Source organism: Metasolibacillus sp., from assembly GCF_025291715.1.
In the GTDB taxonomy this organism is placed as follows: domain Bacteria; phylum Bacillota; class Bacilli; order Bacillales_A; family Planococcaceae; genus Metasolibacillus; species Metasolibacillus louembei.
The window spans coordinates 1-57,671 of sequence record NZ_JAMBIZ010000010.1 but is presented as its reverse complement, the minus strand read 5'-3'; the positions used below and the strand labels follow the sequence as shown (position 1 = coordinate 57,671).

At 35.8% G+C, this 57,671-nt stretch carries 57 protein-coding genes and 5 pseudogenes (1 of these 62 running past the window's edge); 46 read left to right on the top strand and 16 right to left on the bottom strand.

Annotated elements, in window-relative coordinates; all coding sequences use genetic code 11:
* From M3Z76_RS08710 to M3Z76_RS08670, 9 genes and pseudogenes are all read left to right on the top strand, one after another.
* A protein-coding gene (locus M3Z76_RS08710; protein WP_078081115.1) for an SDR family oxidoreductase crosses the window boundary here: on the top strand, window positions 1-628 show its 3' portion. The gene continues 248 nt to the left of window position 1, outside the view; only the last 628 of its 876 coding nucleotides appear in the window; its start codon lies off the left edge, out of view; its stop codon occupies window positions 626-628.
* Between the two features lie 91 nt (window positions 629-719).
* Window positions 720-2,336 carry a ribosomal protection-like ABC-F family protein gene (gene abc-f, locus M3Z76_RS08705; protein ID WP_157918524.1) on the top strand — a complete coding sequence of 539 codons (1,617 nt, stop codon included), beginning with the start codon at window positions 720-722 and terminating at the stop codon, window positions 2,334-2,336.
* 389 nt (window positions 2,337-2,725) lie between these two features.
* Window positions 2,726-2,809: pseudogene (locus M3Z76_RS08700) on the top strand (MLS leader peptide); the annotation flags it as partial.
* A 48-nt stretch (window positions 2,810-2,857) separates the two neighbouring features.
* Window positions 2,858-2,942 (top strand): annotated as a pseudogene (locus M3Z76_RS08695) (23S rRNA methyltransferase attenuation leader peptide).
* Between the two features lie 124 nt (window positions 2,943-3,066).
* Window positions 3,067-3,804 (top strand): 23S rRNA (adenine(2058)-N(6))-methyltransferase Erm(B), encoded by a 738-nt coding sequence (gene erm(B), locus M3Z76_RS08690; RefSeq protein WP_001038790.1) that lies wholly within the window; start codon window positions 3,067-3,069, stop codon window positions 3,802-3,804.
* 354 nt (window positions 3,805-4,158) lie between these two features.
* Window positions 4,159-4,713 (top strand): recombinase family protein, encoded by a 555-nt coding sequence (locus M3Z76_RS08685; protein ID WP_000576156.1) that lies wholly within the window; start codon window positions 4,159-4,161, stop codon window positions 4,711-4,713.
* Window positions 4,714-4,924: 211 nt separating this feature from the next.
* Window positions 4,925-6,355 (top strand): IS21 family transposase, encoded by a 1,431-nt coding sequence (gene istA, locus M3Z76_RS08680; RefSeq protein ID WP_293922589.1) that lies wholly within the window; start codon window positions 4,925-4,927, stop codon window positions 6,353-6,355.
* Window positions 6,348-7,070, top strand: coding sequence for an IS21-like element helper ATPase IstB (gene istB, locus M3Z76_RS08675; protein WP_293922592.1), 723 nt, complete (start codon window positions 6,348-6,350; stop codon window positions 7,068-7,070). The genes istA and istB overlap by 8 nt, the downstream gene beginning before the upstream one ends.
* A 12-nt stretch (window positions 7,071-7,082) precedes the next feature.
* On the top strand, window positions 7,083-7,697 hold the full coding sequence (locus M3Z76_RS08670) for a DUF4158 domain-containing protein (protein ID WP_483310153.1): 615 nt from the start codon (window positions 7,083-7,085) through the stop codon (window positions 7,695-7,697).
* 49 nt (window positions 7,698-7,746) lie between these two features.
* Here M3Z76_RS08670 and thyX read toward each other — a convergent pair whose 3' ends face one another.
* The 3 genes from thyX to M3Z76_RS08655 form a co-directional block, all read right to left on the bottom strand.
* A complete protein-coding gene (gene thyX, locus M3Z76_RS08665; RefSeq protein WP_012655891.1) occupies window positions 7,747-8,454 on the bottom strand; it encodes an FAD-dependent thymidylate synthase in 708 nt (235 codons plus the stop codon).
* Window positions 8,451-8,945, bottom strand: a complete 495-nt coding sequence (dfrE, locus tag M3Z76_RS08660) for a trimethoprim-resistant dihydrofolate reductase DfrE (RefSeq protein ID WP_012655890.1) — start codon at window positions 8,943-8,945, stop codon at window positions 8,451-8,453. Before dfrE ends, thyX begins: the two co-directional genes overlap by 4 nt.
* 80 nt (window positions 8,946-9,025) lie before the next feature.
* Window positions 9,026-9,601 (bottom strand): recombinase family protein, encoded by a 576-nt coding sequence (locus tag M3Z76_RS08655; protein ID WP_024127800.1) that lies wholly within the window; start codon window positions 9,599-9,601, stop codon window positions 9,026-9,028.
* Between the two features lie 326 nt (window positions 9,602-9,927).
* Here M3Z76_RS08655 and M3Z76_RS08650 point away from each other — a divergent pair.
* From M3Z76_RS08650 to M3Z76_RS08635, 4 genes and pseudogenes are all read left to right on the top strand, one after another.
* A pseudogene (locus tag M3Z76_RS08650) lies at window positions 9,928-10,023 on the top strand (recombinase family protein); the annotation flags it as partial.
* 74 nt (window positions 10,024-10,097) lie between these two features.
* Window positions 10,098-10,778 (top strand): IS6-like element IS1216 family transposase, encoded by a 681-nt coding sequence (locus M3Z76_RS08645; RefSeq protein WP_001015311.1) that lies wholly within the window; start codon window positions 10,098-10,100, stop codon window positions 10,776-10,778.
* Window positions 10,779-10,856: 78 nt separating this feature from the next.
* Window positions 10,857-11,090: a GNAT family N-acetyltransferase gene (locus tag M3Z76_RS08640; protein WP_025904407.1), complete on the top strand. Its 234-nt coding sequence runs from the start codon at window positions 10,857-10,859 to the stop codon at window positions 11,088-11,090.
* Window positions 11,091-12,530 carry a bifunctional aminoglycoside N-acetyltransferase AAC(6')-Ie/aminoglycoside O-phosphotransferase APH(2'')-Ia gene (locus M3Z76_RS08635; protein WP_001028144.1) on the top strand — a complete coding sequence of 480 codons (1,440 nt, stop codon included), beginning with the start codon at window positions 11,091-11,093 and terminating at the stop codon, window positions 12,528-12,530.
* Between the two features lie 129 nt (window positions 12,531-12,659).
* Here M3Z76_RS08635 and M3Z76_RS08630 read toward each other — a convergent pair whose 3' ends face one another.
* From M3Z76_RS08630 to M3Z76_RS08615, 4 genes are all read right to left on the bottom strand, one after another.
* Window positions 12,660-13,832 (bottom strand): IS256-like element IS256 family transposase, encoded by a 1,173-nt coding sequence (locus tag M3Z76_RS08630; protein ID WP_000195429.1) that lies wholly within the window; start codon window positions 13,830-13,832, stop codon window positions 12,660-12,662.
* Between the two features lie 96 nt (window positions 13,833-13,928).
* The gene (locus tag M3Z76_RS08625; RefSeq protein WP_147716744.1) at window positions 13,929-14,312 is read right to left on the bottom strand and encodes an NAD(P)H-dependent oxidoreductase; all 384 of its coding nucleotides are present in this window, start codon (window positions 14,310-14,312) and stop codon (window positions 13,929-13,931) included.
* Window positions 14,313-14,489: 177 nt separating this feature from the next.
* On the bottom strand, window positions 14,490-15,917 hold the full coding sequence (gene fexA / locus M3Z76_RS08620; protein WP_031795084.1) for a chloramphenicol/florfenicol efflux MFS transporter FexA: 1,428 nt from the start codon (window positions 15,915-15,917) through the stop codon (window positions 14,490-14,492).
* A gap of 253 nt (window positions 15,918-16,170) precedes the next feature.
* A complete protein-coding gene (locus tag M3Z76_RS08615) occupies window positions 16,171-16,314 on the bottom strand; it encodes a hypothetical protein (protein ID WP_002360221.1) in 144 nt (47 codons plus the stop codon).
* Window positions 16,315-16,752: 438 nt separating this feature from the next.
* On the opposite strand from M3Z76_RS08615, the pseudogene M3Z76_RS08610 reads away from it, so the two are divergent.
* The 9 genes and pseudogenes from M3Z76_RS08610 to M3Z76_RS08570 form a co-directional block, all read left to right on the top strand.
* Window positions 16,753-16,902: pseudogene (locus M3Z76_RS08610) on the top strand (JAB domain-containing protein); the annotation flags it as partial.
* 82 nt (window positions 16,903-16,984) lie between these two features.
* Window positions 16,985-17,287, top strand: a complete 303-nt coding sequence (locus M3Z76_RS08605) for a hypothetical protein (protein WP_293923624.1) — start codon at window positions 16,985-16,987, stop codon at window positions 17,285-17,287.
* A gap of 975 nt (window positions 17,288-18,262) precedes the next feature.
* Window positions 18,263-19,915: a DUF927 domain-containing protein gene (locus tag M3Z76_RS08600; protein WP_293923627.1), complete on the top strand. Its 1,653-nt coding sequence runs from the start codon at window positions 18,263-18,265 to the stop codon at window positions 19,913-19,915.
* 124 nt (window positions 19,916-20,039) lie between these two features.
* Window positions 20,040-20,447: a hypothetical protein gene (locus M3Z76_RS08595; protein ID WP_293923630.1), complete on the top strand. Its 408-nt coding sequence runs from the start codon at window positions 20,040-20,042 to the stop codon at window positions 20,445-20,447.
* A gap of 303 nt (window positions 20,448-20,750) precedes the next feature.
* Window positions 20,751-22,379 (top strand): recombinase family protein, encoded by a 1,629-nt coding sequence (locus M3Z76_RS08590; protein WP_293923632.1) that lies wholly within the window; start codon window positions 20,751-20,753, stop codon window positions 22,377-22,379.
* Window positions 22,380-22,482: 103 nt separating this feature from the next.
* Window positions 22,483-22,752, top strand: a complete 270-nt coding sequence (locus tag M3Z76_RS08585; protein WP_293923633.1) for a Mor transcription activator family protein — start codon at window positions 22,483-22,485, stop codon at window positions 22,750-22,752.
* Between the two features lie 26 nt (window positions 22,753-22,778).
* Window positions 22,779-24,086 (top strand): TcaA NTF2-like domain-containing protein, encoded by a 1,308-nt coding sequence (locus tag M3Z76_RS08580; protein WP_293923635.1) that lies wholly within the window; start codon window positions 22,779-22,781, stop codon window positions 24,084-24,086.
* Window positions 24,087-24,349: 263 nt separating this feature from the next.
* Entirely contained in the window at window positions 24,350-25,192 is an 843-nt protein-coding gene (locus M3Z76_RS08575; protein ID WP_293923637.1) for a toll/interleukin-1 receptor domain-containing protein, read from the top strand.
* Between the two features lie 60 nt (window positions 25,193-25,252).
* Complete coding sequence (locus tag M3Z76_RS08570; RefSeq protein WP_293923638.1) at window positions 25,253-25,666, top strand: GIY-YIG nuclease family protein; 414 nt, start codon at window positions 25,253-25,255, stop codon at window positions 25,664-25,666.
* Window positions 25,667-25,925: 259 nt separating this feature from the next.
* Here the strand turns inward: M3Z76_RS08570 and M3Z76_RS08565 are convergent, their stop codons facing one another.
* On the bottom strand, window positions 25,926-26,996 hold the full coding sequence (locus M3Z76_RS08565; protein WP_293923639.1) for a Fic family protein: 1,071 nt from the start codon (window positions 26,994-26,996) through the stop codon (window positions 25,926-25,928).
* A gap of 322 nt (window positions 26,997-27,318) precedes the next feature.
* Here M3Z76_RS08565 and M3Z76_RS08560 point away from each other — a divergent pair, with 322 nt between their 5' ends.
* Window positions 27,319-28,953 carry a TOTE conflict system archaeo-eukaryotic primase domain-containing protein gene (locus tag M3Z76_RS08560; RefSeq protein ID WP_293923640.1) on the top strand — a complete coding sequence of 545 codons (1,635 nt, stop codon included), beginning with the start codon at window positions 27,319-27,321 and terminating at the stop codon, window positions 28,951-28,953.
* Between the two features lie 60 nt (window positions 28,954-29,013).
* On the top strand, window positions 29,014-29,694 hold the full coding sequence (locus M3Z76_RS08555) for a DEAD/DEAH box helicase (RefSeq protein ID WP_293923642.1): 681 nt from the start codon (window positions 29,014-29,016) through the stop codon (window positions 29,692-29,694).
* A gap of 692 nt (window positions 29,695-30,386) precedes the next feature.
* Here the strand turns inward: M3Z76_RS08555 and M3Z76_RS08550 are convergent.
* The 4 genes from M3Z76_RS08550 to M3Z76_RS08535 form a co-directional block, all read right to left on the bottom strand.
* The gene (locus tag M3Z76_RS08550) at window positions 30,387-31,055 is read right to left on the bottom strand and encodes a Type 1 glutamine amidotransferase-like domain-containing protein (RefSeq protein WP_293923644.1); all 669 of its coding nucleotides are present in this window, start codon (window positions 31,053-31,055) and stop codon (window positions 30,387-30,389) included.
* A 267-nt stretch (window positions 31,056-31,322) separates the two neighbouring features.
* Window positions 31,323-31,907 (bottom strand): TetR/AcrR family transcriptional regulator, encoded by a 585-nt coding sequence (locus M3Z76_RS08545; RefSeq protein ID WP_293923645.1) that lies wholly within the window; start codon window positions 31,905-31,907, stop codon window positions 31,323-31,325.
* A 19-nt stretch (window positions 31,908-31,926) separates the two neighbouring features.
* Entirely contained in the window at window positions 31,927-32,703 is a 777-nt protein-coding gene (locus M3Z76_RS08540) for a DNA alkylation repair protein (protein ID WP_483310157.1), read from the bottom strand.
* Window positions 32,703-33,137 (bottom strand): VOC family protein, encoded by a 435-nt coding sequence (locus tag M3Z76_RS08535; protein WP_293923648.1) that lies wholly within the window; start codon window positions 33,135-33,137, stop codon window positions 32,703-32,705. The genes M3Z76_RS08540 and M3Z76_RS08535 overlap by 1 nt, the downstream gene beginning before the upstream one ends.
* A 399-nt stretch (window positions 33,138-33,536) precedes the next feature.
* On the opposite strand from M3Z76_RS08535, the gene M3Z76_RS08530 reads away from it, so the two are divergent.
* Complete coding sequence (locus M3Z76_RS08530; RefSeq protein WP_293923651.1) at window positions 33,537-34,097, top strand: hypothetical protein; 561 nt, start codon at window positions 33,537-33,539, stop codon at window positions 34,095-34,097.
* A 129-nt stretch (window positions 34,098-34,226) separates the two neighbouring features.
* Here M3Z76_RS08530 and M3Z76_RS08525 read toward each other — a convergent pair whose 3' ends face one another.
* Entirely contained in the window at window positions 34,227-34,934 is a 708-nt protein-coding gene (locus tag M3Z76_RS08525) for a class I SAM-dependent methyltransferase (RefSeq protein WP_293923653.1), read from the bottom strand.
* A 161-nt stretch (window positions 34,935-35,095) separates the two neighbouring features.
* Entirely contained in the window at window positions 35,096-35,503 is a 408-nt protein-coding gene (locus M3Z76_RS08520; RefSeq protein WP_293923655.1) for a GNAT family N-acetyltransferase, read from the bottom strand.
* A gap of 206 nt (window positions 35,504-35,709) precedes the next feature.
* Between M3Z76_RS08520 and M3Z76_RS08515 the strand changes: the two genes are divergently transcribed.
* From M3Z76_RS08515 to M3Z76_RS08505, 3 genes are all read left to right on the top strand, one after another.
* The gene (locus M3Z76_RS08515; RefSeq protein WP_293923657.1) at window positions 35,710-36,486 is read left to right on the top strand and encodes a helix-turn-helix domain-containing protein; all 777 of its coding nucleotides are present in this window, start codon (window positions 35,710-35,712) and stop codon (window positions 36,484-36,486) included.
* Window positions 36,487-36,489: 3 nt separating this feature from the next.
* Window positions 36,490-37,500: a C45 family autoproteolytic acyltransferase/hydrolase gene (locus M3Z76_RS08510; protein WP_293923658.1), complete on the top strand. Its 1,011-nt coding sequence runs from the start codon at window positions 36,490-36,492 to the stop codon at window positions 37,498-37,500.
* A 69-nt stretch (window positions 37,501-37,569) separates the two neighbouring features.
* The gene (locus tag M3Z76_RS08505; RefSeq protein ID WP_293923661.1) at window positions 37,570-37,878 is read left to right on the top strand and encodes an NUDIX domain-containing protein; all 309 of its coding nucleotides are present in this window, start codon (window positions 37,570-37,572) and stop codon (window positions 37,876-37,878) included.
* A 155-nt stretch (window positions 37,879-38,033) separates the two neighbouring features.
* Here M3Z76_RS08505 and M3Z76_RS08495 read toward each other — a convergent pair.
* Window positions 38,034-39,157 (bottom strand): IS3 family transposase gene (locus M3Z76_RS08495; protein WP_483310156.1). Its coding sequence is split into 2 segments (ribosomal slippage): window positions 38,034-38,917 and window positions 38,917-39,157, totalling 1,125 coding nucleotides; the frame shifts between segments, so codons are not numbered across the junction.
* Here M3Z76_RS08495 and M3Z76_RS08490 point away from each other — a divergent pair.
* Complete coding sequence (locus M3Z76_RS08490; protein WP_293923666.1) at window positions 39,101-39,871, top strand: sensor histidine kinase; 771 nt, start codon at window positions 39,101-39,103, stop codon at window positions 39,869-39,871. The two genes, M3Z76_RS08495 and M3Z76_RS08490, sit on opposite strands and share 57 nt — an antisense overlap.
* Before the next feature lie 56 nt (window positions 39,872-39,927).
* Here the strand turns inward: M3Z76_RS08490 and M3Z76_RS08485 are convergent, their stop codons facing one another.
* Window positions 39,928-41,109, bottom strand: a complete 1,182-nt coding sequence (locus tag M3Z76_RS08485) for a NupC/NupG family nucleoside CNT transporter (protein ID WP_293923669.1) — start codon at window positions 41,107-41,109, stop codon at window positions 39,928-39,930.
* Between the two features lie 775 nt (window positions 41,110-41,884).
* Between M3Z76_RS08485 and M3Z76_RS08480 the strand changes: the two genes are divergently transcribed.
* From M3Z76_RS08480 to M3Z76_RS08400, 17 genes and pseudogenes are all read left to right on the top strand, one after another.
* Window positions 41,885-43,696: an IucA/IucC family protein gene (locus M3Z76_RS08480; protein WP_293923671.1), complete on the top strand. Its 1,812-nt coding sequence runs from the start codon at window positions 41,885-41,887 to the stop codon at window positions 43,694-43,696.
* Window positions 43,680-45,437 carry an IucA/IucC family protein gene (locus tag M3Z76_RS08475; protein WP_293923674.1) on the top strand — a complete coding sequence of 586 codons (1,758 nt, stop codon included), beginning with the start codon at window positions 43,680-43,682 and terminating at the stop codon, window positions 45,435-45,437. Before M3Z76_RS08480 ends, M3Z76_RS08475 begins: the two co-directional genes overlap by 17 nt.
* On the top strand, window positions 45,424-46,656 hold the full coding sequence (locus M3Z76_RS08470) for an AMP-binding protein (RefSeq protein ID WP_293923677.1): 1,233 nt from the start codon (window positions 45,424-45,426) through the stop codon (window positions 46,654-46,656). The genes M3Z76_RS08475 and M3Z76_RS08470 overlap by 14 nt, the downstream gene beginning before the upstream one ends.
* Complete coding sequence (gene asbD / locus M3Z76_RS08465) at window positions 46,653-46,910, top strand: petrobactin biosynthesis protein AsbD (RefSeq protein ID WP_293923678.1); 258 nt, start codon at window positions 46,653-46,655, stop codon at window positions 46,908-46,910. The genes M3Z76_RS08470 and asbD overlap by 4 nt, the downstream gene beginning before the upstream one ends.
* A 12-nt stretch (window positions 46,911-46,922) precedes the next feature.
* On the top strand, window positions 46,923-47,891 hold the full coding sequence (locus tag M3Z76_RS08460; protein WP_293923680.1) for a DUF6005 family protein: 969 nt from the start codon (window positions 46,923-46,925) through the stop codon (window positions 47,889-47,891).
* Entirely contained in the window at window positions 47,888-48,712 is an 825-nt protein-coding gene (locus M3Z76_RS08455; RefSeq protein ID WP_293923682.1) for a sugar phosphate isomerase/epimerase family protein, read from the top strand. Before M3Z76_RS08460 ends, M3Z76_RS08455 begins: the two co-directional genes overlap by 4 nt.
* A 69-nt stretch (window positions 48,713-48,781) precedes the next feature.
* Window positions 48,782-49,144: pseudogene (locus M3Z76_RS08450) on the top strand (helix-turn-helix transcriptional regulator); the annotation flags it as partial.
* Between the two features lie 135 nt (window positions 49,145-49,279).
* Window positions 49,280-50,371 carry an ABC transporter ATP-binding protein gene (locus M3Z76_RS08445; protein WP_293923684.1) on the top strand — a complete coding sequence of 364 codons (1,092 nt, stop codon included), beginning with the start codon at window positions 49,280-49,282 and terminating at the stop codon, window positions 50,369-50,371.
* Entirely contained in the window at window positions 50,368-51,288 is a 921-nt protein-coding gene (locus M3Z76_RS08440) for a carbohydrate ABC transporter permease (RefSeq protein ID WP_483310152.1), read from the top strand. The genes M3Z76_RS08445 and M3Z76_RS08440 overlap by 4 nt, the downstream gene beginning before the upstream one ends.
* Window positions 51,285-52,097 (top strand): carbohydrate ABC transporter permease, encoded by an 813-nt coding sequence (locus M3Z76_RS08435; protein WP_293923686.1) that lies wholly within the window; start codon window positions 51,285-51,287, stop codon window positions 52,095-52,097. The genes M3Z76_RS08440 and M3Z76_RS08435 overlap by 4 nt, the downstream gene beginning before the upstream one ends.
* Before the next feature lie 17 nt (window positions 52,098-52,114).
* Window positions 52,115-53,449 (top strand): ABC transporter substrate-binding protein, encoded by a 1,335-nt coding sequence (locus M3Z76_RS08430; protein ID WP_293923689.1) that lies wholly within the window; start codon window positions 52,115-52,117, stop codon window positions 53,447-53,449.
* A 14-nt stretch (window positions 53,450-53,463) separates the two neighbouring features.
* The gene (locus tag M3Z76_RS08425; RefSeq protein ID WP_293923691.1) at window positions 53,464-54,183 is read left to right on the top strand and encodes a glycerophosphodiester phosphodiesterase; all 720 of its coding nucleotides are present in this window, start codon (window positions 53,464-53,466) and stop codon (window positions 54,181-54,183) included.
* A gap of 86 nt (window positions 54,184-54,269) precedes the next feature.
* Complete coding sequence (locus tag M3Z76_RS08420) at window positions 54,270-54,998, top strand: Fic family protein (protein WP_293923693.1); 729 nt, start codon at window positions 54,270-54,272, stop codon at window positions 54,996-54,998.
* Window positions 54,999-55,138: 140 nt separating this feature from the next.
* Window positions 55,139-55,591 (top strand): helix-turn-helix domain-containing protein, encoded by a 453-nt coding sequence (locus M3Z76_RS08415; protein WP_293923695.1) that lies wholly within the window; start codon window positions 55,139-55,141, stop codon window positions 55,589-55,591.
* A gap of 78 nt (window positions 55,592-55,669) precedes the next feature.
* Entirely contained in the window at window positions 55,670-56,236 is a 567-nt protein-coding gene (locus M3Z76_RS08410) for a bifunctional transcriptional activator/DNA repair enzyme AdaA (protein WP_293923698.1), read from the top strand.
* The gene (locus M3Z76_RS08405; RefSeq protein WP_293923701.1) at window positions 56,223-57,119 is read left to right on the top strand and encodes a DNA-3-methyladenine glycosylase family protein; all 897 of its coding nucleotides are present in this window, start codon (window positions 56,223-56,225) and stop codon (window positions 57,117-57,119) included. Before M3Z76_RS08410 ends, M3Z76_RS08405 begins: the two co-directional genes overlap by 14 nt.
* Window positions 57,103-57,582: a methylated-DNA--[protein]-cysteine S-methyltransferase gene (locus M3Z76_RS08400; protein WP_293923704.1), complete on the top strand. Its 480-nt coding sequence runs from the start codon at window positions 57,103-57,105 to the stop codon at window positions 57,580-57,582. Before M3Z76_RS08405 ends, M3Z76_RS08400 begins: the two co-directional genes overlap by 17 nt.
* Window positions 57,583-57,671 lie beyond the last annotated feature (89 nt).

Genomic DNA, 57,671 nt, shown 5'->3' with positions numbered 1-57,671 from the left:
ACTCGATATTGTCATTAACAATGCAGGGAATATGGTAATGGGAATGATTGAAGAATTTAGTGAAGATGAAGTTAGAAGCCAAATGGAAACTAATTTCTTCGGTACAGTATGGGTAAGTCAAGCTGTTATGCCGTACTTGCGGGCACAAGAATCAGGTCATATTATCCAGATATCTAGTATTGGTGGACTGATTAGTGGTCCAATGTCGGGAATCTATAGCGCTAGTAAATTTGCTTTAGAAGGATTTAGCGAGGCTTTAGCACAAGAAGCTGCACATTTTGGTATAAAAGTATCTATCGTAGAACCTGGAGGTTACTGGACGAATCTATACTTAAAAATGAGTTTTACTACACAGAAAAAAGAGTATGATTCATTACGTGAAAAGTTGGCCCAACAATATTCAAACGAATCGGTGGATAGTGATCCTAAGTTAGCCGCCGAAGCTATAATGAAACTGGTTAATAGTGAGAATCCGCCTCTCCGATTAGTTCTGGGAAGCCTTGTATATGATTTAGCTGTTGAAAATGCAGAAAAACGTATATTTACATGGAAAGAGTGGGAATCAGTCAGTCGTTCTTCGGAACATGGGATTCCTGCACCAGAAGGATACGGAATAATTGAGGAATAGAAACCCTAAGAAATAAACTCTCTAAACTACAAAAACTAATTAATGATTTAATATGTTTATTAACTTAATCGCTAGAAAGGGAGGCGATTGTATGGAATTGATAAAAATGAGAGGAATAGAAAAATATTTTGGAGGCAAGCTTCTTTTTACTTTTGATAAATTAACTGTTTTTAAGAACGATATTATTGGTGTAGTCGGGTTAAACGGAAGTGGAAAAACGACGTTGTTGGAGATCATTAACAATGATATAGCTCCTGACAAGGGAAATGTTGAGGTTAAGGGAGATATCTCTTATTATAAACAATTCGGTCAATACCACGAATCAGTAGATTCTTGGCAATTGAAAGAATTTCGCTCCAGCTCAACAATATCTGAAGGTTGGTTCAGTGGTGGGGAAAAAACTCGTTTACGTTTAGCTGAGACTTTTTCTAAGAGTAGTTCAATACTTTTACTAGATGAACCAACAGCGAATTTAGATACTAAAGGGATTCAATTGCTAAAGCGAAATTTAGGAAAATATAACACAATGATGATTATTAGCCACGATACAAATTTATTAGATGAATTGTGTAATCGAATTATTGAGATTGACAACAATACCATTAACTGTTTTGACGGGAATTATACTGCATATAAACAGCAGAAGGAACATCAAATTCACACTGAGAAAAGAGAATATGAAAATTATCAAGCAAAGAAAAAGCAACTAGAGGAAGCTTATTTGCAGAAAAAAAGGCAAGCTGAAGCGATAACAGATAAGCCAAGGAATATGAGTAATTCTGAAATTAGAGCTAGAAGTTTCATATCTACTTACAAGTCTTTTGGAGGGCGACAAAAAGCAATAGCAAAGCAAGCAAAAGCCGTGCAATCACGAATAGAGCAGTTAGATGTAAAAGAACAAGTCGAAGAACAGGCAAATATTCGAATTAATTTTGAGCTAACAAATCCCCCGAAAAATAAAATATTAATTCGTGGTGAAGAAGTAACTTTTGGATATGATAATCATTTGATTTTTAATCATGCCTCTTTTGAAATCCGAAACAAACAAAAAGTTGCTGTATTGGGGGATAATGGAAGTGGTAAATCTACTCTTTTTTCTTTAATCAGAAATAAGTATGAAGGGATCTATGCTGTACCGAAATTAAAAATTGGTTATCTGTACCAAGAGTTTGAAAATTTGCAGCCAGATAAAACTTTACTGGAGTCTGTCTTGTCTGACAGTGTACAAGAAAATCATACTGTTTATACAGTATTAATGAATTTACTGTTTACGATTGAGGATTTTGATAAAAAGGTTGCAGTATTAAGCGGTGGCGAAAAAATTAGGTTATCTTTTGCAAAGTTGATTGTATCAGATTATAATTTGCTTATTTTAGATGAACCTACAAACTATTTGGATTTACCATCAATTGAAGTCGTAAAAAGTGTATTAAAAGAATATGAAGGAACAATAATATTTGCCAGCCATGATGAGGCGTTCATTAATGAACTGAGTACGGAACTATTCATCATTGATAATAAAAAGCTACAAGGTTATCGTGGAAATCTAGAGGAATTCAAGAATAAAACGGATGCAAATATTGAACAGCTCCAACAGGAAATTGAACAAATCCAGTTAAGTCAAGCAAAACTTCTTATGGAAAATGAAACAAATCCTAGAAAAATTGAAAAGATAAAGAAGAGATATGAAGAGATGACTAGGGTATAAAAGGAGAATAATTATTTTTTGATTTAATTTAAAATGAGAAAAGTAACAAAGAGTCCATTTTGATTAAGTTTTTTACTTCAATAATCGGACGCCTTTCTTTAATAAGGGGTCCCGAGCGCCTACGAGAAATTTGTATCGATAAGAAATAGATTTAAAAATTTCGCTGTTATTTTGTACATTTAACTTGACGGTGACATCTCTCTATTGTGAGTTATTAGTGGTACAGTTTTCAACCGTTTTAATTATAAAAAAGTGGTGCATTTTTAAATTGGCACAAACAGGTAACGGTTATTGCAGGTGTATTTCTTATCTATGGGTTTAACATGGATTTTATCATTAAAATCATGAGTATTGTCCGAGAGTGATTGGTCTTGCGTATGGTTAACCCTAAAGTTATGGAAATAAGACTTAGAAGCAAACTTAAGAGTGTGTTGATAGTGCATTATCTTAAAATTTTGTATAATAGGAATTGAAGTTAAATTAGATGCTAAAAATTTGTAATTAAGAAGGAGGGATTCGTCATGTTGGTATTCCAAATGCGTAATGTAGATAAAACATCTACTGTTATTGAAACAGACTAAAAACAGTGATTACGCAGATAAATAAATACGTTAGATTAATTCCTACCAGTGACTAATCTTATGACTTTTTAAACAGATAACTAAAATTACAAACAAATCGTTTAACTTCTGTATTTATTTATAGATGTAATCACTTCAGGAGTGATTACATGAACAAAAATATAAAATATTCTCAAAACTTTTTAACGAGTGAAAAAGTACTCAACCAAATAATAAAACAATTGAATTTAAAAGAAACCGATACCGTTTACGAAATTGGAACAGGTAAAGGGCATTTAACGACGAAACTGGCTAAAATAAGTAAACAGGTAACGTCTATTGAATTAGACAGTCATCTATTCAACTTATCGTCAGAAAAATTAAAACTGAACATTCGTGTCACTTTAATTCACCAAGATATTCTACAGTTTCAATTCCCTAACAAACAGAGGTATAAAATTGTTGGGAATATTCCTTACCATTTAAGCACACAAATTATTAAAAAAGTGGTTTTTGAAAGCCATGCGTCTGACATCTATCTGATTGTTGAAGAAGGATTCTACAAGCGTACCTTGGATATTCACCGAACACTAGGGTTGCTCTTGCACACTCAAGTCTCGATTCAGCAATTGCTTAAGCTGCCAGCGGAATGCTTTCATCCTAAACCAAAAGTAAACAGTGTCTTAATAAAACTTACCCGCCATACCACAGATGTTCCAGATAAATATTGGAAGCTATATACGTACTTTGTTTCAAAATGGGTCAATCGAGAATATCGTCAACTGTTTACTAAAAATCAGTTTCATCAAGCAATGAAACACGCCAAAGTAAACAATTTAAGTACCGTTACTTATGAGCAAGTATTGTCTATTTTTAATAGTTATCTATTATTTAACGGGAGGAAATAATTCTATGAGTCGCTTTTGTAAATTTGGAAAGTTACACGTTACTAAAGGGAATGTAGATAAATTATTAGGTATACTACTGACAGCTTCCAAGGAGCTAAAGAGGTCCCTAGCGCCTACGGGGAATTTGTATCGATAAGGAATAGATTTAAAAATTTCGCTGTTATTTTGTACAATAAGGATAAATTTGAATGGTACCATAAACGACCGTTTATGGTACCTTTTCATTTTCCTGCTTTTTCTAAATGTTTTTTAAGTAAATCAAGTACCAAAATCCGTTCCTTTTTCATAGTTCCTATATAGTTATACTTAATGAGTTATGGTACATTTAAATTATAAAATTAAGGAGGTTTTTTTATGATTTTTGGCTATGCTCGAGTGAGTACGGATGATCAAAATCTTAGTTTACAAATTGATGCACTTACTCATTATGGAATTGATAAATTATTTCAAGAAAAAGTAACTGGTGCGAAAAAAGACCGACCGCAATTAGAAGAAATGATCAACCTACTACGTGAAGGAGATTCTGTTGTCATTTACAAGTTAGATCGAATTTCACGATCAACTAAACATTTGATTGAACTTTCTGAATTATTTGAAGAACTTAGTGTCAATTTTATATCTATTCAAGATAACGTAGATACTTCAACGTCTATGGGAAGATTCTTTTTCCGAGTTATGGCTAGTTTAGCAGAACTGGAACGGGATATTATTATTGAACGAACTAACTCTGGTCTTAAGGCAGCCAGAGTCCGAGGAAAAAAAGGGGGCCGTCCAAGTAAAGGTAAGCTATCAATTGATTTAGCTTTAAAAATGTATGACAGCAAAGAGTATTCTATTCGTCAAATTCTTGATGCCTCTAAATTAAGCAAAACAACCTTTTACCGTTACCTCAATAAAAGGAATGCTTAAGATATGGCTATGAAAAGAATTTTAACTACTTCACAGCGTGAACAACTTCTTTCTGTAGACCATTGTTTATTGCAAAATAAAAGTGCAGACTAGTGCAAAGAATTTGTACAGAGTCCTGCACTATTTTTGTGCATAAAAAAAAGACTTGCCAGCCACCCCAAGTCCCTCTACTGTTTTAGGTGTCGAAGCCGAAACAGGGAGGTAAGAAAGGATGCTAGCAATGTCTGAAGTTAATTGTATCAAAACATTACGAAATGAAAAAGGATTATCGATTACTGAAATCGCAAAAACTATGCAGGTTAATTGGCGCACCGCCAAGAAATACGGGGATGAGGATCAGCTCCCTCAAGAGAAAATCCATTTGAAAAAAGGCATGATGTACGATGAAAAATGGGGAGAAATCGTAATTGATTGGTTAGAAGAGGATTTAAAGCTCAAGAAAAAGTTGCGCCGTAAAAACAAAAAAATATTTGAGGACCTAGTAAAAGAAGGATTCAAAGGTTCTTACAGAACGGTGTGTAATTTTATACAAGAATGGAAAGTAGCACAAGAAGATGAGGCAGATAAAGGACATGAACGTTTAGAACATCCAGAAGGAGAAGCGCAGGTAGACTTCGGTATAATGGAGGCTGTTCAAGATGGAGAAATACTGGATGTACATGCATTAGTCATGTCGTTTCCAGCAAGTAATACAGCATTTGCGGTACCACTGCCAAGTGAAAATTTAGAATGCTTTTTAGGTGGACTTCAACTTTTATTTAAACAGGCTGGTGGTGTTCCTTTGAGCATTCGAATTGATAACTTAACACCTGCGGTGAAGAAAGTAAGAAAAGGCGATTCAGAAGCAGAATTAACGGAAGCCTTTCGACATTTCCAGCAATATTACGGGTTTAAAGTGCAAGTATGTAATCCACGCAAAGGGAATGAAAAAGGTCATGTAGAAGGTAAAGTCGGTTATGTTCGTTATAACTTTTTTAGCCTACCGCCGGTCATAAAGGACCTTGAGGATTTAACAGCTCAATTAGAACAACAATTAATCAATGATCGCCAACGAATTCATTATAAAAAAGAAGTGCTGATTGATGAGTTATGGCAGCACGAGCAAAAGCAATTAATCAAATTACCTGAAGAATCTTATCCGGTATTTAAGCAATTCCTCATCAAATTTAATAAATATAACGAGTTCAAGCTTGATGGGCATTTGATTCATGTGCCAAGAGCAAGGAACTACGTCCAACTCTCTTGTGTGACCTATTGGGATTCGTTTAAAGTCATTACAAATGACGGTGAAATTTTATTATCTGACGCACGTCCTTATATGAGAAAACGTCGTTTTATTCCATGGAAGGAAATCTTAAAAGATTGGTTGAAAAAGCCACGTGTTGTAGGGCATTCGCGTTATGCGAATTATTTACCAACGCGCATTAAGGAATATTTAACCGTCCCTTCACTTGCGTTAAGAAAGCAACGAATCAATGAATTACTGACACTTTTACTTACACATGATATGAATGACATCGACCAAAATTTCTATGATTATATTGGCCGTGAGGCTGAGGAAGTAGAACACCCTTACGGTGTAAATTGGACAGAATATGACGCCTTATCGCCAAAAGGAACGGAGGCGTTGAATCATGAATGAAGCGATTTTAACACTCTGTAAGCAATTGAGATTGGCACATGTGGCAGAATCGATTAAAGAAGTACCTTTTACGGAGCCGGAAGAATATATTTATCAAATTTTATTAAAAGAACAGTTAGGCAGAGAGCAAGCCAAAATAGCACGTAATTTGAAACAGGCACGTTTTATTGATACGAAGACGCTTGAAAGCTATCAGTGGCATAAAGACATTTGTCTACCGAACCATTTAACAAAGGAAGAATTAGAGCAGCTAGATTTCATTCGGAGAAAAGAGAATGTCATTTTAGTTGGCGCACCTGGCACAGGTAAAACACATTTAGCTTCAGCACTTGGTAGAAAGGCTTGCGAGCGTGGATTTGAAGTCCGTTTTTATCGCGTTTCACATTTAGTTGAGGAATTAGAGCAAGCCCTGCATGCGGGGAAAATGAAGCAGTTTAGAAGTAAATTAGAAAAAGTTGATTTAATGATTTTAGATGAAATGGGTTATTTGCCTTTTGGCAAAGAAGGAGCAGAATTACTGTTTCAAATTATTTCAGAGTTCTATGAACAAAAGAGCTTGATTATCACATCAAATTTAGAATTTAGTCAGTGGAACCGCATTTTCTCGGATTCGCGTTTAACGGCAGCTCTGGTGGATCGTTTGATTCACCATGCCCATATTATTTCGTACACGGGCCAGAGCTTCCGTTTAACAAACGCATTGTCGAGAAAATAGGGGGAATATTGGGTGGCAACACTCTGTATTTTTCGTTGCAATTCTCTGCACTTTTCTCTTGCAAAACACAACCACTTATCAGAAGAGGATTTTAAAGCGTATTTTAGTTTTTCTGATTATGATCTGGAGGTTATTAATCAACACCGTGGAAAGGTCAATAAACTAGGATTTGCGATACAACTTTGTTTGGCCCGGTATCCTGGGTGTTCTTTAAGTAATTGGCCGATTAAATCAACCAGACTAACTTCTTATGTGAGTCGACAGCTCCATCTTGATGCAATTGATTTAAATTCATATGATCATAGAAATACACGTGCAAATCACTTCAACGAGATCTTAGAAGTATTCAACTATCATCGATTCGGTAGTGCTAATACACAAAAACAGTTAATAGAATATTTAATTGAACTAGCTTTAGAAAATGATGACTCTATCTATCTAATGAAAAAAACAATTGATTTCTTAACTCGAAAAAGAATTATTTTTCCATCTATAGCTACACTTGAAGACATTATAAGCCGCTGTCGAGATAAAGCAGAAAACAACTTATTTTCAATATTACTCTGTTCATTAAGGGGTAGCGTCAGGAAAATGCGGATTTACAACGTTAAGGATATCCAAATATAAAAAGCCCAAATTCTTAGCAAAATAGAATTTGAGCTTTTTAGCACATTCATTATATATTTTTCATAAGCTCGTCTATAGCATTTGGATATAATGGTTTACTTAATTCAAGAATAGCCTTTGCATAGTCTTGGATTTCCTTTTGAGCATCATGTTCTAATCTTTGATTTAAAAAATGACAAACTGACTGTAAGGATGCCGTCCAGTACCAACGTACATACATTCCATAAGCAGGAAGGAATAGTCTCGCTTGTTCTGGACATATTCCATCTTCTAGAGCTGATTCATATTTGGCTATTCCTTCGTCAACATATGCCATAAGATCCCTGGTGTATTTATCACCAATTTCCAACGTAACTATTTCACCACTACCTTGCTTAGAATTTTTGGGTTTACTTCTCCATTCTTTACTTGAGGGAATATAAAATGTAGGCTCTTCTGTAATATATCTTCGACTTGATTCATTCCAGGCATCAAAACTATCTCCTGTACCCTCTTGATGAGAGGAACCAATGACATACTTCCACCATTGTCTGGCCACCATTAGTGGTGCATACACTTCATATTGTGCGATTACATGTCTAAATGGAGAAGTATGGCCTTCTCTAGCAAGAAATTTAATTAACTTAACATCTTTATCGTTCAGTTCTTTCGATTCTTTTGCATAAGAAACTCTTGCAGAGTTTACTACAGTTAAATCTGAACCCATATGATTTACAAGGCGAACATAGCCCTTATCTAATACGTTTATAATATTCATTTGATTTGCTCTCCTTTATTTTTTCTTTCGTATGTAAAATATGTATAGGGTATAAACCCTTCTACTTTTTGTTGATAGGTGATTTCAAACTCATCTTTATTAAACATTGGAAAAAAGATATTACCTTCATATTCCTTTTCGATAATAGTTAAATATATTCTATCGGCAAATGGTAACGATTCCTTATATATTTCTCCACCACCTGCAATAAAAATTTCATCTTCTTGTTGTAGTAAATTAAAAGCCCTCTCTAACGATTCTACAGTCAGGCAATTATTATAATTAATATCTTTAGATTTTGAGATAATAATTGTCTTTCTGTTCGGCAGTGGCTGACCAATAGATTCAAATGTCTTTCTACCCATAATTACTGATTTACCCATAGTTAAATCCTTAAATCGAACCTGTTCACCAGGAATCTTCCATGGTATATCCTTATCTTTGCCGATTACGTAATTACTTGAAATTGCAGCAATTAATGAAATGATCATTTTCTTAACTCCCTTTGAAAGAAACTAATTTATTTTATAATGCGGATAAATCAAAAAAACTTTAAAATAGCTCTTCTTCATTAATTGTCTATTTCTAATAGCTTCCTATATAGCGATGCTCTTGACACATTTGTAATTTCACAAATTTGATTTACAGTCATTTTTCCTTCTCTATATAGCTTTACTGCATAATTCATTCCTGCATGATTTTTATGATATTTCTTTAACCTACCTTTAAATTTCCCTTCTTTCTTAGCCAAATCAATCCCTTCACGCTGTCGCATACGTATAAGATCTCGTTCTAACTGATTTACCCCAGCCATAACTGTAATTAAGAATTGGCTGTATGGATTATCTTCTGATAAATCTAGCCATGTATCCTTGATTGATTTTAAACTTGCTTTTTTACTTCGTATTATATCAATCAATTCAAATAAATCCTGCGTACTTCGAGTAATCCGAGTTAAGTCTGTAACATAAATAATGTCACCTTTCTGTAAATCCTCTAACATTTTTTGAAGTTGCTCACGATCCTTTGTTGATCCGGAAACTTTTTCTTCAAAAATAATATCCATTCCGATTTCGTTCAATTGCTGAAATTGCCTTGAAGGATTTTGGCTAGCCGAACTGACACGTATATAACCAATTTTCCGCAAAATATCACCTCGTTTTTGAGACAAGTCTTATGAGACACCCATAACACTGATTCTATCAGCCTTCTACTATTGTATCAATAGAGTACACTCTATTGAACAGAAATTAGTCTTTGATATAATAAGGTTTGTAAGTGTTCAATAGAGTTGTTCAATAACAAAATCTAAAATTTGAGATCTCAGAGGATGATTCTAAGGCAATTTCAGATGAATGTAATGGGTAGTTTATCGATTAAAAGAAAATATGGACTTCTAAATTTGATTACTATGGTCGATTCATACTGAAAAATCATTTAAAAAGACATAGAGAAGGAGTTCGTTCTAAAACCATGAGTAAAATAGGTTATGCACGAGTGAGTAGCAAAGGTCAAAAGTTAGACAGACAACTTAAAGCGTTAAAATTAGCAGGCGTTATTAAGCTATTTGGTTCTGTTGCAAAGTTTTAAATCTACTATCAAATAAGGTAGAATAATAGAAAAAGATAGCAGGAGGAATGACGATGAATCATTTTAAAGGAAAGCAATTTCAGCAGGATGTGATTATTGTAGCCGTGGGCTACTATCTTCGTTATAACCTTAGCTATCGTGAAGTTCAAGAAATCTTATATGATCGTGGCATTAACGTTTCTCATACGACGATTTATCGTTGGGTGCAAGAATATGGCAAACTACTCTATCAAATTTGGAAAAAGAAAAATAAAAAATCCTTTTATTCATGGAAAATGGATGAAACGTACATCAAAATTAAAGGAAAATGGCATTATTTGTATCGAGCCATCGATGCAGATGGTTTAACCTTGGATATTTGGTTACGTAAAAAACGGGACACACAAGCAGCCTATGCTTTTCTTAAGCGGTTAGTGAAGCAGTTTGATGAACCGAAGGTTGTAGTCACAGATAAAGCCCCCTCTATTACAAGTGCCTTTAAGAAACTAAAAGAATACGGCTTTTATCAAGGGACAGAACATCGTACCATTAAATACCTGAATAATTTGATTGAACAAGACCATCGTCCAGTAAAGAGACGCAATAAATTCTATCGAAGTTTACGCACTGCCTCTACAACGATTAAAGGCATGGAAGCCATCCGAGGATTATATAAGAAAACCCGAAAAGAAGGCACTCTCTTCGGGTTTTCGGTCTGTACTGAAATCAAGGTATTATTGGGAATCCCAGCTTAAATCATAGATACCGTAAGGGATTTTATTCTTTATTTAAAACTTTGCAACAGAACCCTTTTAAGACCTGATGGAAAAACAATGTTTTATTTACACTCAATAGGAATGTTACCTAACTATCAAGACAAAGGTTATGGTTCAAAATTATTATCTTTTATTAAGGAATATTCTAAAGAGATTGGTTGTTCTGAAATGTTTTTAATAACTGATAAAGGTAATCCTAGAGCTTGCCATGTATATGAAAAATTAGGTGGTAAAAATGATTATAAAGATGAAATAGTATATGTATATGATTATGAAAAAGGTGATAAATAAATGAATATAGTTGAAAATGAAATATGTATAAGAACTTTAATAGATGATGATTTTCCTTTGATGTTAAAATGGTTAACTGATGAAAGAGTATTAGAATTTTATGGTGGTAGAGATAAAAAATATACATTAGAATCATTAAAAAAACATTATACAGAGCCTTGGGAAGATGAAGTTTTTAGAGTAATTATTGAATATAACAATGTTCCTATTGGATATGGACAAATATATAAAATGTATGATGAGTTATATACTGATTATCATTATCCAAAAACTGATGAGATAGTCTATGGTATGGATCAATTTATAGGAGAGCCAAATTATTGGAGTAAAGGAATTGGTACAAGATATATTAAATTGATTTTTGAATTTTTGAAAAAAGAAAGAAATGCTAATGCAGTTATTTTAGACCCTCATAAAAATAATCCAAGAGCAATAAGGGCATACCAAAAATCTGGTTTTAGAATTATTGAAGATTTGCCAGAACATGAATTACACGAGGGCAAAAAAGAAGATTGTTATTTAATGGAATATAGATATGATGATAATGCCACAAATGTTAAGGCAATGAAATATTTAATTGAGCATTACTTTGATAATTTCAAAGTAGATAGTATTGAAATAATCGGTAGTGGTTATGATAGTGTGGCATATTTAGTTAATAATGAATACATTTTTAAAACAAAATTTAGTACTAATAAGAAAAAAGGTTATGCAAAAGAAAAAGCAATATATAATTTTTTAAATACAAATTTAGAAACTAATGTAAAAATTCCTAATATTGAATATTCGTATATTAGTGATGAATTATCTATACTAGGTTATAAAGAAATTAAAGGAACTTTTTTAACACCAGAAATTTATTCTACTATGTCAGAAGAAGAACAAAATTTGTTAAAACGAGATATTGCCAGTTTTTTAAGACAAATGCACGGTTTAGATTATACAGATATTAGTGAATGTACTATTGATAATAAACAAAATGTATTAGAAGAGTATATATTGTTGCGTGAAACTATTTATAATGATTTAACTGATATAGAAAAAGATTATATAGAAAGTTTTATGGAAAGACTAAATGCAACAACAGTTTTTGAGGGTAAAAAGTGTTTATGCCATAATGATTTTAGTTGTAATCATCTATTGTTAGATGGCAATAATAGATTAACTGGAATAATTGATTTTGGAGATTCTGGAATTATAGATGAATATTGTGATTTTATATACTTACTTGAAGATAGTGAAGAAGAAATAGGAACAAATTTTGGAGAAGATATATTAAGAATGTATGGAAATATAGATATTGAGAAAGCAAAAGAATATCAAGATATAGTTGAAGAATATTATCCTATTGAAACTATTGTTTATGGAATTAAAAATATTAAACAGGAATTTATCGAAAATGGTAGAAAAGAAATTTATAAAAGGACTTATAAAGATTGATTATATAATATATGAAAAGCTATTATAAAAGACATTAGTATTAAATAGTTTAAAAAAATGAAAAATAATAAAGGAAGTGAGTCAAGTCCAGACTCCTGTGTAAAATGCTATACAATGTTTTTACCATTTCTACTTATCAAAATTGATGTATTTTCTTGAAGAATAAATCCATTCATCATGTAGGTCCATAAGAACGGCTCCAATTAAGCGATTGGCTGATGTTTGATTGGGGAAGATGCGAATAATCTTTTCTCTTCTGCGTACTTCTTGATTCAGTCGTTCAATTAGATTGGTACTCTTTAGTCGATTGTGGGAATTTCCTTGTACGGTATATTGAAAGGCGTCTTCGAATCCATCATCCAATGATGCGCAAGCTTTTGAATATTTTGGTTGATCGATATAATCATGAATCAATCGATTTTTAGCCTCACGCGCTAAGTTAATATCTGTGAACTTAAAAATTCCTTTAACAGCTTCTCTGAAAGATTTTGAATTTTTTTTAGGAATGGTGGTAAAGATATTTCTTAGGAAGTGAACTTGGCATCTTTGCCAACTTACGTTGGTGAAGGATTTTCTAATGGCAGAGACTAATCCTTTGTGCGCATCAGAAATAACGAGTTCCGTACCTTGTAAACCGCGTTCTTTTAGGTATTCAAAAAATGTTGTCCAGGTCTCTTCGCTTTCGCCACTTTGAATCATGAAGCCGATAATTTCACGGTCGCCATCTTTGGTTATTCCAATCGCTATATGACAGCTTTTTGAGAGTACTCGATTTTCTTCTCGTACTTTTATATAGAGTACATCGGTCATTAAGTAAGGATAATTTTTTTCTGATAATAAACGATTCTGCCACTCGTTAACCATAGGTTCTAGCTGTTCTGTTAAGCTAGAAACGAAGGACTTAGAGACGGATTTACCACAAAGTTCTTCCACAATTTTTGATACTTTACGAGTTGAAACGCCTGATACATACATTTCCAACATTGAAGCCATGAGGGCTTTTTCGTTTCGTTGATAACGTTCAAACACTGTGGGTGAAAAATGGCCATCACGTGTTCTGGGTACTTTTAATTCTAGCGTGCCTACACGTGTCGTAAAGCTGCGCTCATAATAGCCATTTCGTTGACTTTGTCGGTTTTCTGTTCGTTCATATTCTTTTGCTTGAATATATTCTGTTCGTTGATTTTCCATTAGTTGATTAAATACCGTTGTTAAAATATTTTTAGAAACGTCATCCTTTACAGAATATTCAATAATGCTTTGAATCTCTTCGCTTTTCAGTGTAAAATGTACTTGGGTCATGTAAAAGTCCTCCTGGGTATGTTTTTGTCGTTAAAAACATTGTACCGTAAAAGGACTGTTATATGGCCTTTTTACTTTTACACAATTATACGGACTTTATCTTAATGTATGCTTGTTTTTACCCATACTTGTAAATTCACCTTTTTTTACGCCAGCTGATATAGCTAATCCTAATTTTCGATTATAAAATATTCTTTTACCCTTTGATCCGTAAGCCCATCCATATATAATCACTTCATCGATCCATTTTTTTAATAATGAAGGAGAACTATACCAATATAATGGAAATTGAAAAATAATATTATCATGATTTTCAACTAATTCCTGCTCTCTTTTTACATTTATAATAAAATCAGGATACTCTCTATAAAGATCATGAATGGTAATTTCGTTTGAATAAGACGCTGCTTTTTCTACCCAAACTTTATTGATTCGAGAATTTGGCATATCTGGGTGAGAAACGATCACCAATGTTTTCATTGTTTCATCCTTAACATACTCAACTTTCGCACCAATAAAACAGTGTACGAAAGTTGAGTTACTTAAAAGTATTCTATTCTAAGAAATTCAAATTTGCGTGATTCCTAAGCTATTTATTTACAGCTTAAACTATAGAAGATGAACTAAACAATAACTAATCTTTACATAACTAAGTTATTACCCACGCTTTTTTAAACCTAATCCAGCTATTAAGGCAATGAGTATTGCCCCTGTAGCTGCAAGGAACGCATCTGAGTAGGACATAGCGTCCAATATATATAATGGATTTATCGGCTCAGTAGCATCACGTCGAGCGGATAATAATGCTCCAATCATACCTGCTCCAGTTCCTGCTCCAAGGTACAAAGCACCTTGGAAAATCCCCATTCCGACACCAACCTTGTCTGCATCGAGTGCACTTACTGCGGCGTTATTTGCGGGAGAATTCGTGAATGCAAAAGCAATCCCTACTCCGAGGACCCCCACGGAAACTAACAGAGGTGAAGCACCAGATGCATAGGTGGACAAGAATAAGGTAGACAGCCCCATCAGAGTCATCCCAGTAATTATCAGACGTTTATCCCCAAATCGATCAGAAAGACGGCCAACGAAGGGAGATAAGATTGCAACAGCCACACCACCTGGCAACAATATCATTCCAGCCTGTCCAGAAGAGAGTCCATTCACCTCAATGACTAGTAATGGGACGAACACAAGAACAGCGAAATAAGCAAACATCGAAAAAAATGCAATTATGACCGTATTGACATAATCCTTGTTATTGAACAGGACAGGTGGTACAAATGGATTTTCTGCGGTAACAATTCTCCAAATAAATCCCACCAAAGCTACAACAGAACCAATTAGGCTAGTTAACGATGAGAACGAAGAAAAACCAGAAGTTTCTCCTTGAGTGATGCCAAAAAGGAGTAATCCTACTGTGAGGCCGAGGAATAAACCACCAATGAAATCAAAGTTCTTATTGCTTCCTACGGATTCTGCCGGTTTAATTGTCGGTAACGCGTAGTAGGCACCAATAACAATCATAATGGCTAACAAAAATGTGAACCAAAACAAGGCATTCCACCCTAAATATTGACCAACTACTCCACCAAATATTGGACCAGCAGCAGTTCCAACACCAATACTTCCTGCGATAATTCCCAAAGCTCCCCCACGTTTTCCTTGTGGGAAAACCTTCGAAATTGCAATGACTGATAGAACTGGAATTGCGGACATCCCAGCACCCTGAACCATTCTTCCCAAAACCAACAATGGGAGGTTCGGGGCAATTGCACATAAAAGACTACCACTTGCCAGAATCATAATGGCAAAGATATATAGCTTTCGTAACTCAAAAAAGTCTGAGATTCGACCATAAATCGGAACTCCAATCGCAAGAACAAGTGCAATACCACTAACTATCCAACTCACTTGAGATTTCGAAGCTTCTAAATCTTTGCTTATTAGTGGAAGTACGGGATTGACTAAATCAGCCGTAATTGCACCTACAAGTACAGATAGGGAGAGTACCATCATTAAAAGCCTAGTAGAACCCCTTTTTTCAGATTGAATCATTTCTTTAGATTTACTATCCTTTTTCATTTTATTTCCTCCTAAAATATATTGTGATTTTAGGAGGCTAAATCCACTGCTTTCACCATAAACCTCACCTCATATCTATTTACATTGTAAAACCAAATCAACGAACTCACCATATTTCTACAGCATGATTAAAGATTCGGTTCTCCAAACTAACTGAACTGATCAAACAAAAAAAAGGCACCAGTTTAACAACCGGTGCCTAATCATTCGTATGCATTTTTACAAATGCAATAGATTCATAAATTTTTGCCCATTATATAAAAGGAGGCAAAAAGTTTTCCGGTAGTGTTTCCATTTTTTGTTTTTGTGAAAAAGGACATACTGATCCCGTTGTACCTAAATCCCCTGAAACTTTTACATGCTTTCTAAACTCGACATTAATGAAATCAATTCCCATTACTTTTTGCCTCCTTTCTCATATTGTGATAATAACACAATAATAATTGATGAAAAAGAAATAATCAACCCTACTTTTTTGAAAACCAATTTAAAGCTTTACTACTTTTACTTACATAATAAAGGCAGGTGCAGTATAAACTTTTTTAAATAGGTCTTCTTTAACGAGCAGGTAGCGTCAGTTAAAGTAGATAATTTAAGATCGAAATCATATTATAGATATTCCGAAATTGGGCGTGATTGTTGCAGGTCAAAAGCTTAATTCCTCGATAAAATAAAAAGGAATTAGTTTTTTTATTTGTGGTACATTCTTCTGACCGTAATCAATTGTCATCTAATAATTACATTGTATTTTTTCATTTGATTTAACACGTTAAATATATGTTCTTAAAGTAAAAACATTGATGTTAATGGATTTTTAGTAATTTACTCTTGATAAAACCCGACACCAAGTCCAGAGGACATTGATGTTACAAAGCGTTTAATTGAGGCTGGTTTAATTGTTGGGGTGGAAATGCTTGACCATATTGTGCTGGGTGATGATAGCTATGTTTCAATGAAAGAGAGTGGATATTTTGAAAATGAATAAAATTTTAAATGACAAATAGGCTCTAACATCTGAAAGGGATGTTAGGGCTTTTTATTTTAAAGAGAATAGGAGGTTGTTACGAATGATTGCAGTTAAACGATTAATCGAGATACTGGAAGAGGAGTTAGGAAAAGTAATTGAGCTTCATGAAATCGGCTATGAAACCGTTTGGTTGATGCATGAGGAAATAGACGAGCGACTAGTGCCAATACACGTTATTGCACATTTAGCAGACCCAATAATTTGTGAAAGTGCGAATTATACAGATGAAAAAGGTGATTACTACACGCTAATTGTTGTTGAAACAGGGAACATAGAAAATTATGAGGTATTGCTAAAAAATGATGAAGTAGTAAAGCAATCTGAACAGGAGGATTCAATATAAAAAGCGTTGATAATGAAGAGCTGGCATATGCCAAATATGTAAAGTGGTTTATTCACCATGTGCCAGTTGAATTGGAAGTTTAGTAAGCAATCCGTTATTTCAATAGTGGAGGAGGTGTTATGAAATGTGGGATAAAGTAATCGGAGCGGTTGTAGTAGCTGTAGCAACTGAGGTAGCAAGAGAGATTATCAACGAGAATAAATAATTATGTAACTAGCAGTAGATTCATTTACTGCTAGTTATTTTTTTGTACAGAGGAGACTTTTTTGCTCATTTAAGTTAACCAAAACCCGTAAACCCGTAAACCCGTAAAATTTACAGTAGAAAGCAATATTTTTTCTCAGGTTTATGTGGGAATCGTAATAGGGTATAAATAATCAACGTTCACAATTTAGACACAATATTTACTATTAACTGTATAGTAAATAGACTATTGGAAAAATAGCAATCTTTTCTACCGATAGGACGTACTGGGCTTTAGCCAAACAAATATAAAATAAAGATATTTTAATATAATTTATATTGTTCGGTATAGTTATATGGTTGCTTAGAATAAAAGGTTTTTAGATTTTTTAGATTGAAAAATCATTATTGCTATTATATATTGTAAATACCAACTAACGTTGGAACAGATGATGAATTGTAGTATGAATAAGCTACTTTTTTAACGAATAATCACTAGATAAGATGATATGCACAGGAAGCCTCTGCCGACAATATGTCACGCGCATGCTGACTTTTCACTGCCCTACAATCGAGTTAAGGGATTGTATCAGAAAGCCTAAGCATAACAAATAGCTATTGCCTTTTATTAGGTCAATTTAGCTGTTGTTATGTTTGGGCTTTTTTTGTTGCCCAAACCGTCATTCCTAGTTTCGTTCAGTGGAAGAAGCGTGTCTCAATCTACAGTTTTAGTCATTATCAATTACTACTAATAAATAGTAGTAAAAAATCAATTGAATAAGGAGGTGAGAGATGATGTGGGAAGAATTAAAGGCTGGTCAAACCATTAAATACGCTGATGTGTATGTAACAAAACAAGGTGTTTTTAACTATGACCATCAAAAATTGTCAGATGTCATGTATGTGGATGAACGTCGCCAAGAGGTAAAGGACGGTAAAGGTTTTATTGTATTAGCGTTTGCTATAAATGGTAATTTACAATGTGAAATCTTTACAACAGAAGAGTTTGAAGAGAAGAAAATCAGATTGCTCAGTCAATTTGGCTTCTTAGTTCAGCAAGCTCATAAATCGATATTGAATGAATACTTGATTGAGCAATATCAAACGCTTACTTCTAGGAAAACATATACGCACATTGGTTTTTTACCAACGTCTTCAATGATTCATAAGGATCAGATTGTTTTTGGTTTATGTAGACCAATTGCTACTGAGAAACAGGCATTGAAATGGGATCAACAAAACTGCGATTTCAATGTAGCTGTAGAGGGAAGTTTAGGTGAATGGCAGAGGATGGTCAAAAAGCAAGTGATTCCTTCACCTAATTTGACACTTGCTTTAGGGTTAGGTCTTTCATCAATTATCATTGGTTATTTGAAACGGACAGGTGAATCAGTTGATACTGCTATTTTTCATTTAGTTGGTCGTTCAACTACAGGCAAAACCACAGCAGGGGCGTTAGCTGTTTCTGTTTGGGGTCGTCCTACCAAAGGTGAAAAAGGACTGTTTCAAAGCTGGAATGCTACTGCAAATGCTATGATGAAAAGGTTAGGCAAAAATAATGGTGTAGCTTTGTTGTTAGACGAAACTTCCATGTCTGAAATTAAAGATTTTACAAATGTTATCTATCGCCTTGCGGAAGGCGGTGACAAGGAACGATCAACTAAAACAGGTGACCTTGCTGCGAAGAGTGAGTGGGCAACTACTCTTATTACAACAGGTGAAAGTAGTGTATTGGAAAATACGAATAAAAATGGTGGCTTATATGTCCGAATGCAGGAATTTGCTGATATACAGTGGACGGATTCCGCAGCACAAGCGGATACCATAAAAAGCGTCATAGCTAATAATTACGGTGGTGCAGGCATTCGCTTTGCTCGCAAATTGGCGAAAAATTGGTCAGTCATCCCTATTACTTATAAAAAGTGGATGAAAAAATTTAAAAAGACCCTCCCAAAATCCGAGTATAGTGACCGAGTTATTCAACGATATGCAGCGATATTAACCGGATTAGAGTTAGCTCAAGAGCCACTTCAGTTAAAGTTTAATCTTAAAGAGGTATTTAAGTTAATTAATAACGTAGAATCTGCTCTCGCAAATGAAAGAAATATAGCTAAAACTGTTTATGATGCTGTATTAAAGGATGTACCAGTAACATTTAATAGTTTTATTTTCGGTAAATCTCACCCAATAGGTGAATGCAAGGGAAAGATTAGCAAGCGTAGAGGCTATTATGAGGTATCATACTACCTTCAAGCTTTCGAGAAATTAATTCAACCGTTTGCAACAAATATCAAGGTAGTCGAAGAAAGCTTAAAGGATGCTCCATTTTATTTACGTGAGCGAGATCGAAATTATAAACGTATACCTACTGCTGGTGGTAGCAAGATTGTTACTTATAGTTTCAAAGTACCCGAGGCTACGATATTGACATCAAACGATGAGTAAAAATATTTAACCCGTAAACCCGAGTTTTGACAGGTAAACCAAAAAGAAATTGCCTCAACAAATTACGGGTTTACGGGAAAATTAATTAAACAGCAAATCTAGCTGATACACAAAAGGAGAATGAATGATGAATTTTACAAATACAACTGACCATACAGATACGGCACTTCATTTGATATATGATGCGGATATGCGAGAAGACCATCACGATGGCGAGCATTCCTTATATCGTTTAGCGGCTTATGTTACTTTCAATACACATTTATATTTACCAGAAGCATCAAAAGAGCTGGAGTATGTATTGAATCACTTATCGCAATTACCTGTGCGACCACATCACTTATTTGTTGATAATGGTTATGGCTGGGAGGTTGTTTGGTATGCCAATGACCATCAAGTAGTCACAAGCCAGAAGCAATATGTACAATTAATTCTTGAGTTTGTTTCTTTTTTAGAGCAAAATGAATCACCATTTTTCTCGTTTGTGTTGCAAGATGGCTTTTTATTAGATGATCCAGCCGAATGTATTTAAGGATTACCGAATGAAGCACTCAATTTTTCACCTGAATTCAATACATTATGTTTTGGTAATAAAAATGAGATTGAAGTCATTGGCTTAAATAAATGTTAACGAGAAGGAATATTCAAAAGTTAGTAGGGGCAATTTAGCCCTTACTATTCTTTACCCGCTAACGAATGCGACTATAAATAGATATTATAACCGTGAATGATATTAGATGGAGGGATATTATGGAACAGGAATCCAAGGAACTCATTCTCATACTCGCTGAAATGTGTGAGCAATACATGCTACAGGGAAGGGAGGAGCAAGGAGATGACAAGTAAACAGGTAGCAATTTATGCTCGTGTATCTACGACCGAACAGGCAGAAGAAGGCTATAGTATAGACGAGCAAATCCGAGTATTAAGGGAATATTGTGAGCGAGAGGGTTATAGCATTTATGATGAATATATCGACCGTGGGATTAGTGGGAAAAATATCACTGCTCGTCCAGCAGTTCAACGTTTATTAACAGATGCGGATGAAAAAAAGTTTGATGTTGTTTTCGTTTGGAAAATGAATCGACTAGCTCGTAAAAGTGTGGACTTAATGAATATGGTGGAGAAGTTTAATAGTAAAAACATTGCATTTCGTTCGTACACTGAAAAGTATGAAACAGAAACACCAACAGGTAAGCTTCAATTTCAAATGATGGCTGCCATTGCAGAATATGAGCGAAATAATATCGCTGAAAATGTAAAAATGGGCATGATTGCTCGTGCTAAAGAAGGCAAATGGAATGGCGGTCACATTCTTGGTTATGATGTGCTTGAAGTAGACGGGGAAAATAAAAAACGGAAAAACACAGCTCTTGTAATAAATGAGCGTGAAGCCCATATTATTCGTACCATTTTTCACATGTACACAACGGGGCAGGGATATAAAGCTATTGCAAATTCTATTAACCGAGCTGGCTATCGTACAAAGAAGAACAAAACATTTTCTCTCAATGCCATAAAGACAATTGTAACGAACCCTGTCTATGCTGGTTATATTCGATATAATGTGCGCAGAGATTGGAATGAAAAAAGACGAAATAATATTAATCCTGACCCCGTCATTGTACAAGGGTGTCATGAAGCAATTATTTCTGAAGAAACATGGCAAATTGCTCAAAAGGTTTATAAGGAACGTACATGTAAGCCTAATCGAATTCATGACGGTGAGTTTCCGTTAACAGGCATTATGCGATGTCCGCAATGTGGCGCAGGAATGGTTGTAGGTCGGACAACAAACCGTACAAAGTCGGGTGAAAAAAGAGTGCTAGAATACTATGTATGTGGCGCATGGAAAAATAAAGGAACGAACGTTTGTCGTTCCAACGGGGTACGAACAGATTATGCCGATCCCTATGTTCTGAATAAAATTGCGGAGTTACTCCACAATGAGCAATTAATTAACGAATTAGTGATAGGCATTAACGATAAACAATCATCCATGTACGAGCCTATTCAAAAAGAGCATGACCATTATGAAAATGAATTAGTATTGTTGAAACGGAAGTTAGAAAAAACGTGGGAAGCGTATATGGATGAATTGATTACGAAAGATGAATATATCGAGAAATCGCAAACGATTGAACAGCAGGTGAATGATGCGAAAAGTGCTATTGAGCCATTGAAGGAGCAGCTAAGAGGGGCAACGATTACAAAAATAACGTCTGAACAGGTGAAAGCTATATTTGAGAATTTTGATAAGGCATTCAAGAACTCTCTTACGAGAGAGCAACGTAAACGACTGTTACATTTGTTGATTCACCAGATTACCATTGGAGAAACACGCAAGATTGAAAGTATCCAAATCATGTTAAATAACGATGTGCTGCAAGAATTGAAATTAGGAGTTGGAGAGGTGTCAGAGGACACTTCTTCAACTCCTTTTTCTGTTTTAGTAGCCATATGACACCGCTAAAAGTGGATTTTAGTTAGGATAGTCCATTCGATAATAGAAATGATTATCGAATGAAGAAATGGCATATTGAAAATAAAAAATAGGGGGGATAGTCGTGGATAATAGTACACTAGACAGCTCTTGTTTCAATGGAGCATACAAAGAATTTGTGGAACTAATCGGATATAAAAACACACTTCGAATACATGATTATTTTGCGGGACAATATGTAACCTTTCCGAAGCGCCTATTATCTGAGGAATACTTACATGAGCAGATAATGAAGGAATACGATGGTACGAATGCAAAAGAGCTAGCAAGAAAATATGACTATTCTTATAGTTGGATCAGGAAGATTTTAAAAAAGAAAGCAAGCTACAAGTAAATAGAGTTGTAAATGGGAGGATAAGAATGGTAGAGCTATTTGGTCAGCTATATATGTATTTCTTAATATTTATAGGAGTGGCTATAGGTATAGGATTTGCTATATTAGGATATGGATTCAAAGGATTTTTAGCAGGTGCATTTTTTATAATTGCACTAGGTATGATTTCATTTACTTTTGCAGCGATTATTCTTGTTGTTTTTGTAAATGTAGCATTAAAGCCCATAAGTAAAAAGGCGAATAAGTTTTTAATACCGCTAATAATTGTAGGTCTCGTAATAGATGTATTTAGATATACCTATAACCCAGATGATAAATCTAATATAGAGGCTGAAAATGACCATGAGCAGGTTGTAAAAGGTCAAACAGAATATAATTTAGACCAACTAGATGGACCTGCTGCTGCTCTAGTAGAAGCATGGAGAGCAGACGGTATGTCAGAAGATGATATATTAATGCAGATTGCTGATTTTATGAATGTGGATGGAACCGAGCTGTATTATGATGAAGAATCAAAAAATCGCATTGAGCGGATACAAAAATATAAAGTAGATGGTACAGAACATTCGTTAAAGGAAGTCATGGATTTGCTAAATGAACAAACAGTTTGGTCAGATATAGGTTTAGCAACAGATTTAGTTCATACGCAAGCGGAATATCCAGTTAATTATTCAGAAAAAGCACATATTCTTGCTGTATCAGAAAATAGTAAAGAACCTGAGTTCAAACTATTAGTGTATGTAGATGACGATATCATTAGTGTTTATAAGGTTCAATCCAACGATAGTGAAGCCTTTAATCAAGATGCTGAGGCAGCATTAAAATTAATGTATGAGGATAAAGTAAATCCACAAGCAGAAGAAGCAAAGGAAGCTGAACCATCGGCTAAACAAACAGACGTTGCAGAGGGTGAAGATAGCTCATCAGATGTAATAAGCCAAAGCGACTTAGATAGTATTCCTGTTCCAGGAGCGAATAACACGACTGAATCAGCTAGAGATCAGATAGGCTACTTAATAACGTATTATTTACAAGCCTATGTGGATGGAGATACTACGTCACTAGGTTATTATGTTTATTCTTCGACCGCATTTTATTCAGAGCAAGAGCGTTATATGCGGTCACTAAAATCAAAAGGAATCGTTTTGGACTTAGTTGATTACAATGTAGCAGCAGTAGAGCAACTATCGGACAAGAAGTATGAAGTAAATGTAGCAGAATATTACACAGTAGATAATCCAGAAAAAGGTTTTAGCGATACTGAACAAATTAGCCAATATACCGTTGAATTAATAGATGGCGAGTTTTATATTACAGGATTAGAGGTACAATAATTAGCTGAAAAGTTCTAGCTGAGCTTAGTAGGTGAATGATTTTAATTGTACTATACATTGTTTATAAGTTAAGAAATTAGAGGGAATGGCTAATTGAAGCTATTCTCTTTTGCTTTAGGAATGGGAGGTAGGTTAGTTACTAGTTTAGTGTCAGGTATTCCTAAAAAAGAAATGATAGAAAATTGAAAAATATCTCCCGATGTCGTAAAATAGGAATTAATGTTTGCTTTTATGTACCGCATTATATTTAAGAGGGTGTATTTATGGGGATAAATGAAACTAACTTAAAAAGGCTTACAGACAAAGATATTCAACTTAAAAAGAAATTGACAGACGCTAGAAAGAAAAGGGACTCACAAGCGGACAAGCTTATAAAACTTTCAAATAAAAGAAATAAAACAAAAATGGATATTCAAAAAATGGGGAAATATAATAAAGATTTATTGAAACAAGACAAAGATATTACATTGATTGTTGAACAGATACGCAAAAATACTGAAGGCATGAACAGGTATAAAGGTCGGCTGGCAAAAGAGCAGGAAAAGCAATTTAAAACCATGCTAAAATCAATGGAATCACAAACGAGTACAAATGTAGAGTATTTAAATAGTTATTCTGAGATGTCGAAAAAATTAAATGAACTTTCATTAGATATTAAGCATTCAGTTAAAGAAAAAGAAATAATAGAGTTTGATGTATTCTTGTCACATTCGAGCCTCGATAAAGAGATTTTTGTTTCGGAGTTATCGGAGAAGCTTAGTAATAAAGGATTGAAAGTTTTTGAAGATGTCAAAGTTTTCAAAATAGGACAGAGTCAAACGGATATGATGAATATGGGGATATTAAATTTGAGGTTTGTTGTAATTTTCTTATCCAAGAACTTTATTGAAAGCGGTTGGTCACAATATGAATTCAAAAGTTTTTTAAATAGAGAAATCAATGAAAAGCGAGTTGTAATTCTCCCGATTTGGCATGAAGTTACAGTAGAAGAAGTTAGGCAGTATAACCCTTATATTGTTGATAAATATGCCATTAATACAAGCAAACATACTTTAGATGAAATGGTCGATCAAATACATCAGGTTGTGCAGGGTTCCCTAGAGTAAAATAATTAAAACTGCACTTAGCTATATTATCAAGAACAACTATTAAAAGGGGGGATGCAATTGAAAGAATCAAATATGAATATTACTATTCAATTTTTTCAAAGAGATTTAATCCCAGCGATAGGTGCAGGAATTTATGAGATTAGTGTATATAAAAATGATGAATCTAGGGTTCTTTATATAGGTGAATCAGTTTTTGTTTTAGTACGATGTGCATCACATTTATATGAGTTAAATAAAGATCCAAAATATTTTGGTTTTACTGAAGAGACAATCAGAGACTCAGATGTAAAATTAAAATTTAGACTACTTGAAAAAGTGAATAAAAGGGATTTACGAAAGAAAAGAGAAAAGGAGCTAATCAAAGAGAAAGCACCGTTGACTCAAAGTGGAATTAGTGATTATCAAAAAAGTGTAGAAGATAAAATTTCAGCACTCACAAGTTTCTTGAATTCTAGTTTTACTAATATATAAATTACAATATAAAAAAACCGCACTTAGCTACATTACGGAGAACCTTATCATAAGTAAGTGCGGTTTTTAATAAACCATCGATTACAGTAGATTTATTGTAGTTGGTGGTTTGTTTTTGTTAGATAGTAAATAGAAATTTGCAGATAGATTACGGGAGGGCGTAACATATTCTAGAAGAAAGCTAAAGAAGTGAGATAAGAATTAGTGATCAATATTGCCACGCCAAACATTTATTTGATAATGTTTGGCGTGATTTTATTTAGTCTTCTTTATAACCTAAATCATTCAAAGTTAAATCTTTATAATTTTTACCAATTCTATACGATGTGATACGCTGATTTCCACTAGCCCCTTCAATTATATTTCTTTCTAACCAAGTATTAGCCCATTTTGTAATCGTTATTGGTTTCACTTGGAACAGTTCAGCAATTTCTTTTGGTTTAACAGGTCTATTGCTTTCAATTAAATAGCGAAGTAACGTTTTTTCTTTTGGCTCTAACGATAAGATACGCTGATCTGTAGTGGAGGTAGCAAATTGGATAGATAGATTAGCAACTTTTTCATAGGCAAGTGCCATTGTTCTAAGGAAATACTCAATCCATGGAGCTAAATTTTTTGGATTTTCACGCCCATCATAATAAAGAGCGGGTAAGCCCATTTGTAAATGTTTGTAGTAGCCTTGTAAATCTTCAACATAATATTCTTCAATAGAATGGAAGCCTTTCACATCATAATTAGTTGTTGATAAAACATAAGATGCTAAAGCTCGTGCGGTACGTCCATTACCATCTTCAAAAGGATGAATCGTTAGTAGTTGATAAGTAACAATTGCAGCTTTAATCGGAACAGGCATTTCGTTTTCTGACTGTATCCATTTAACAAAAGATTTCATTAACGCAGGGACATCAGAGTATTCTGGAGGAATATAATCGGGTTGTCTTGTTTGATTATCGAAAACAGCAAATAGTACTCCTGGAGGCATTGGTCCACGGTAATTACTTTTAGAAGACTTTCTACCTGAGCCATGTTTAACAATGATGGAGTGTAACTTTTTAATAAAATCTTCAGTTATGGGTGTATTTTTATTTTTTTCTTGTGTTAAAAACGAAAGGGCTTCCCAATAATTTCGTACTTCTTCCTCGACAGGTATTCTTAAATCGTCCTTCTTTTGTTTAACTACACGTGCAACCTGTTCTAAATCTAAAGTATTCCCTTCAATTCGTGTTGAGTAATGGGTTGCTTTTAATTTAGCTTGTTCTTTTAAGTCACTTTCAATATGTGCCGGAATAGGCATTAGTTCTACGATAGATCGAGAACGTTCAATTGACATTAAATCTTTTACAATAGCTTGCGTGTAAATAAATTTTGGTGTGTACAGATGAATCACCTCAAATAGAATATAATAACGTACGTTAATTATACGCTATTCGTATGCTAATTTATAATTTAAATACGCTATTTATACGCTAAATTTAAATTAATGATACGTTAATTTGTTGAGATATTTTGATAGCGAAATAATTGGTTATTTTTTACTTTTTCTAATTTTGAGTTTAATTTAAGGATACAAAAATCTGGTGCAAAAAATTATAATGAATTTAGATGAATCGGAATAAAAATTGAGTTTTAAAAAAACGGAAAGGCACAATTTGATGAATATTGAACAACAACTCCATCAAGCCCTTTTAGAAATCGAACATTTAAAAAAAGAAAATGCACATTTGAGGGGATTGCTTAAACAAAAGCAAGTTGAACCAAATAAAATAGTAGAGCCAGTTAAGCGAGCTAATCATAACGAACAATTGAAAGAAAAAATCCTTCAAAAAAGAGTGCAGATTTTTAAAAGTTTATTCCGCGGAAGAGACGATGTTTATGCTGTTCGATGGCAGTCTAAAAATAATAAATCAGGCTATACACCTGCCTGTTCGTTAGAGTGGCAGCCTCCGTTATGTCAGAAGCCAAATATAAAATGTTCGCAATGTCAGGTTAGAAAACTAATACCTCTTAGCGATGAAACGATTTATCGGCATCTTTCAGGAGAGATTACTATCGGTCTATACCCATTGTTAAAAGATGAAACGTGTTGGTTTTTAGCAGTAGATTTTGATAAACGTGATTGGCAAAAAGATATTCAAGCATTTGTAGATACATGTCAACAACTTGATGTACCTGTTAGTATTGAACGTTCGAGATCTGGAAATGGAGGACATGTGTGGCTGTTTTTTAGTGAGCCCATTTCAGCAAAAGTAGCTCGACAATTGGGGCATTTTATTTTATCAGAAACGCTCTCTAATCGATATGAAATCGGAATGGATTCCTATGATCGTCTATTTCCAAATCAAGATACTTTACCAAAGGGAGGATTCGGAAATTTAATCGCACTTCCTTTACAAAGAGGTCCTCGAATACAGTTGAATAGTGTATTTGTAGATGAAAATTTTAATGCTTATGAAGATCAATGGGGATATTTAGAAAAAGTTCGTAAATTAGATTTAAATGCAATCAAAAAAATACTATGGGCAACTTCTCAGCCGAAGCAGATTATACAAGTGAAAGAAGTGAAGGATAACGATGTAGATAAGCTTCCATTAGCTATTACAATCATCGAAAAAAACGGACTATATTTAAATAAGCATGAAATTCCTTCGCAAATAATGCATGAGATTTTAAAGTTATCCTCAATAAAGAATCCTGAATTTTTCAAGGCACAGGCTAGACGCTTAAGTACGCATAGTATACCTAAAAATATAAATTGTCATGAGGAAACTACTGACTTTATTATTATCCCTCGCGGATGCAAGGAAGCGTTAATAAAGGTATTAGAGGGCAGAGGAATTACGGCTTTATTTGACGATCAAACACAATTAGGTGAAACAATTACATCTAACTTCAAAGGGAATTTAACGCCAGAACAACAAGTAGCGGTAGAAAAGCTTTTGGAACGTCCAATAGGAATTTTATCGGCCACAACAGGTTTTGGTAAAACGGTTGTAGCTGCATCACTGATAGCGCAAAGAAAGGTGAATACATTAATTATTGTTCATCGGAAACAATTAATTGAACAATGGAAAGAACGTCTTAATGTTTTTTTAGATAAAGATACATTAATAGGTCACATTAGTGGAGGGAAAAATAAGCAAACATTTAATATTGATATAGCCACAATTCAAAGCTTAAATTATCGTGGAGAAATAAAGGATGAAGTGAAAAACTATGGTCAGGTTATTGTGGATGAGTGTCATCATATTTCAGCAGTAAGCTTTGAAAAAGTAATGAAAAAAGTATAAGCTAAATATATTTGCGGTTTAACGGCTACTCCTACTAGAAAAGATGGTTTACATTCAATTATGACGATGCAATTAGGTTCAATTTGCCATAGAGTTACAGCTAAATCCTATTCAAAAGTACATTCATTTGAGCATCTTCTATATCCTCGTTATACGCAATTTAAAGATAATACAACAAATGATTCTAAAAAAATTCAGGACGTTTATAAAGCACTAATACAAGATGATGTTCGCAATCGATTAATTTTTGATGATGTGTTACAAGCTTTAGATAACGGAGCTACCCCATTGATTTTGACTGAAAGAGTAGAGCATGTGAAAATTTTAGAAGGTATGTTTAGAAACTTCGTAAAAAATTTGATTGTGTTAACGGGCGGTATGAAGTCTAAGGAGCAATTGGAGAAATTAAATGCATTGCAAAATTTAAATGCGAATGAAGAGCGGCTCATTATCGCAACAGGAAAATATATAGGAGAAGGTTTTGACCATGCAAGTTTAGATACATTATTTTTAGTGATGCCTTTATCATGGAAAGGAACATTGCAGCAGTATGTTGGTAGGTTGCATCGGGTAGATGAAAATAAATCAGTAGTAAAGGTATATGATTATGTTGACCGAAAAGAGCCAATGCTGCAGAGAATGTTTGAGAAAAGGTTGAAGGCTTATCAATCAATGGGATATAAACTTGTTGATGAAAATAAAAGTAAGTTATCAAGTACAGAGCAAATAAAGTTATTTTGATTTATATGAAAGTGCTAGAGTAAATAGATATCCATATTAAATATGTACTTCTTTTCTTTATTATAAACGTTAGTTAAATAACCGCACTTAGCTACATCGCGGAGAACCTTATCATAAGTAAGTGCGGTTTTTTATATAAAAAGTAAAAAATCAAAATTCTAAATTATGTATAAAAACTTGCATATATTCAGCTTATAAAAAATAATGAGTATTTAATTATCGCTCACCGTTAGTAAAATAGCATTTCATAACATACTTGAAATGCTATTTCGGATATATACTTGAATATCTTAATTTATTTTGGTGAAAAAATAGAATATAATTCAGTCCCATCAGTATATTGTAGGATAAATTATAGAAGCTTTGGCATTTATATTGAGCCAGCTTCTACACTCCCCGCTAATTTGTATTATAAGGTCAACCAGATATTTCTGTTTGACCATTTTTGTATGCTAGGTATGTCCGACAGCTAGGTGATAAAAGTTCACTGTGGACTGCTAGCCTAAAGAGTCTCGTCATTATAATTGATAAATCATAAAGCTTTTGAATGGCCGTATACGGATCCTGGTGTGAGAGGCCAGCTAGACAAATCATGGCTAGCCTCTACTTGCTTAAAGGTTTGGATAACAACCTCGTATAATGTGGAGTGTCCTAAGTTAAGTGCTCGCAATATGTTTAGCAACAACGTAATATCAGGGTGAAAACAGTTTCCAATGCCCTTCAGAGATAACTTCTACCGCGCCGTCACTCACTTTGATGGCAGTTTGATCATCCATCGCATATGCTGAACATTTCATTCCGGCGGCCCATCTCTCTGCCGCAGCCATGGTGTTTCCTGGCAACATCGCGTGATCTAGGTGTGGAAAGATTGAGAAATTGACCAGTCCCAGCGTTTTATCACTACCGTCAGGTGGAGTCCAGCCAACGAAGTATTCCCCAATGTTAGGTGCCATCGCCATGCTCCCAGCACTCATTCCTACATAGACAGCTTTCAATGATGGTAAAAGGTCTGCAAGCCCAGATTGCCTCATCCAGTAGCTTAGGTAGAGGGCATCGCCGCCTGACACTAGCAGTACGTCCGTCTCCCGAACCTGCGGCAACCAGCGATCTTCGTCGATGCTTGGCAGTGCTGTGAGCTCCAGCACGCCAACAGACTTCCACCCAAGGTTGACCATGGGATTCTCGGAATTTCCGCTGATGAATTCCCAGGTTTTGATGCCAGGACCTACCCATGGGTGTCCGTACATTGCAGTAGGGATGCACAGGGCATTGGACTCGCAGATTGGCTTGTCCAACATGTCAACTAGTGCGTCGTGTATGCTTTTGTTATTGATTCCTGCTGATGTTAGCAATAATTTCATAGCTTCAACTCCTTACCGTTCTGTGGTATTTTCAGAAACCCTTTAATTATATATTACATACAGCTCTCTTATTTCCCTGCTTTTGGTGTTCCTTATTCCATTAATCTATATGTTGGTTCAATATCAATTCAACAAAGGGGACTCTTTAAAGTTGGACAACTAAATGATTTAAAGTCTCATACAATATTTATCTGATTTTCTCAGTTAACAAAAGTTTTTTTATGAAAAACGTGCGCTGGCAATAATACACCAGCACAGCGTTCCATTTTAAGATTTAAATCTATCCAACAACAGAGAAATGATTTTGAAGGTTTCCTCGATCGATTCAGCCACATTCGGCATTTGTGCAATCCATAAAACAGACTCATTCAGCGCACCTGATAGGATATGTGTCAATGCTTTAATGGATATCGATTCAAAGTATCCTTGATGCTGCATCATTTCAAGCTGTTCATATAATAGTCGCATAGAGCCTTTTTCATCCATGCTCCGCCAAGTTTCCCACCCTAATACGGCAGGTCCATCTATCAGCAGGATTTGCTTGTTTTTTTCTTCGACAGCTGCAGTAACAAAGGCATGGCATCCAAGAATTAGCTGATCCCATAAATCCTCACTTTTAGCTGCCTCAGATTCAACCTTTTCAGCCACCTCGCTCTGTATTGATTCTAGTACAGCGAGAAAGAGCCCTTTTTTACTCCCAAAATGGTGGTAGATTGCTCCTCTTGTCAAGTTAGCTTCCTCAACTATTTCATCCAATACAGTAGCTGCATAGCCATGCTCGGCAAAATGCTTTCTAGCGATTCCCTTGAGCTTGCTAATTGTTTCGTAACTTTCTTCTTTACTTCTTTTCATGAAAAATGCTTCTCCTTACTTATAATGATGCCAATAACTCTAGAGCATCTGGATCTTTTGAATTTGATAGGGAGCGTAATCCCTTGCGGATAATCCAATTAATGATGTCATCCTTTTGCCTTAATTGGTGAAGCCAATCAAGTGTAGCATCTTTATAGTCCTTTGTTAGGTCGTTCAAATGGTTAGCTACTGATTTTCTTACATAATGAGAAGGATCTTTCAATAATGGAGCTAATAAATCTAGATTATTAATTGGATTTCCTTTAATTGCATGTATGCGCTTTGCCCAAGGAAGACGTGGACGTGTACCCTCGCTAACTAGACGGCGAACATGAGGGTTTGTATCATATAGCCAGTTGTTTAAATATGCTAAACATTTATCTGGATAGCACTGCAAATAAGGTCGTATAGCGTATTCTGATGTATGTCGCTTAGTAATTTCATATAAAGCATTCATAGAAATATCAAAATGCTGTAAACCGTATTTTTCCACAAAATGGGCTACAGGCATTAAAAAATATCCATTCGTAAACATTCCTTGCTCTGTTTCATTTTCTGGACCTAAAATTTTTAAAAGAATATTTAATGCCTCTGAATAGTCACTTGGAAGAGCATTTTTTAATTCATCAGATATGACAGCAACTCTTCCTTTTAAAGCTAAAGGTTCGATTTGGCTAGCAACAGATTGAATAAATAAATCTGATGGGAAACTTGGGAAATTAGGTTCAATAAGACTAGAGAGACGGTGAGCCAATTCCAAACCAAAGTAATCCTTCAGTGCTTTATTTTTATTTATCAGTTTTCCTCCCATACATCCTCCACGTATTGAGTACTTTCCTCTTGGGAAGGGGGAATGACTTTTATAACATCAATGAGAACTCCATTCGGGTCACTTGTTATGAAGTGTCGCTGCCCAAAAACCTCGTCACGAATATCAAGTTCTAGTGGTAGTTTTTCTGCAATGATGAGTCTACGATACTCATTATCTACATCCTCCACTTCAAAGTTCAAAATTAAACCTTGCACTAATTTTTGATAAGTGTGTGGAACTGTTGGGTGTGACGCATCTAGAAGAGCCAATTCAAAAGGGAAGCTACTACTGGATTTTCTTAAACTAACGTACCAATCCGCTTTATATACGATATCAAATCCAAAAAAGTCGGTGTAAAATTTTGAACTCTCCTCAATCTTATTTGTCAAAATAACAGGATAAAAACTATTTGCTTTCATTGGAAAAACCACCTCCTATATTTATGAATTCACTTTAACATACATACTGTATGTATGTAAAATGATTTAATGCTTTTAATTGAATTATGAAAAACCACATTATCTATCTAGCTGAGAATCTTGTAAAGGTAAACATATAATCTTGAATAAACTGGGAATAGACGAATATGCCAAATGTAAGATGAAGTTCGTCAAAAAAGGAGGGTGAATGCATTTTAGCAAAAATCCTAGATGGCACCCAATGTAATTTCCTTACATTGGATACACTGAAACAAGCAAATGCTTTCTGGTATAGATGACTTCGAAAATTTAGGCTAAAAGTAAGTAGGCTCAAGACAAAGTACTTACTATAATAGAGAAAACTATAAAGTATATACAGCAATCAGAGGAGGACATCTCGTGGGAAGATCATTTGCCAATTTGCATATTAAATCGAAAGACCTTGAGAAGACTGTTGAAGTATTAAGAGAGCACGCCAAAGTATTAGGTATGTCAAATAATAGGGCTCAAGAGATTAAGGCTGTGATGTATGTGAGCAAAAGCAACGAGAACTGGATCAGTGTACTCCACGATTATTTTGTATGGGGTACAGTGAAGAAGATTGGCAAAATATTATCTGAGCATATTGAGCAGCCAGTGATGACCGCCGGATACATGAATGAGGAAGTGTTTGAGTTGTCGTTTTTCGAGAACGGGAACATTCAAGCTGAAAGAATTTTTTGTGAGCAGTGGACGAGGGATGAATATGAACAACTTCAAGAGGAATGTCTTAATGATGACTACTTGCGGAAAGTATGGGATATCCGTAATAAGGATTTTGAAGACTTAATTAGCCTAACGAGCCCAGAACAAGCTGTAAATAAGCTATCAGAACTCGTAAAAATGTCTTTATGGACCGATGCGGAGTGGATACCGTATGACGAAACCCTCAGAACACAATTTAGGAAATATGAATTTTGAAAATGTGTGAGTAGTAGCGCATTTTTCATTGATAAATCCGTTAAGCTAAAAGTAGTTTTTGAAAAGCCACTTAAAACGTTAAAATACCAACTTTTATAAGTGGCTTTATTTTTAGTTAAAAAGCTCAATTTATTTTGTACAGGAATAAATTCTATAGCCCAATTTTTCTTCATACCTGGATAGGATATCAAAATGTTTTTCCATAATCTCGTAAAGCTCAGGCTCCATATCATTTGAATAATGGAGATCAGGCACTGAATGGATAGAAGTGTTTTTTTGTATACGAATATGTTCAAAGCCTGCCTGTTTCAGTAGTGTCACCCAATCTTTTTTCATAGTAAGGGAATCAAATCCATAAAATTGTTTGATTTCATGTTCCTCTTTTTCCTTGAGTCGCTGGTTAATTGTCTGTTCAATTGCAATGAAGCGACCTCTATTTTTTAATAAGCGAAAGATTTCTGTAAGGGCTCTAGGTTTATTTACAAAAGAAAGAACAGATTCAGAAATAATAAAATCAAAATGATTATCTGGTAACGGGATTTTTTCTGCTGAGGCTTGGATTATTTTTACTGGTAAGCGATGTTTTTGCATTCTTCTTTCGGATCTTGCAACCATTGTTGGATGAATATCTATGCCGGTTACTTTTGCGCCATATTTGCGAGCTAAATAGGCAGCAGTTTGACCAGTACCGCAGCCTATATCTAGAATGTGTGAGTTTCTGCTAATATTCTCCCTCTTGAATATTGCCTTTGTTAGATTAATACCACCGGGATGTGCTCCCTCAATACCGAGCTTAGATAAAGAATCTAGGTACTTAGAATATTGAATTATGACCACCTTCTTTATTTGTTTTCGAATGGTAAGAAGCGGTTAAACGAGTGCAAATATGTCTTCTTATATCATATGAATTGAAAAAAATAAGGTTCTCTGAGAGCCTTATAAAAAACCACCTAAAACGTTTAATTAACAGCGTTTTAAGTGGTTTGATTTGGCGAATATTAAATTTTCCCTGACTGCATCGTATAATTTCTTTTTACCATGCCTGTTGCAGTCATCATCCCAAATTTTTTATAGTAGGGAATTAGATTTTCGTTGCAGCATAAATCAATCATATAAATATCATCAAGCTCTTGAAGCATTCTTTGAACTAATTCCTTACCAATACCTTTATTTTTATATGCTGGTAAAACTTCGAGAAGTGGAATATAGGCAGAAATAACGCCATCACTAATTGCCGTAATGAATCCAACAGCTTTATTGGTAGTAGTATCTATTGCAATGACTATTTTATTACTATTATTTAATATGTTTAAATGAGTTTCTGTACTTGGCGGATTGGGCCAGTCTACAAAAAAGCCTTCTAACATCTCGTGAGAAATGCCTTCAAGATTATTTTTATATATCACGATTATCATCCCCTGAATTAAATTGTGAAATTAGGAAGATGAATCAATTGTAAAGTAACATATTTATGCCTCCATATATCAATGCTATAAAGTACTCAATTCGACAAAAATTATATATTTCCTATATAGATAAGTCATTTTATTTTGAAAAGGATTTCTTTACATTCAAGTTACTTTAAGGTTTAACATAAGATTGGGGGGATGGTATGACTCAGCTTATGAATATACAGGACTTTTCCGAAAGAACGGGCATTTCTAAAAGTGCACTAAGGTATTATGAGCAGAAAAATTTACTTTTTCCTTGGGGAAGAAGTACAAATGGCTATCGCTTATATTCTGATGACCAAATTGCAACAGTGAAGTTAATCTCAAGCTTACGCTTAGCTGGAATACCTATAAAAGATATTCAAATTTATTTATTGGAAAACGAAGAGACAAGACGACAGGAAATGATGGAAAATTGGATTTACAACGTAAAAAAGACACGAGACCTTTTAACGGTGAGTTTACGCTACCTAGAAAGTGACTCTATAAGTAAGGAAATTTATTTAATAGAAAAAAATGCAGAGCAAATTATTTGGTTTACTGCCGAATCTAAAACGGGGGAATTTAAAGGACATTTTTCGAAAAGAAGAGGTGAATTGCAAAAGTTAAATATTCCATTTAAAAATTGTTACTTGAAATATTTATCTGGTAAAGATTTTATTAAAGCCCAAATTGGCTTTGGCGTTCCGACTGACTTAAAAATAAATGATTTAACAGAAATTGCTTTAATAGAAAACATGCCTAAATGCATCTGTATCGCAATGCCTTTTAATGAGCCACTATCTAAAATCCAAAATAGTTACAATAAACTAATGTCCTATGCACTCGAACATAAGTGGACACCAATAGCACCCACACTAGAAAGGTACTACGGTGAGAATTTTACCGAGTTGGAGTTGTTAATGCCTGTCACTCAAATTGAAAGAAGAGGAGAATGACAAATGGAAGAATTGACGATAAGAGTAGTCGAATTACAGGGCAGTTATTTCGAGCAGGGTTTAAAGCAAAGTGAGGAAATTAAATCGACACAGCTTAGTTTGCTTGAGACGTTGAGCTCTAATTCAAATGTGAAGAAGGCGAAGGAGATACTAAAGGCTATTTCGCCGAATCTTTTAGAAGAACTTAGAGGTTTAGCAAATGGATTAAATATGGAGCTAGATACAGTAATAAGACTTTATAGCGGTTATGATATATCCTTTCCATCAATGGGATGCACCGCCTTTATAAATGACGACTATTATGTACGGAATTATGATTTTAGCCCAGAGCTGTATGATGCAAGGCTCGTTTTTTCTCATCCAATCGATGGATATGCAAGTGTTGGGTTTAGCCAGCAAATGATTGGAAGGCTTGATGGTATGAATGAAAAAGGGCTTGTTGTCGGATTGCACTTTGTAAATAATGAGGATAAAGAAGAAGGGTTTATTGCGACGACAATAGTGAGACTGTTGTTGAATCAGTGTGCATGCATAGAAGAGGCAATTGACTTAATTTCTACTATTCCTCATGGGTTTTGCTACAATTATTCGATTACAGACCAAAGTGGAAAAGGCGTGTTGGTGGAAGCTTCTCCTCAGAAGCAATTTGTCAGCTTCGGAAATCCGCTAATCTGTACAAATCATTTTGATTCACAAGCGTTACGAGAAAAAAATAGGAAAGAGATACAAGAATCAGTAAAGCGTAAGGCGTATATAAATAGTCTATTAACAAAGAAGCTTTCACCAATAGCTGCATATCATCATTTTAATGATGGAGATTCCCCTTTGTTTTACAAATACTACAAAGAGTATTTCGGAACGCTGCATACAGTTGTTTATTTACCAAAAGATTTAAGCATCATAATTGGTATTGGTGAGAATAGTGAACCGATAATACTATCATTAAGAGGATATTTAGATGGAACTTGCAATCTGCCTAAAGTTATAAAAGGAAGAATTAATCAAATTGTTTAAATTGATAGTGAAATCAGGATTTTAAAATAGATTTTACAAAAACTCACTATTATAAAGGAATGGGGACAGGTGACAAATCAAATACATGTTAATTGGGGTGGACATAGAGTCAAGCTGACTTGGCTACCTCATAAAATTCTAGATATTAAAAAGGTTACAAGTGTTCATGGCTATTGCTTTTATAAAGGCAATGTCTTATTGGTAAATGTAGAAGGAAGAGGATTTAATATTCCAGGTGGGCACATTGAAAAAGAAGAAAGGCCAGAGCAAGCATTTCTAAGAGAGGCATATGAGGAGGGCTATGTAGAGGGCAATATTCAATATCTTGGAGCTATTGAGATTAGTCACGAGGATAATCCTTTGGATAGGCTACACTAAGTTGGACAGATAAAATAAGGGCTAGTAAACTTAGACTATACTTATAAGGGAGCGTGCTATTATGACACGTCAACGTCGAACATTTACACCCGAATTTAAACTGCAGTTAGTGAAGCTTTATGAAAATGGACTGTCAACACTAAACTGGACAAAAATTATAGGGGCTGTAGCTTGAATTCCACAGGTGTTAAATAGCCTAGTGTTCCGTGAATGCGAATGTTGTTGAACCAATGAACATAATCGTCAAGTTCAAGAGCGAGCTGTTCAAGGGAAGAGAAATGAGCTCCGTTAGCGAATTCTGTTTTAAATACCTTAAACGTTGCTTCAGCCACGGCATTATCATAAGGGCATCCTTTCATGCTCAGTGAGCGCTGGATACCGAATGTTTCAAGAGCCTCTGAAATTAGTTTATTATCAAACTCTTTTCCTCGGTCCGTGTGAAACATTTTGACATCATTTAAATTTGCTTGGATGCTCGCAATCGCTTGATACACAAGCTCTGCAGTTTTATTTGCGCCCGTACTATGACCGATAATTTCACGGTTAAAAAGGTCGACAAACAAGCATACATAGTGCCATTTTTTTCCGACACGGACGTATGTTAAATCACTGACAATAACCGCTAATTGTTCGTCCTGTTTGAATTGACGCTGCAGTTCATTTTTTACGGGTGCTTCGTTACAGCTTGATTTATGTGGCTTAAATTGCGCCACTGTATAGTTTGACACCAGCCCTAGTTCATTCATTAGGCGGCCAATGCGACGACGTGAAACGTGTTTGGGTACAGATAATTTGGCTAATTCTTTCTTGATTTTACGTGTTCCATAATTATTGCGGCTTTCTTTAAAAATACGGGCAATTTCCTTAGAAATCATTGTATCTTCTGTCTTTTTCGCACGTTTGCCAGATAGATCGGCATGATAATAATACGTGCTCGGTGGCAGTTTAAGGACGTCACACATTGCTGATACTGAATATTTGTGAGCGTTATTTCGAATCACATCTATTTTCGTCCCATGATCAGCGCTGCTTGCTTTAAAATATCATTCTCCATCAATAGTCGTTGGTTTTCTTTACGTAATCTAGCCAGCTCATTTTCTTCTTCTGTTCGATTATCTTTGGCAGCGAAAGAACCAGTTTCTTTGTGATTTTTAATCCAACGATCTAATGCAGAAGGCGTAATATCGTATTCTCTCGCAATGTCTGCACGAGATTTACCATTTTGGATGGGAAAGGTGAATTTAGCCAGCTTGCAGGGAATATTAATAGTATTACAGATGGCTTAAAAAAGTCAGTGGATAGTGAGATCAAGAGTGAGCGTTTAAAAACAGAGCTTATTACCAATGTTTCACACGATATTCGAACACCTTTAACATCCATTATTACGTATGTCGATTTATTAAAAATAGAAAATGACCCTGAGCGCATTGCTGAATATGTAGATGTGTTAGATCAAAAATCAAAAAGGCTTAAGCAGTTAACAGATGATTTATTTGAAGCGGCGAAAGCTTCAAGCGGTAGCATGCCTGTTCAGTTAGAGCGGATTGATATCGTCTCATTACTAACACAAGGAATTGGAGAAATGGCTGAAAAAATTGAAGCATCTGCATTGGATGTTAAGCTAGCCCTCCCAAATGAAAAGGTATATGCCAAGGCTGATGGAAAGCTGTTATGGCGCGCCATCGAAAACCTATTCTCGAATATTTTTAAATATGCACAGCCTGCATCAAGGGTGTATATTGATGTTGAAGATTTAGGGAATGAATTACTTGTAACATTTAAAAATATTTCAGCATATGAACTGAATATTTCAGCTGATGAGCTAATGGAACGCTTTACAAGAGGAGATGAATCTAGATCAAGTCAAGGAAGTGGATTAGGGTTGTCCATTGCTGAAAGTCTTGTTCATCTTCAGCACGGTAAATTCCTAGTGCGAGTAGATGGTGATTTATTTAAAGCGATGATTTATTTACCGAAATTTCCAGCTGAATAGTTTTCACTAAAAAACCATTAAAAACGCCAATTAAAGCGTTTTAATGGTTTTTTTGCTTATAAAATAAGACTGACAATAATACTTGAAAGAATGCTGACGAGTGTAGCACCGTATAAAAGCTTTAAGCCAAAGCGTGCGACAACATTCCCTTGCTTTTCATTGAGGCTTTTGACAGCTCCAACAATAATACCAATAGAAGAAAAGTTAGCGAAGGAAACGAGGAAGACAGAAAGAATACCTGTTGTTCGTTCGCTAAAGTGAAAATTGCCCCCAGATAAATCTAGCATTGCTACAAACTCATTCGTTAACAGCTTTGTTGCCATAATGGCACCTGCATTAACTGCTTCTGAGAGAGGAATCCCCATAATCAATGCAATTGGAGCAAATAAATAGCCTAATATCGTCTGGAACGAGATATTAAATAATAGCTCAAATACATGGTTGAATCCAGCCATTAATGCTATAAAGCCAATCAGCATAGCCCCTACGATAACAGCGACCTTAAAGCCATCAAGAATATATTCGCCAAGCATTTCAAAAAAGGACTGCTTTTCATTCTCCTGGATTTCTAAAATATCCTCGCTTGGATCAATTGTGTATGGATTAATGATGCTCGCTATAATGAAGCCACCAAATAAATTTAAAACTAAAGCAGTGACAATATATTTTGGTTCTAGCATCGTCATATAAGCTCCAACTATAGACATTGATACTGTGGACATTGCGGAAGCACATAAAGTATATAAGCGTTGATTTGAAAGTAGACCGAGCTGTTTCTTTAATGTGATGAAAACCTCGGATTGTCCAACCATTAATGAAGCAACGGCATTATAAGATTCAAGCTTCCCCATGCCATTTACTTTACTTAGCAGTAATCCAATGCCCTTCATAAGGAATGGCAAGATTTTTAAGTGCTGAAGAATTCCAATTAACGCAGAAATAAATACAATTGGTAGTAATACATTTAAAAAGAATGGGGATTGTCCCTCGTTTGCTAAGCCCCCAAATACAAAGGAAACCCCTTCGTTTGCATACTCAAGCAACGTACCAAAAATAGCGGCTATCCCTCTAATAACGATTAATCCAAACTCTGTATTTAACAGCAACAACGATAAAACAACTTGAATAACAATCATCGTAATAATTGGTTTGAATTTTATTTCTTTTCGATTGGCACTTGCCAACCAAGCCAAAAACAATACAACAAAAATACCTAAAATAGAAATAATGTAGTGCACATGTAACCTCCTGTTTAACTTGACTCAGCAGATACAGAAATCCCCACTGCTATAGGGGGAATAGATGCTGAAAGGCTCCTTTGATTAGAGAGAGGGCCAAACTCCCTGCCGAGAAAGTAGAACTCAGTCTAAGAACGCCACGACTGAGTGACCAATATCTTGTTGTCCTAAGTCTCCAGTGGATGTCGCAGATTTTAAAGAGGTGCATTTTGAGCAAGCTCGAAAAAATTGGACATAATTGATAAACAAACAACTGACTTATTATAAAAACAAAAAAGGAGAATTTCAAATATTAAAACCTCTGCATATACTAGCTATGAAAAACCTCATTAATAAATAGGTAACATATCCTTTCAATTGTTTCCCATTAACAGCGAATATATTCACTACAAAATTGTTTCCTGTTATCTTGATATTTCTAACAACGAATGATTTTCTATTTGAAATTTCAATTTGTAGTTGACCAATTTACCCAATTAATGTAATATGTAATTGTTATTGATAATGATTATCATTATCAATATATTTATAATTTCAAATAATCTACTAGTACCCTTAATTAAAGTAGGAAGGAGTATGATTGATCAGCAATTTATTTCCTTAATAAAGTTGAAAACATTGTAGATCAGGTCTTTACTTTTAAAATAAGAGGGACTTAGATTTTTCGTTACTTAGGAGTATTTCCTGCTTTCTGGATAGCTCCTTTATTTTTAGTGGAGAATGATAATCATTATCGATTTGTAACAGTAAGCTCTTTGAAAGGGTGGTAAATTACATGCAACAAACTGCTAAACAGATTGCAGAAAACGCAACATTTCAGGCATTTATAAATTGTTATATACGAGAAGTAAACAGTGGACATTTAGTTAGGAGGGAGAAGTGGATAAAAGAGCAGCCATTGACTCCATTGATTACAGAGGCACATATGCTAGAGCTTGAGCTTCCGATGCAAAATAGCCGCTTTGCATTCGGTGTAGAATACAAATCTCTTGTTGGCAGACATAGGTTTGGTATTGCGTTGAAGTATTGTACGCAACAACAAAAATGGTTTGTGGAAGATAGATTAACGATACTAATCATACTTATCCAAGAGCTACACTTAATGGCTAAGGCAAATGGGTGTAGCGGACTTTATTCTCATTTTGACGAACTTATTTTTCGGCTAATGGAAAGCTACCAAACGATGGCAAATTATATTGAAAAGAGCTTGGAGGATAAGAAGGAAGACAGGATGATTGCTACGTTTATTGAAGCAGAGCAATCCCTCGTATTTGGACATTGGCTCCATCCAACACCTAAAAGCAGGCAAGGGATGGCAAATTGGCAACAAACGAATTTTGCTCCAGAGCTACAAGGCTCATTTCAGCTTCACTATTTTCATGTTGACCGTCAGATGGTGAAGGAGTCCTCCATTTTAGAAAAAAGTGCGAGTGAGCTCATTTCCCAGTCCATTACAAAATTATACCCAGATTTTGTGATGTCAAAGAAGGATTATCTTATTCCAATGCATCCGCTCCAAGCACAGTGGCTTTTACAGCAACAATATGTAAAAAAAGCGCTAGCTGAAGGGTTAATAAAATATGAAGGTGCAATGGGAGCTTTTTATACAGCCACCTCTTCAATAAGAACGGTATATAGCGCAAATGAAGAAATGATGTATAAGTTTTCAATCCCTGTGAAAATAACCAATTCATTGAGAGTAAATCGCAAACATGAGCTAAAAGCTGGAATTGTGATGGCCCAATTAATGAATAAGATTGATTTCTTACAGAAGTATTCATCTTTTCGAATGATTGATGACCCAGCCTATATAACTGTAGAATTTCCTAACCAGGAGGAATCAGGATTTGAGGTTATTTTTCGTTCAAATGAATTTCCTCAAGGAAAGGATGAAGGAATTTGTATGCTTGCAGCTCTTGTACAAGAGCCTCTACAAAGTGAAAAATCGAAGTTATATCAGCTTATTTTAAAAATTTCTCAATCAGAATGTCGTTCAGTAGAAAGCGTAAGCTTAGATTGGTTTGAAGCCTATTGGAAATGTGCTATTGAGCCAGCGTTAAGGCTATACGATGAGTATGGAATTGCTCTTGAAGCCCATCAACAAAATAGTGTGTTAGACATTTCTTCAGATTATCCAACGACTTATTATTATCGAGATAATCAAGGATATTATTTATCAAAAAAATATAAGAAGCGGCTTCTTGCAATAGAGCCTACTTTATATGAAACAGAGGAGCTGTTTTACGAGGATACCCTTATTCATGATCGATTTACCTATTATTTGTTTATGAATCAATTGTTCCCTCTTATTGCTCGCTTTGGAGAAGATCAGCTCATTAATGAAAAGGTTCTTTTGAAGTGGTCTATGAATCAGCTGCAATTGTTGGAAAAGGAGTTTGCAGGTCTCGGCAAGGAATTTGTTCGTAATATTCTAAAACAAGAAAAACTCGCATTTAAAGCAAATTTATTAACAAGATTCCATGATGTAGATGAATTAGAGGCCGAGCTTGAACAAGCAGTATATACGAAAATTCCAAATCCATTTGTTTTGCATTATGAGGAGGCGGAATATGCAACAACTTTCTAAAAAAACAGAACTGCGTATAAGGCGACAGCTTGTGGAAGCAATGATTTTTGAAGGGCTGATTGAATATGAAGAAACTCAAATAGATCAATGGACGGCACATTTTACGCTGATCGGAAAGAATTGCACCTATCGTTGTGAAGGAAGGAGAACGGCATTTGACCGTATCCGCATAAAGGAAGAACGTATTTTTCTAGTAGGAAAAGATGAAACGTTGTTAGAGGCAACGCTTGAAGATTTGGTAAATGAGCTAGTTGCAGCTCCTCACGATAAAGCTCGATTATTGAAAGAGCTTCATCTAACAAGGAAGCTGTGCGAATGGAACGAGCAGCATCTTCAAATGCCCATATCAAGAAGAAGTTCAAGCTACGAAGAATTAGAATCTGAAATTATTGAAGGACATCCATACCACCCATGTTTTAAATCACGAACTGGTTTTACAATTGATGATCATAAAAATTATGGACCTGAAGCAAAGCAAAAATTCCCCCTTCAATGGGCTGCGGTGAGAAGGAGCTATATGCGAATCGCTGTACTTGAAGTGGAAGAAAGCTTTTGGCAAAGAGAGCTAGGGCATTTAATGTGGGATACACTACTTACCAAGCTTACGCTATCGGATGGAACATATGAGGAATATACGTTTTTACCAATTCATCCTTGGCAATGGCATAACATGAAGGACGAGCTTGCTGAATTAATTGAGCAAAAAGATTTAATTCCTTTAGATGTGGAGGGAGATTATTATCGTGCAACTCAATCGGTGCGAGTGTTATGGAATTGCTCAAATCCTCAAAAAGCACATTTAAAATGCTCTATGAATATGGTGAATACTTCCTCGCTACGAAAATTGCATACACATGCTGTTTGTGCTGCTCCTTATATTTCAGAATGGCTTAAACAGGTGATTCATTCGGATGATTATTTACAAAATGAAGCTTCTCTAGTTGTGCTTGCAGAATATGCAGGGGTTATTTTTGAGCCAGATGTAAAAAGGCATAGTGCAAAGCTAGAAGGGCAGCTTGGCTCAATATGGAGAGAAAGCGTGCGCCTATATATGAAGGAAGGAGAGGGAGCTGTACCGTTTAATGCGCTCATGATGTTAGAGAAAGATGGACGTCCATTTATAGCGGACTGGTTACTCCGATATGGAACAGAGGAGTGGTTAAAGCGCTTGATTGAAGTGAGTGTTATTCCTGTTTGGCACTTGCTTGTGGCACACGGAATTGCTGTAGAGGCTCATGCACAAAATGTGATTTTATTACATGAAAATGGCTGGCCTACTCGTGTTGTACTAAGAGATTTCCATGACAGTATTGAATATAATGAAGAATTTATTGTAGACAAAAGCCTTGTTCCAGACTTTGCAGCGATACATGAACGCTTTCAAGATGCACCTGTCGATCGTTACTATTGGATGTCCTCTGTAGAGGCTTTACGAGAGCTAGCAATGGATACATTATTCGTGTTCCATTTGAGCGAGCTGTCTTATTTATTAGAGGAGCACTATGGCTTTGAAGAAATAAGCTTTTGGCGTCAGGTGAAGAATGGGATAGACAAGCACTTTAAACGATTCCCAGCACTAGGCGCAAGAAATGACCAGCTTCAACATACGCATAACCATATTCATGTTGAATCTTTGCTAGCAAAGAAACTTCAAAATCAAGAGGAAGGTAATTTTCGACATATTGTTAGCAATACATTGGCACAAGTGGATACAAGGAGGAACGAGGATGTTTTATGTTAATGATCAATTTTATACGATAGAGGATATTGAGAATCAATATGAAATATATGATAGCTTACCTCAGTTAAAAGAGTGTAATAACCTTAGAATAGCTATTTGTACAGATGATACTTTCCAATATATAACCCTTTGTTTATATATTCGTCAAAAGGGTGGCTCAGTTGTCCCAATCCATGTAGCGACGCCAAAGGAGGGGGCTATACGTTTCGCTTCTTCGGCAGGTAGTCATCTTTTATTATTCCGATCAATCAATTGTTTTATTGAACTATCAAATCACTTTAATAATCAAGAGGGAGTATTAGTTCAAATGAGCTCAGGTACGACAGGAGCCCCTAAATGTATTGAACGAACGTGGAGTTCAGTAGAAGAGGAGATTGCAAGCTATGTGAAGGCATTACCTGTAGATTCCATGACCCATTCGATTGTTGCTTGTCCCGTCACACATTCTTATGGGCTTATTTGTGGTGTTTTGGCTTGTATAAGAAGAGGTGCAATACCAGTTATTATTACGAATAGTAATCCTAAATATGTGTTGAAGAAGCTGAAAGAGCATCCTAAGCATATACTCTATGCAGCACCAGCATTACTTTATACATTAAGCCAGTTATTACCTGTTAATCAACAATTTGATCGTGTGATGACGTCAGGAACTGTCATGCCACAAAATTGGCTGACATCATTAAGAGAGAAATCTAATCAAGTATTACAGCAGTATGGGTGCTCTGAGTCTGGATGTGTTGCGATTCATCCTAATGTGGAAGCTGCGCAAGAAATGGGTTACCCTCTGTCTCATTTGAAGGTGACAGCAGGGGATAAACAAACACCAAGTGAAATCATTATTGAATCGTCTACACAAACAATTTATACAAAGGATCTTGGCTATATAGAAAACAATGTTCTTTCTTTTCTAGCAAGGATGGATGACACAATTAATGTCGCAGGCTTGAATGTCTATCCACAAGAGGTTGAAAACGTCTTAATGGATTACCCAAAGGTGATCGAAGCCGTTGTATATAAGAAGCAAAACAGTCTAGCAGGAGAGCGAGTTTGTGTACAATATGTAGCGATTGAGCCAATTGAGGAAAACGAACTTAGAGAATGGTGTCAGCAATTCCTAGCGCCACATCAAATTCCGATGGAGTTTACATTTGTTCATGAAATCGAAAAGCTACCAAATGGGAAAATAAGTAGGAAACAGCTTGGAGGCATATTAGTATGACAAGACAACAATTAATCGAGGGCATCTATACAATTATGAAAAATTCATTAGAGCTACCGACTCTGAGCTCCTTTCATGAGGATGCTCGATTAAATGAAGATTTGTATATGGATTCAATTATGGTTCTTCAGCTGATTCTTCATATAGAGCTAGACCTTGGGATTTCCATTCCTGATGAGATACTCGTCCCTAAAGATTTCAAAACAGTAGGAACGTTAGTTAGCTTTTTAGAAAAATTACAAAAGGTAGCATAATCGGAGGAAAAAATGATAAAAGTTCATTGTTTTGTAAGCTGTGTTTGTGAAGTGATTAAGAAAACGCAAGGCGTGGACCATAGACCTTACTATTTTGGGGTATGGGACGCAGATTTTGATGTGCTGGAAAATGGAGTGCTAACATATCACTCAGATCGAATTGAGCATCATTTCTTCAAAACCTGGTATGAAATGCTCTATGGAATCAAGCTTTACCAATGGTATGACGAAGAGCAATCAAAAGAGCAAAATGTAAATCGATTACTTGACCTATTAGAGAATAAAACAGCATCTCAGCATGTGATGGTCATGCTAGATTTATCAATGCTTCCAGAGCGAGAAAATAAATTTCATCAACGCCCATTTCCGCATTATGTCATGCTAGAAACGACAGAAAATGATGCGGAGTGGTTTATGTATGACCCTGATTTCCGCTGGGAGGGCGTTTTACCAAAGGATCGAATTTTAGCGGCTATTCAAGAGCCAACTGTTAAAGGTGGCTATTACTTTGACGCTGAGAGAGTTATTGCCCCAACTACAGAAACGGTTGAAGCTTATTTTAATACATGTATAAAGCTTCATAGTAATCCAATGATAGAAGCAGTTACTGACATCATTAAAATGCATATTGAGGGACAAGAAAATATAGTAAAGCTTCCAAATGCATTAAAACAGCTGCCCGTTTTAGCCATTAGAAAATATGCATATGAACATGCATTTGCATTCTTTTGGGAGGCTCTTGGACGTGAGGAGACAGGCTTTGAGGCATGGTGTAATGAAATTGAGCGCCTAGTAAATGGTTATACGACAATCCAGTATCGCGCGATGAAGCTTGCAATGACACAGGATTTAGCAGTGGCAGAAGATATTTTTGCGAAGTTGGAGGAACAAAATCTCCTTGAGTTCAAGATTAAGCAAGGACTACAAGAATGTTTTCAAGCATGGTTAACATTACAGAACAAGGAAGAGGTCATCATATGAAACTATCGATCTGTACAATCTCATTTCGACACCATCTCTACTCGATTGATCAATTAGCTCATTTTGCAAAAACTCAAGGCTTTCAAGGAATTGAGCTGTGGGGTGCTCATGCAAAGAATTTAGCAGATGAGCCGCATTATGGAGCCGATTGGCTACGTTCTTACGATTTGGAAACGAGCATGCTTAGTGACTACTTGCCATTAGAGGCACCTATTGCTGAGATGATGGCTGAAACAGAAAGATTATCCTCGCTTGCAACCCACTGGGGGACGAAGAAGATTCGTACATTTGTAGGTAAAAAGGGTAGTGCAGACACAAGTAAGGAAGAAAGACACGAGCTTATTTCCAGACTTAGAATACTCTGTGATTACCTTGAATCAAAAGGACAAGATTTACTTGTTGAAACGCATCCAAATACATTGACAGATAATCTACCTTCAACGATGCAGTTACTTGAAGAAACGAATCATCCAAGCCTAAGAGTAAACTTTGATGTTTTGCATATATGGGAGTCAGAGATAAACCCTATTTTCGCCCTGAAACAACTTCATCCGCATATCTCACATTTCCATTTTAAAAATATCGCCTCACGTGCACAGCTTGATGTTTTTTCTCCAAACAACGTTTATGCAGCGGCGGGGTCTAGAGAAGGTATGGTTCCATTATTCGAAGGCGCGGTAGATTATGATGAATTTTTAGCAGCAGCACGCTCCATTTCCGAGGTAGATGCATCATTGGAGTGGTTCGGACCGAATGTGAAGAGCGTATTAGCAAAAGATGCTCAGGAGGTTAAAAGGGCGTTGCAATTGGTGAAAATATAAGGTCGACATCTGAATAATTAATAAAGACTAGCTAAAATGTATTGAATTTCCATTTTATCTAGTATTTATATTGAAGGCTTTGATTTAGAAGAAGAACGAAAACGCATTTTTCCTGTTGACCATCTTAAGGATATAGCAGCTCTCATACCGAAAAAGAAAATAAATAAGAAGAAATTGCTTCACCAGCAAGAGGAAATCAACCTTGTTCTTGAATTAGGTCCAAAGGCAATTGCCCAATTCAAAAAATATCATCCATTAAAATTTACATTAGCATTTACAAACGCTTTTCAAACAGAAGCCATTTTGCAGGCTTTTATTGATGTAACCATTGAGGAGGAAGTCGAAGAAATTAGCAATTGGCTGCTATTTTTAGGGAAGGATATGCGAATCAAAGAGATACCACAAATCTTACAGAATAACCTCTTACAATGAAGAGGGCGTCCGAAAAGTCATTTTGGGACGCTCCTTTTTTGTTTACAAAATCCTCATATTCCTTTACACACGCTTTATTTGCCCTTTACATCCATCCTCTATGATAGAGCAGGAATGTCACGAAGGAGGATTTACATGAATGCCATTGAAGTACAGGATTTGAAAAAGGCATACAATGCGGAAGCGACCGTGTTAAAAAATATGGACTTTACGGTGAAGGAAGGCGAATTTTTTGCTATCGTTGGTCCTTCAGGCTGTGGGAAAAGTACGCTGCTACGAATTATTGCTGGTTTAGAGCAGGTAACAGATGGAATGTTAATGATGAATGGGCAGGAAGCGACATATAAAAGGCCGGATGAACGCAATATTTCGATGGTGTTTCAAAATTATGCCCTATTTCCACATATGACGGTTGCACAAAATATTACATTTGGACTGCATGTTAAAAAGATTTCAAAGGAAGAGCAAAAGAAGCGTTGTATGGATGCAGCGCAGCTATTAGGCTTACAGGATTTATTAGAGCGTAAGCCACGCGAGCTATCAGGAGGACAAAGACAGCGTGTGGCACTTGGTCGTGCGATTGCCTCTCAGGCACCGATCTGTTTAATGGATGAGCCATTATCGAATTTAGATGCCAAGCTACGCTCAAAAATGCGTTCAGAGGTAAGGCAAATTCAACGTCGATTAGGTATGACGATGATTTATGTTACACATGACCAAATTGAGGCGATGACGATGGCTGACCGTATGATGGTGTTAAATGGCGGCGATATTCAACAAATCGGAGATCCATTACACGTTTATAATCATCCTGAAAATAAGTTTGTTGCAACATTTATTGGCTCACCACCAATGAATATGATAGAGGCAACACTCAATCAACAAGTATTACAAATAACGGATGAATGGCAGCTATCTACTTTAGCAATAGCGAATAATAAAGTTTATGTTGGTGTTCGACCAGAGCATATTGCGCCAGCAGGAAGTGACAAGCCCTCATTTCTTGGCAAAGTGGAGCATGTTGAAATACTTGGTACAGAAACATTAATTATGTTCTCACTAAACGGTGAACAGTGGATTGCTAAATGGGCAGGACAATGGAATTTCCAAGCAGGTGAACAGATTCCATTTAAAGTCGATACAGCGCATTTGCATTTGTTTGATTTCGCAACAGAAAAGCGCATTGAAGCCACAGAGCTACTTGCCTCAATGGAGGTTACTGTATGATTGCAGCAAAGGAGCAAGGTGTTGCAAAGAAGGTGAAGGCTAGAAAAGGTATACCAAGCTTTATTGAAGGCATGCTGTATCTTTTGCCATCTATTTTATTGTTTACTGTATTTTTGTTTTACCCAATGCTAAAAACAATTTATTTAAGCTTCTTTTTAACAGACGCACAAGGCAATGCAGAGCTATTTGTAGGCTTGGAGCATTATAGCAATTTACTGCAATCAGAGTCCTTTAGAACGAGCATGAAGGCAACCTTTTTATTCGTTTTATATACAGTACCAGCAGGCATAGTATTGGCGTTATTTCTGGCATTATTAGCGAATCAGAAATTAAAGGGAATCGGCTTTTTCCGCACAATTTTCTCCTCAACAATGGGAATGAGTGTTGCTGCTTCCTCTGTAATCTGGCTATTTATCTATAATCCAGCGGTAGGTATTGGCAATTTAATTATGAAAACGCTAGGCTTTTCAGAAATGCAATGGCTATTGAATCCTGATACGGCTTTAATGGCGGTAGCAATTTCAACAATTTGGATGAACACAGGCTTTAGCTTCATGATTTTACTTGGAGGCTTGCACAATATTGATACGCACTTATATGAAAGCGGGAAAATTGCAGGGGTTAGTGATTTTTACACATTGCATAAAATTACGCTACCTTTATTATCACCAACGCTGCTATTTATCGTGACCGTTTCATTAATTAACTCGTTTCAAACGTTTGGACAGATCGATATTTTAACAAAGGGTGGACCAATGGAATCTACAAATGTAATTGTTTACTCCATTTATAAGGATGCCTTTGTCAATTTCAATATTGGCTCAGCGAGTGCACAGGCGGTTTTATTATTTGCCTTTATCCTAATTGTCACAATCCTGCAATTTAAATGGGGAGAAAAGAGGGTGCATTATCAATGAGCATTTGGAAAAAGATTGTACTATATGTGCTGCTAATTGCTTCAGCATTCATTATGTTTTTCCCCGTTTTGTATGCCTTCTTTATTAGCTTTATGCAAGGGGGAGAGGTGCTGCAAGGGAAAATCATTCCGAGTAGCTTTGAAATGACCAACTATATCAATGCGGTGCAAAAAGTACCACTCATGCGCTATTTATTGAATAGCCTTGTTGTATCGACGCTAATTATGCTTGGACAAGTGCTGTTCTGTTGCCTAGGAGCTTTCGCCTTTACGTTTATTCAATTTAAAGGCAGAAATTTATTGTTTATGGTGTTCATTTCGACAATGATGATCCCTTGGGAGGCAACGATGGTTCCAAACTTCCAAACGATTCGTGCATTAGGCTGGACAGATACATATTTAGGCTTATCTGTACCATTTTTCGCAATGGCATTCGGCACATTTTTATTGCGTCAGCAGTTTAAAACGATTCCTTTAGAAATGTATGAGGCAACACAAGTAGCGGGTGTTAGTAGATGGCAATTTTTAGTGAAGGTTGTTTTACCTGTTTCTAAAACAAGCCTCGTAACATTAGCAATTTACTGCTTTTTATCTGCATGGAATATGTACTTATGGCCATTGCTTGTGACAAATGACGAAAAAATGCGCACAGTGCAAATTGGCTTAAAGCAAATGCAAACACAGGAAATAGCAACTGAATGGGGCGTCGTGATGGCAGGTGTTGTTATGGTTATTTTGCCAACATTGATTCTTCTATTTTTAGGACAAAAACGATTGCAGGAAGGCCTTATGCGAGGCGCTGTAAAATAAAAGGAGTGTTTATGAAAATGAAAAAGTTATTTTTATTTATGGTATTAACGGTTTTTGCGGTTGTACTAGCAGCATGTGGAGATAAAGAGGAAGCACAGGGTGAGAAAAACGTAGAAGCACCAAAGGTAGATGGCAAAACAGAAGTAGTATTTTGGCATGCAATGAGCGGTGATTTAGAAAAAGTGGTGAATACATTAGTAGATAATTTCAATGCATCACAGGCAGAAATCGTCGTAAAACCAATTTTCCAAGGAACGTATGAAGAGGCGATTACGAAATTTAATACAGTTGCAGGCACAAAGGATGCACCAACAGTTATGCAAACATTTGAAGTTGGCACAAAGTATATGATTGATACGGGGAAAATCGAGCCTGTTCAAAAATTTATTGATGCTGAAAACTATGATACGAGCAAATGGGAAAAAAATATTACGAATTACTATGCGGTAGATGGCGTACAATATTCAATGCCATTTAACTCATCTACACCGATTTTAATTTATAATAAAGATGCATTTAAAGAAGCGGGCTTAGATCCAGAAAACCCACCAAAAACATATGAGGAATTAAGAGTAGCTGCAAAAGCATTAACAACAGATGAGCAATACGGCTTCTCAGTGTTAAACTATGGCTGGTTTATTGAAGAGTTAATTGCAGCACAAGGCGGTTTATTTGTAAACGAGGAAAATGGACGTAAAGGCAATGCAACAGAGGCAGTATTTAATAGTCCAGAAGGTCAAAAAGTATTTAATTTAATTAGCGAGATGTATAATGAAGGCACATTCTATAACACAGGGCAAAACTGGGACGATATGCGTGCAGCCTTCCAATCAGGTAAAATTGCAATGTATCTGGATTCATCAGCAGGGGTGCGAGGCATGGTTGAACAATCACCATTCGAAGTAGGCGCAGGCTATTTACCTGTTCCAGAAGGCACTGAATGGGAAGGTGTTATTATCGGTGGTGCTTCATTATGGATGGCAAACGGTATTGCAGAGGAGCAACAAAAAGCAGCTTGGGAGTTTATGAAATACTTAACATCAGCAGAGGTACAAGCACAATGGCACGTAAACACAGGCTATTTTGCGATTAATACGGATGCATATAATGAAGACATTGTAAAAACGGAATGGGAAAAATACCCGCAATTAAAAGTGACTGTAGATCAATTAGCTGCTACAAAACCAACAGCTGCAACACAGGGTGCATTAATTTCTGTATTCCCAGAGGCACGACAAAAAGTAGTAAATGCAATGGAAAGCTTATACCAAGGAGCAAAGCCTGAAGAGGCGTTGAACAAAGCGGTACAGGAAACAAATCAAGCACTTGAATTAGCGAATCGAAAAAAGTAAAAGGGGCGTTCAATATGAGTAAACCCGCAATTTTTGCACATCGAGGTGCAAGCGGTCAATTTCCTGAAAATACGATGCTGGCTTTTGAAGAAGCATTGCGCAGTGGTGTTGATGGCATTGAATTAGATGTTCAATTGACAAAGGATGGAGAAGTCGTGATTATTCATGACGAAAAAGTTGATCGCACAACAAATGGCCAAGGCTTCGTAAAGGATTTTACATTAGCTGAGCTAGAGGAATTGGATGCGGGGAGTTGGTTTTCTTCAAAATTTGCAGGACAGCGCTTAATGACACTAGATACAGTGCTCGCTTGGATGCAAGAGGAAGGCAATCATTTACGTTTAAATATTGAGCTAAAAAACGACCAAATTCAGTATGTAGGACTTGAAGAAAAGGTGCTATCTTTAATTGAAGATTACGATTTGCAGGAGCGCATTATTATTTCTTCCTTCAATCCATTTAGCTTACAGCGTGTGCGCATGCAAAATGCAGAGATTGAGATGGGTTACTTAGTTTTAGGTACGCCAGAAAATGCACTTTGGATTGCTAAGGAAATTGGTGCAAATGCTATTCATTGCGAAGCACCATACGCCTTGTCAGCATATGGTGAAGCTGCAAAGAGGGCTGGCTATCCACTGCGCATTTATACAGTAAATGCGGAAGACGAATACAAGCAATTAGTAGAAGCAGGCGTAGAGGTTATTATGACGGACTTCCCAGAGCGCTTTAAATAAATAAGCCGCAGGAGCCTATTTGGTTTCCTGCGGTTTGTTTTTGGTGATATGATGGAATAATAAGTAATGAAGAAGGTGGTGAATGCATGTTTCAACAAATAGATAAAAAGAAGGCTGTTTTAGATGCAAAGCGGCCTTTACCAAAATATACAGTGCAAAGCTTGCGAGAAAAGCTATTTTTAGAATGGACGTATAATTCAAATGCAATTGAGGGCAACACCTTAACAATTAATGAAACAAAAGTAGTGCTTGAAGGTATTACAGTAGGAGGGAGGACATTACGTGAGCATTTAGAGGTTATTAACCATCGAGATGCAATCCGTTATGTAGAAGAAGTTGTACAAAAAGAGGAGCCATTTTCACAATGGCAAATCAAAAATTTACATCATCTTGTATTAAAAGGAATTAATGATAAGTATGCAGATGTTTATCGTGATCAACAAGTATTTATTTCAGGTGCAACGCATACACCACCAGCGCCGTTTAAAATTCAAGAGCAAATGAATGCACTCATAACATGGTATGAAACGGAGGCACAGCAGTTGCATCCTATCGCAAGAGGTGCAATGCTACATGTCATTTTTGTAGGGATTCATCCATTTATTGATGGGAATGGTCGCACTTCAAGGCTATTATTAAATTTAGAACTAATGAAAAATGGCTACCCACCAATTGTGATAAAGGTTGAAAATCGTTTGGCATATTATAATGCTCTAGATAAATCTCATGTAATGAAGGATTACCAAGACTTTATTATGCTAGTAGCCTCTGAGGTCGAAGCTTCGTTGGATTTATATTTAAGTGCAATAAACTGATGATAAAACCTGTAAGGACTCGTCCTTGCAGGTTTTTTCGCAAAGCAACTACAGGTTGCACCTTGATGCGCCTAGAACTAGCTTTACTTTTGGTCGTACTTTTTGAATACTGAAAATGTAAGGAAGGGCGATGAGAGAGCATGATTTTTAGTGAACGCTTAAAGCAGGAACGGGAGAAAAAAGGATGGTCACAGGCTGAGCTTGCAGAGAAAATTCATGTGAGTAGACAGTCTGTTTCAAAATGGGAAACAGGCAAAAACTATCCAAGCATCGAAGTGATTATCGAATTAAGTGATTTATTTGGTATTACCATTGATGAATTATTAAGGAGTGACGAGGAATTGAAAGAGAAAGTAATCCAAGATAGCAAACAGCTAGCATATCCAAAGTGGAAAGGCTTTTTTGATAGCATCTTTTTATTAGGAGCGTTTTTATTAGTCGCAAAATTAGCGATTATGGGCTCTAATTATTTCTTTGATACAAATATTTTAATGCTAGAGGGCATCCCGAAATTTATAATGAATTTCCTACCTTTAATTTTAATGGTAGTAGGTGGAGTGGGGAGTGACAACCTAAAAAATAAATATCAATAACGACCATAACCACAAGAATAAGGACGAAAGGATGCATAGTTTTTTGTTAAAATAAATGCTATAAAGGCGGTGGATTGCATGAAGCTTAATCTTACATTTGAAGAGATGTGGGAAAAAATTATCGCTTGTGACTATAAATACGATGGTCTGTTTTTCACAGCAGTTAAAACGACGAAAATTTATTGTCGCCCTTCTTGTAAATCAAGGAAGCCGAAAAAGGTCAATGTAGCCTTTTATGATGACAGAAAGACAGTGGAGGCGGCAGGCTTTCGCCCTTGTAAAAGATGCCAGCCTGAAGTTGAGCATTCGCCACATGATGCGGTTGTCAGGAAAGTTATTGCATTTTTAGTGAACCATTATAAGGAGTCCATAACACTGAGCGATATAGCAGAGCAAATTGGGTTAAGTCCATATTATTTAGATCGTTTATTTAAACAGGAAACTGAGGAAACACCACGCAGCTATTTGGAGAAAATACGCATTGATAAAGCGGCATATCTTTTGAATAGCACAAAGCTAACAAATTTGGAGATATGTTATGAGGTAGGCTTTCATAGCCCGTCTAATTTCTATAAAGTATTCCGTAACTTAAAAAATTGCTCACCTAGTGAGTACAGAAGAGGGCTTCAATATGCAGTGGAATGACTATCAGGCTTATATCGAAATAGTGCCTCCTAAAGAATTTAGCTTTGATGAATGCTTGATTTATTTAAATCGCTCTGATTTAGAGGTACTACATCGCATAAAAGGTCAGGTGGTATACAAGCTAATACATGGTGTTTTATGTAAAGTAGAGTGGGTTAATTGCTGTATAAAATCAGAGTTTCTTATGGAAATCCCTCCAGCTACTAAGCGTGAGAAAATCGCACAGTATATTTGGGAATGGTTTGATTTGGAGCAAAATTTGCAGGAGTTTTATGAAGTGGCTAGGCAGAATCAAATATTACAGCCACTTATTGAAAAATATAAAGGCTTGCGAATTGTTTGCATCCCTGATTTGTTTGAAGCATTTGTTTGGGCGATTAGTGGACAGCAAATTAATTTAACATTTGCCTACACATTAAAAAAGCGATTAATTGAGCAATTTGGAGAATGTGTTATGTTTGAGGGAGAGTCATTTTGGCAGTTTCCTCAAGTTGAAAAAATTGCGACATTAAATGTAGATGACTTAAAGTCGCTTCAATTTACTACAAGAAAGGCAGAATATATCATTCATATTGCACAGGAAATAATGAATGGTAAGCTTTCGAAGAAGCAGTTACTACAAGAGCAACATATGGAGAAATCTTTAACAGCGATTAGAGGGATTGGTGCATGGACAGCAAATTATGTGATGATGCGCTGCTTACATCAACGCTCCGCCTTTCCAATAACCGATGTCGGCTTGCATAATGCACTAAAGGTTATACTAAATTTGGAGAATAAGCCCACAATCGACGAAATTGAAAGCTATGCAGTGAATTGGCAAGACTGGCAGGCATACGCAACCTTTTACCTTTGGAGGTCATTATATGGAGAAAAAATATAAATTATACTATAAATCCCCACTTGGCACACTTGAAATCGTAGGAACAGCACAGGCAATCTTTTCAATAGTATTTGTGGAAAAGGAAAACATAGTAGAGGATGAAGTGCCACCAGTTTTATCGGAATGCTATAACCAGCTAGATGAATATTTTAAAGGGGAGCGCCAAGAATTCACTGTCCCATATTACTTTGAAGGAACTGATTTTCAAAAAAGAGTGTGGGGCGCTTTAACGGATGTTCCCTATGCACAAACAGTTTCTTATAAAGATATTGCGGTAGCGACTGGCTATGACAAGGCGGTTCGTGCTGTTGGCAGTGCTAATGGAAAAAATAAGCTCAGCATCATTGTGCCATGTCACCGCATTATCGGCTCTAACGGCACATTAACAGGCTATGCTGGTGGTTTATGGAGAAAGGAATGGCTGTTGCAGCATGAGCAGACGATGAAAAAGGACAAGTCTTAAATAGGCTTGTCCTTTTCATGTGCGCCCAGCATGCGCATGAACTATAGGGTGCAAGTCCCGAACCCCGAAGACAGAAGTAGAGGTTAGCC

Coding starts and splice junctions, on each gene's coding strand:
- M3Z76_RS08565 (WP_293923639.1), bottom strand. CDS start 26,996: ATGTCAATTGAACGTTCTCGATCTATCGTAGAACTAATGCCTATTCCG.
- M3Z76_RS08555 (WP_293923642.1), top strand. CDS start 29,014: ATGACGATGCAATTAGGTTCAATTTGCCATAGAGTTACAGCTAAATCC.
- fexA (WP_031795084.1), bottom strand. CDS start 15,917: ATGAAAAAGGATAGTAAATCTAAAGAAATGATTCAATCTGAAAAAAGG.
- M3Z76_RS08630 (WP_000195429.1), bottom strand. CDS start 13,832: ATGACCCAAGTACATTTTACACTGAAAAGCGAAGAGATTCAAAGCATT.
- M3Z76_RS08535 (WP_293923648.1), bottom strand. CDS start 33,137: ATGAAAGCAAATAGTTTTTATCCTGTTATTTTGACAAATAAGATTGAG.
- M3Z76_RS08430 (WP_293923689.1), top strand. CDS start 52,115: ATGAAAAAGTTATTTTTATTTATGGTATTAACGGTTTTTGCGGTTGTA.
- M3Z76_RS08625 (WP_147716744.1), bottom strand. CDS start 14,312: ATGAAAACATTGGTGATCGTTTCTCACCCAGATATGCCAAATTCTCGA.
- M3Z76_RS08510 (WP_293923658.1), top strand. CDS start 36,490: ATGGAAGAATTGACGATAAGAGTAGTCGAATTACAGGGCAGTTATTTC.
- M3Z76_RS08545 (WP_293923645.1), bottom strand. CDS start 31,907: ATGAAAAGAAGTAAAGAAGAAAGTTACGAAACAATTAGCAAGCTCAAG.
- M3Z76_RS08645 (WP_001015311.1), top strand. CDS start 10,098: ATGAATCATTTTAAAGGAAAGCAATTTCAGCAGGATGTGATTATTGTA.
- M3Z76_RS08440 (WP_483310152.1), top strand. CDS start 50,368: ATGATTGCAGCAAAGGAGCAAGGTGTTGCAAAGAAGGTGAAGGCTAGA.
- M3Z76_RS08420 (WP_293923693.1), top strand. CDS start 54,270: ATGTTTCAACAAATAGATAAAAAGAAGGCTGTTTTAGATGCAAAGCGG.
- M3Z76_RS08685 (WP_000576156.1), top strand. CDS start 4,159: ATGATTTTTGGCTATGCTCGAGTGAGTACGGATGATCAAAATCTTAGT.
- M3Z76_RS08445 (WP_293923684.1), top strand. CDS start 49,280: ATGAATGCCATTGAAGTACAGGATTTGAAAAAGGCATACAATGCGGAA.
- M3Z76_RS08415 (WP_293923695.1), top strand. CDS start 55,139: ATGATTTTTAGTGAACGCTTAAAGCAGGAACGGGAGAAAAAAGGATGG.
- M3Z76_RS08595 (WP_293923630.1), top strand. CDS start 20,040: ATGATGAATTTTACAAATACAACTGACCATACAGATACGGCACTTCAT.
- M3Z76_RS08425 (WP_293923691.1), top strand. CDS start 53,464: ATGAGTAAACCCGCAATTTTTGCACATCGAGGTGCAAGCGGTCAATTT.
- M3Z76_RS08475 (WP_293923674.1), top strand. CDS start 43,680: ATGCAACAACTTTCTAAAAAAACAGAACTGCGTATAAGGCGACAGCTT.
- M3Z76_RS08640 (WP_025904407.1), top strand. CDS start 10,857: ATGTTTTATTTACACTCAATAGGAATGTTACCTAACTATCAAGACAAA.
- M3Z76_RS08435 (WP_293923686.1), top strand. CDS start 51,285: ATGAGCATTTGGAAAAAGATTGTACTATATGTGCTGCTAATTGCTTCA.
- M3Z76_RS08455 (WP_293923682.1), top strand. CDS start 47,888: ATGAAACTATCGATCTGTACAATCTCATTTCGACACCATCTCTACTCG.
- asbD (WP_293923678.1), top strand. CDS start 46,653: ATGACAAGACAACAATTAATCGAGGGCATCTATACAATTATGAAAAAT.
- M3Z76_RS08615 (WP_002360221.1), bottom strand. CDS start 16,314: ATGGGAATTGATTTCATTAATGTCGAGTTTAGAAAGCATGTAAAAGTT.
- M3Z76_RS08410 (WP_293923698.1), top strand. CDS start 55,670: ATGAAGCTTAATCTTACATTTGAAGAGATGTGGGAAAAAATTATCGCT.
- M3Z76_RS08575 (WP_293923637.1), top strand. CDS start 24,350: ATGGGGATAAATGAAACTAACTTAAAAAGGCTTACAGACAAAGATATT.
- M3Z76_RS08605 (WP_293923624.1), top strand. CDS start 16,985: ATGATTGCAGTTAAACGATTAATCGAGATACTGGAAGAGGAGTTAGGA.
- M3Z76_RS08515 (WP_293923657.1), top strand. CDS start 35,710: ATGACTCAGCTTATGAATATACAGGACTTTTCCGAAAGAACGGGCATT.
- M3Z76_RS08470 (WP_293923677.1), top strand. CDS start 45,424: ATGTTTTATGTTAATGATCAATTTTATACGATAGAGGATATTGAGAAT.
- M3Z76_RS08400 (WP_293923704.1), top strand. CDS start 57,103: ATGGAGAAAAAATATAAATTATACTATAAATCCCCACTTGGCACACTT.
- M3Z76_RS08580 (WP_293923635.1), top strand. CDS start 22,779: ATGGTAGAGCTATTTGGTCAGCTATATATGTATTTCTTAATATTTATA.
- M3Z76_RS08405 (WP_293923701.1), top strand. CDS start 56,223: ATGCAGTGGAATGACTATCAGGCTTATATCGAAATAGTGCCTCCTAAA.
- dfrE (WP_012655890.1), bottom strand. CDS start 8,945: ATGATCATTTCATTAATTGCTGCAATTTCAAGTAATTACGTAATCGGC.
- M3Z76_RS08590 (WP_293923632.1), top strand. CDS start 20,751: ATGACAAGTAAACAGGTAGCAATTTATGCTCGTGTATCTACGACCGAA.
- thyX (WP_012655891.1), bottom strand. CDS start 8,454: ATGAATATTATAAACGTATTAGATAAGGGCTATGTTCGCCTTGTAAAT.
- M3Z76_RS08635 (WP_001028144.1), top strand. CDS start 11,091: ATGAATATAGTTGAAAATGAAATATGTATAAGAACTTTAATAGATGAT.
- M3Z76_RS08550 (WP_293923644.1), bottom strand. CDS start 31,055: ATGAAATTATTGCTAACATCAGCAGGAATCAATAACAAAAGCATACAC.
- istA (WP_293922589.1), top strand. CDS start 4,925: ATGCTAGCAATGTCTGAAGTTAATTGTATCAAAACATTACGAAATGAA.
- M3Z76_RS08600 (WP_293923627.1), top strand. CDS start 18,263: ATGATGTGGGAAGAATTAAAGGCTGGTCAAACCATTAAATACGCTGAT.
- abc-f (WP_157918524.1), top strand. CDS start 720: ATGGAATTGATAAAAATGAGAGGAATAGAAAAATATTTTGGAGGCAAG.
- M3Z76_RS08560 (WP_293923640.1), top strand. CDS start 27,319: ATGAATATTGAACAACAACTCCATCAAGCCCTTTTAGAAATCGAACAT.
- M3Z76_RS08480 (WP_293923671.1), top strand. CDS start 41,885: ATGCAACAAACTGCTAAACAGATTGCAGAAAACGCAACATTTCAGGCA.
- M3Z76_RS08460 (WP_293923680.1), top strand. CDS start 46,923: ATGATAAAAGTTCATTGTTTTGTAAGCTGTGTTTGTGAAGTGATTAAG.
- istB (WP_293922592.1), top strand. CDS start 6,348: ATGAATGAAGCGATTTTAACACTCTGTAAGCAATTGAGATTGGCACAT.